The following is a 53,892-nucleotide window of genomic DNA, read 5'->3' on the forward strand; positions in this document are numbered from 1 at the left end:
GGCTGGATGACGGCGGCGGCGCTCTCGCATGTGCTGGCGCCGCGCCGGGTTGCGATCACGCTCATAGAATCGGAAGAGATCGGCACGGTCGGGGTTGGAGAAGCCACCCTGCCGCATATCCGGTTCTTCAACCAGCGAATCGGCCTTGATGAGCGCGAGTTGATGGCGGCGACCCAGGCGACGATGAAGCTCGGCATCCAGTTCACCGATTGGGCCCGCCGGGGCGACGCCTATATCCACCCCTTCGGCGATTATGGCCAGCCGGCCGCCGGCGCAGAGTTCCAGCATCTCTGGGCGCGGCTTTACCAGTCCGGCAAGGTGAGCCGCATCTGCGACTATTCCCTGCCCATCATCATGGCCGAACAGGGCCGGTTCGGTTTCCCGGCGGCGGATGAGGCGGATGTGATGTCCTCCTTTTCCTATGCTTACCAGTTCGATGCCGGCCTTTATGCCCGTTACCTTCGCCGCGTCTGCGAAGACCGGCGCGTCACCCGCGTGGAGGGCAAGGTCTCCCGCGTCTCGCAGGATCCGACCAGCGGGCATGTCACGGCGCTGCACCTCGGCGAAGACCGCGAGGTTTCCGGTGACCTGTATATTGACTGCTCCGGATTCCGCGCATTGCTGATCGAAGGCGCGATGGGCTCGCCCTATGAGGATTGGTCGCGCTGGCTGCCCTGCGACCGCGCAATTGCGATCCCGACGGAGAATACCGGCCCGCTGATGCCCTTTACCCGCGCTTCGGCGAAGACTGCCGGCTGGTGCTGGCGCATTCCGCTGCAGCACCGCACGGGCAATGGCCATGTCTATGCCTCCGCCTTCCTCGATGACCAGGCGGCGGAAGACGAGCTAATGGCCGCGCTGGCAGGCAAGGCGCTGCGCCAGCCGAACCGCCTGCGCTTCCGGGCCGGCCAGCGGCGCACCCAATGGGCCAGCAATGTCGTCGCCATCGGTCTTTCCGGCGGCTTCCTCGAGCCACTCGAATCAACATCTATCCACCTGATTCAACAGGGAATAACCACCCTGATGGAACTCTTCCCGGATGGCGGCCCCGACCCCGCCGACATCGCCGAATTCAACCGCGTCATGAGCCTCGAATATGACCGCGTCCGCGATTTCCTGATCCTTCACTATCACGCGACCGAGCGGGACGATTCGGAGTTCTGGAACCATGTCCGCACCATGGATGTGCCGGGCTCCCTCGATGAAAAGCTCACCCTGTTCCGCGAGCGCGGCCTCGTCATGAAGTATCGCGACGGATTATTCCTGAATCCCAGCTGGATTTCGGTCTTCATCGGCCAGCGCGTCATTCCCCGGCAATGGGACCCGCGCGCCGAGGCGGTCCCGGCGGATCAGGCCGCTGCCACGCTGGCGCGCCTCAAGCGCCATATCGCCGAAACGGTCGAGCGCCTGCCCAGCCATGAATCGGCGCTCGCGGCCTACTGCCCGGCGAAGGCAGACGCATAATGGCGGCCCTCCGGCGCATCGCGGTGCTCGGCTCCGGCCTCGGCGCATGGATGGCGGCGGCATATCTTGCGCGCAGCCTGAAACGTCTCGGCACCGAAATCGTGCAGGTCCCGGCCGGCGATCCCGCCCCGCCGCCGCCCGCACTTGCAGCCCTGCCGAGCCTGGAAAGCCTCCACCTCTCGCTCGGTTTTGATCCGGGCGACCTGATTCGCGCTGCCGGGGCGAGCTTCCGGATGGGCACGCTCGTCTCCGGCACCGGCGGCGTCATCGCCTATGGCGATACCGGCGCGCCCTTCGGCCCCGTCGCCTTCCACCTCGCCTGGCGGGCATTTACCGGCGATCCCTCGCCCGCCGCCTATGCCGATCACAGCCTCGCCGCCCTTGCCGCGCGGGCGGGCAAGTTCGCGCCCCCGCTGCCCGGCGGCCCGCCCGGCAGCAGCTTCAGCCCCGGCCTGCACCTCTCCGGCCCGGCCTATCTCTCCTATCTCCAGCGCGCGGCGCTGCATTACGGCGCCATCCCTGCCGCCGCCCTCGTGCCCGGCAGCGTCGATGGTGAAGCCGGCACTCTCCGCCTCTCGGACGGCGCACACCTCAGCGCAGACCTGATCCTGGACACGGGCGGCCACGCTGCCCCGGCAGAGACCGCCCCATTCCCCGCACTGCCCGCACAGATCACCCTGCGCCATGGCCGCAGGGCGGAGGCCGCGCTGCTGGGCCGCGCGAGCCTGCACACCGTCTCCGGAACGCTGGCGGTCGACATTCCGCTGCATGGCGAAACCTTCCGTACACTGCTTTCCACCAGCGACGCCACCGCCCACCGCGCGAGCTCAATGCTGCGCCGAGAGGGCTTCGAGCTGCTGCAGGGTGGCGGCGCCACCTTCACCCCCGCCCGCGCCCACACGCCCTGGGAAGGCCGCCTCATCCGCCTCGGTGACGCCGCCTGCCGCCTGCCGCCGGTCGAGGCGTTCGATCTGCGCATCCTGCAGGCCGGGCTCGAAACCCTGCTGGCGCTGCTGCCCGGCGGCCATCCGGATCTGCCCGAACGCGCCGAGTATAATCGTCTGATGGCCGACACATTCACGTCGCTGGCCGACTATGCCGCGCTCGCCTTCCTGACGCCCGGCCCGCTGGCGGAGACGCTCCCGGCGAGCCTGCGCCTGCGCCTTGAGAATTTCACCAGCCGGGGCCGCATCTTCCTCAGCGATGGCGAGAGCTTCACCCGCGAGAGCTGGGCCAGCGCCTTCATCGCCCATGGCTGGCAGATGCGCCGCGCCGATGCCCATGCCGCCGCGCTGCCTGAGGCCCGCGTCATCAACAGCCTCGCCGCCATGCGCAGCGCTCTGGCCGCGACCGCCGAAACACTGCCCGATCAGCGCACCTATCTGCGCCATGCCGGCCTGATCGCGCCAAGCCGGGCAGGGGCGGGCTGAACCATGATCTCTCCGCACACCCTCTCCCATATCGTTATCGCCGGCGGCGGCACCGCAGGCTGGATGACCGCCGCCGCCCTGTCGCGCCTCACCCGCAACGGCCACACGCGCATCACGCTGGTGGAGTCCGAGGAGATCGGCACCGTCGGCGTCGGCGAGGCGACGATCCCGCCGATCAACATGTTCAACCGCCTGCTCGGCATCGACGAGAACGAATTCATCCGCGAGACGCAGGCAACCTTCAAGCTCGGCATCGAGTTCCAGGGCTGGCTGGAGGAAGGCCACGCCTATATTCATCCGTTCGGGGAGTATGGCCTCGATATCAATGCGGTGAAATTCTACCAGTTCTGGCTGAAGCTGAAGGCGATGGGCCGCGATGTCGGCAGCCTTGAGGAATATTGCCTCTCCGCCGTCGCCGCGCGCCATGGCCGCTTCGCCCCGCCAGACCCTGATCCGCGCACCGTCCAGTCCGCGATGGCCTATGCCTTCCATTTCGATGCCGGGCTCTATGCCGCCTATCTGCGCCGCTACAGCGAGGCGCGCGGCGTGCGCCGCATCGAGGGCCGCATCGCAGAAGTGCTGCAACGCCCGGAAGACGGATTCGTCCGCGCCCTGAAGCTCGCGAGCGGCGAAATCCTCGAAGGCGACCTCTTCATCGACTGCACAGGCTTCCGCGCGCTCCTCATCGGCCAGACGCTCGGTGTCGGTCATGAGGACTGGTCACACTGGCTGCCGGTGGACCGCGCCCTCGCCGTGCCCAGCGAAAACATCCGCGAACCAGTGCCCTACACCCGCTCCATCGCGCGCCCCGCCGGCTGGCAATGGCGCATCCCGCTGCAACACCGCACCGGCAATGGCCATGTCTGGTGCTCCGCCTTCATGGACGAGGCCGAGGCCGAGCGCATCCTGATGGCGAACCTTGAAGGCCCGGCGCTAGCATCCCCGCGCCCCTTGCGCTTCCGCACAGGCCGGCGCACCGAGGCCTGGAGCCGTAATGTCGTCGCCATCGGACTTTCCGGCGGCTTCCTCGAACCGCTGGAATCGACCTCTATCCACCTCATCCAGGCCGGTATCTCGAAACTCCTCGCCCTGATGCCGGACAAGCGCTTCAACGCGGCTGAACGCAGCGCCTATAACCGCCTCACCGCCATGCAGTTCGAGCAGGTGCGCGACTTCATCATCCTGCACTACAAGGCCACTCGCCGCACCGGCCCGTTCTGGGATCATGTGCGCACGATGGACATTCCCGAAACCCTCCGGGAACGGATCGACCTCTTCGCGTCCAAGGGACGCATCTTCCGCTTCGAGGATGAGCTGTTTGCCGAGGCAAACTGGCTGTCCGTCCTGATGGGGCAGGGCATCACGCCCGGCGGCTGGGACCCCGTCGCCGACACGGTGGACCTCGCTGCCATCGAGCGCCAGGTGGCCGGCATCCGACGCGCCATCCGCGAGACCGCCCTGCGCCTGCCGACACATCAGCAATACATCAACCGTTTCTGCGCCGCGCCCCGGCCGGCCCTGCAGACTGGAGACGCCCCATGACCGACCCCCGCATCCGCAAGATCCTCATCGCCGGCGGCGGCACGGCTGGCTGGATGACAGCGGCCGTCCTGTCGAAAATTCTCAAGAACAATTATGCCGAGATCACCCTGATCGAATCCGACGAGATCGGCACGGTCGGCGTGGGTGAGGCAACCATCCCCCAGATCGGCACCTTCAACCGCACGCTCGGCATCGACGAGAATGATTTCGTCAAGGCGACCCAAGGCAGCTTCAAGCTCGGCATCGAATTCGTCGACTGGGGCGCCAAGGGCGAGCGCTACATCCACCCCTTCGGCGCTTATGGCCTTGATATGGAGGGGGTCTCCTTCCATGCCTTCTTCCAGAAATACCATGGCCGGAATTACGGCCCGGACACAGCCGAGCAATACTCCCTTCAGGCCGTTGCCGCCCGCAGAAACCTGTTCATGCGCCCCGTCAATGCCGGCAATTCCCCGCTCAGCAAGATCGCCTATGCCTTCCATTTCGATGCCGGCCTCTATGCGAAATACCTGCGTGGCCTGTCCGAAGCGCGCGGCGTCACTCGCCACGAAGGAAAGATCGCCGATGTCGCCCTCGACCCCGAAACCGGATACATCCGGAATGTTCAGCTGACGGATGGCCGCATCTTCGAGGCGGACCTCTTCGTGGACTGTACCGGCTTCCGCGGCCTGCTGATCGAGCAGGCGCTCAACGCCGGATACAATGACTGGTCGCACTGGCTGCCCTGCGACCGTGCGACCGCAGTGCCCTGCGAAAGCGCCGCGCGGCTGACGCCCTACACCCGCTCCACCGCGCGCGAGGCCGGATGGCAATGGCGCATCCCGCTGCAGCACCGCATCGGCAACGGCCATGTCTGGTCCAGCCAGTTCACCACCGAGGAACGGGCCACCGAACTGCTGATGTCAAACCTTGACGGCAAGCCGCTGGCCGAACCGCGCCATCTGCGTTTCCTCACCGGCCACCGCAAGAAATTCTGGGTGAAGAACTGCGTCGCCATCGGTCTCTCGGCTGGCTTCATCGAGCCGCTGGAATCGACCTCGATCCACCTCATCCAGTCCGGCGTCGCCAAGCTGCTCCAGATGTTCCCCGGGGGCGGCTTCAACCAGCCCGACATCGACCGCTACAACCGCGTCACGGCCTTCGAATATGAGCGCATCCGCGACTTCATCATCCTCCACTACCACCTCAACCGCCGCGACGATTCCGAGTTCTGGAAATATCTCCGCAATATGCAGATCCCGGACTATCTGGCTGACAAGATGGCGCTGTTCGAAAGCCATGGCCGCATCTTCCGGGAGAATGACGAACTCTTCAACGACACAAGCTGGTTCGCGGTCATGATCGGCCAGGGCCTGCGCCCGCGCGACCATGATCCGGTGGCAGATGTTCTCAATGCGGAGGAAACCGCAGCCCGGATGACCAACATCCGCGACACGATCGCCAAGGCGGCCACCTACATGCCCACCCATGAAGACTTCATCGCCCAAAACTGCGACGCCCGCAGCTATGTGGCGGCCTGAGGATCAGTCAGTCAGCTGGGGCTGCCCGCCTGTCTTGTTCACGCTGAGCGCAAGGGACGGCTCACCCTGAGCGAAGTCGAAGGCTCATCCTGAGCGAAGTCGAAGGACGAGCCGGGCCGCAGGGGCGGCCTGCCTGGCCCATCCTTCGCCTCCGCTCAGGATGAGCGCGGAGTGCCGGGCAGACGATGCAGACCCTATTCCCCGCCCACCGCATAGACCCCGAACACTGAGCCCACAAACCCGCCCGCGCGCCGCGTTGACAGGTTCTTGCCGTCAAGTGCCGGGCCGATCTGCTGCCAGTTCTCGCCGTCGAGCGACCAGGCCGCCGACAGCGCCGCGCCGTCTGCTGCAAAGCGCAGCTGCACCGTGCGATCGTCCGGCCCGAGCGGGACGCGCGACAGGATCGTGCCCTCGGCCGGCTCACTCGCGCCCGCCCGCTGGCGCAGCTTCAGGATGCGCGTGCCATCCTCAACCCGCGTGATGCCCAGCGAGAACCAGTATTCATCGCTCTGGAAGGCAGCGAGGCCCGCTTCATCGCCCGTGCCGGCGGGGTCAAACGTCACGCTCACCTCTGCCGAGGCCGCCATATGCTGCTGGCGCCGCGCGAGGAAAGAAGGCTGCGCCTCATCGCCCAGGCCCACCGGGCGCGGGGTCAGCACCAGCTTGCCATCGGCAAAGCTGAACCAGTCTTCCTTCGGCACGCGCGGCGTCATCCAGTGATGGCGCGGCGCATCAGCGGAGAAATCCTCCTCCACCCGGAAGCTGCCCGTCGTCGGCAGGCGCGCAGGCGCCGCTGCCGGCACGGCAGGGCGCGCCAGCGTTCTCGGCACAGCCACGCCGCGCTCCAGGATCACCGGCCAGCCCGTCTCCCAGCTCACCGGCAGAAGGAAGGTCTCGCGTCCTGTGTTGTAATAGTCGCCCTCATAGGGCCGCACGCCGAGGAAAACCGCCCACCACTGGCCGTCATCATCAATGATGTAATCGGCATGGCCCACAGACGTCACTGGATGGTCCCGGTCCTCGGGCAGGTCGCGCTGCGTCATGATCGGGTTGCCCTCATAGGGCTCATACGGCCCGGTCACCTCGCGCGAGCGCAGGATGACCTGCGAATGGTCAACCGCCGTGCCGCCCTCGGCGGCGGAGAGGTAATACCAGCCATCGACGAAATAGATGTGCGGCCCCTCGATCCAGATCGGCTTTTCTTCCGGGCGCACGCCGCCGTCGATGATCATCACCGGCTCGCTCAGCGCTTCGAAGGTCTCGGGATGCACCTCGCGGATCCAGATGGCGCGGTGGCCCTCATAGGTAGAGCCGCCCTCGGGCGCGTCATTGTTCATCAGCCAGACCTTGCCGTCGGCATCAAAGAACAGCGACGGGTCGATCCCGCCCACATGCGGCGTCCAGATCGGATCGGACCACGGCCCCGCCGGGTTGTCGGCCGTCAGGATAAAATTGCCGCTGCAGTCGACGCAGGTATTGGCGATGTAGAACTTGCCCTCATGGTAATCGATGGTGGCGGCAAACACGCCGCGCGACAGGCCGAGGCCGTCAAAGTCCAGCATCCCCGGCCGGTCGATGGCGTTGCCGACCTGCGTCCAGCTCACGAGGTCGGTCGAATGCCAGACCGGCAGGCCCGGAAACCAGCTGAAGGTCGAATGCACCATGTAGAAATCGGCGCCCACCCGCACGATCGACGGGTCGGGATAGAAGCCGGCCAGCACCGGATTGGTAAACTGCCCCTCCGCCGGGGGCCAGGCATCCGGGTCTGCTTCCGTGCCCTCATAGATGAAGCCCGAGAAGACCGCCTTGCCGGCATATGCATCCGGCGCCTCGGTCAGCGGACGGGCCACCCCGTCACAGGCCGAAACAAACAGGCTCGCGCAAAGCGCTGCCGCTGCCGCAAGGGCATGGGGCTTCATCATTCTCTGGTCCTCCTTCGCGCGGCTCCCGGCGGCCCGCCTCATCTTCTTTCGCTTTACGTCATTTTCCGGGGTGGACGAACCGCGAGGCTTCATGTTAGCAGCAAATGATAGCGTTACCATAAAAAAGTGAGCCTCGCTCCGGAGAAGGGTCCGGATGGGGCCGGCAGCAAGGAGGAAGACCATGAACCCTTTATCCCGCAGGACTGCTCTGGGGCTCATCGGCGGCGCCGCAGGCCTCACCGCGCTGGGCGCCTGCACCGGCAGCAATGGCGAAGCGGCCCCCATGGCCCCCGCCGGCGCCGCGTTCCCGGTCGACCCCGACCCCCTGAAAGTCATCGCCCGCACCAAGGGTCTCCTGTTCGGTTCGGCCATGGCCGCCCACCAGCTGAACGATCCCGAATATGTCCGCATCATCCTCGCCGAATGCGATGTCATCGTCGCCGAGAATGAGCACAAATGGTACACCATCCATCCCCAGCCGGATGTCTGGAATTTCGAGCCGGCTGACGCCCTCGTCGGCTTCGCGCAGGGCAATGGCCTGAAGATGCGCGGCCACACCGTCCTCTGGCACCATCCCCGCTGGTTCCCGGACTGGGTCAACGAGCTTGAGTTCGCCAGCGCCGCCGAGGCCGAAGCGATGCTGGACGACTACATCACCCGCGTCGTCTCCCGCGCCCATCCCTTCATCCACAGCTGGGACGTGATCAACGAAGCGGTCGACGACCAGACCGGCGAGCTGCGCGAGACATCCTTCTCCCGCGCCATGGGCGGGCCGATGAACGTCATGGAATACGCCTTCCGCAAGACTGCCGAGCTCAGCCCCGGTACGGCGCTGGCGTATAATGACTATATGAGCTGGGAAACCGGCAATGAGAATCACCGCAACGGCGTCCTTCGCCTGATGGAAGAGCTGCTGCGGCGCGGCGCCCCGCTGACCAAGTTCGGCATCCAGAGCCATTCCAACTACGACATGCCGGACGAATTCACGCCCGAGAAGCAACGCGCCTGGCGCGCCTTCTGCGAGGAGGCCATCGGCATGGGCCTCGACCTGTCGCTGACCGAGTTCGACGTCAACGACACCCGTCTCGGCCCGGATATCGAGATGCGCGACCAGCTGATTGCGGCCTTCACCAAGGACTATCTCGACATCATGCTGAGCTATCCTCAGACCAAGGAGCTCCTGATGTGGGGCATGGTCGACAATCAGAGCTGGCTGCAGGACTTCCTGCCGCGCGAGGACGGTGTCGAGAAGCGCCCGACGCTGTTTGACTCCAGCTACCAGCCGAAACTGATGCGCCAGGCGGTGGCCGCTGCCCTGCGCGCCGCCCCGGTGCGCTAGCTGAGGCAGGCCCGGTCGCGTCATGTTTCTCGGCATCGATATCGGCACCTCCGGCGTCAAGACGGCGGTCATCAATGACACCGGTGACGTCATTGATCAGGCCGCCGCGCCGCTGACGGTCTCCCGCCCGCATCCTCTGTGGTCGGAGCAGGACCCCGCCGACTGGTGGGCAGCAACGCAGAAAGCGGTGCTGGACCTGTCACCGGACCGCCGGGCGAAGATCCGCGGCATCGGCCTTTCCGGCCAGATGCATGGCGCGACCCTGCTCGGCGCCTCAGGCGATGTCCTCCGCCCCGCCATCCTCTGGAATGACGGGCGCAGCTTCGCCGAATGCGCCGCGCTGGAAGCCGCCGAACCGCGCCTGCGCCAGATTGCCGGCAATATCGCCATGCCGGGCTTCACCGCGCCGAAACTCCTCTGGGTAAAGCAGCATGAGCCGGAGGTCTTCGCAAAGGTCACGCGCGTCCTGCTGCCGAAGGATTATGTCCGCCTGCTGATGACCGGCGAGGCCGCCTCCGACATGTCCGACAGCGCCGGCACGCTCTGGCTCGATGTCGGCAAGCGTGCCTGGTCGCCCGAACTCCTCGCCGCCACGGGCCTGACCGAAAGCCAGATGCCGCGCCTGTTCGAGGGATGCGAAATCACCGGTATGCTTAAGCCGGACGTCGCCCGCGCCTGGGGCATGGAGCCCGTGCCCGTCGTCGCCGGCGGCGGCGACAATGCCGCCGGCGCGGTCGGCGTCGGCGTGATCCGCCCCGGCGAGGCCTTCCTGTCGCTGGGCACATCCGGCGTGCTGTTCCTCGCCGGCGAGAAATTCCTTCCGAACCCGGATCAGGCGGTCCACGCCTTCTGCCACGCCCTGCCGGATCGCTGGCACCAGATGACCGTCATGCTGTCTGCCGCCAGCTGTGTGGACTGGGCCGCGCGCCTCACCGGCGTGCATGATGCCGGCGAACTCATCGCGCTCGCTGAAACCCGCGGGCGTCTTGCCGGGCCGGAAGTCTTCCTGCCTTACCTCTCGGGCGAGCGCACACCCCACAACAATCCCCATGCGCGCGGAATTCTCTTCGGCCTCGACCATGACAGCGACGCTGCCGCCATCGGCCAGGCCGTGCTGGAAGGCGTCGCCTTCGCCTTCGCGGACGGCCTCGATGCGCTGGCCGCCGGCGGCGGCGAAGTGCGCGAGATCACCGTCATCGGCGGCGGCGCGCGCTCGGCCTGGTGGGGCAGGGTGCTGGCCGGCGCGCTCGGCCGCCCGCTCGTCTACCGCCGCGACGGCGCCGTCGGCCCCGCTTACGGCGCCGCCAAGCTCGCCCTGATCGGCGTCACCGGAACCCCGGCGGAGGACGCCTGCGCGCCGCCGCCCGTCCTCTTCACCATTGATCCGCAGGCGGAAGATGCCGAGCGCCTCGCCGCCCGCCGCATCGCCTTCCGCGAGGCCTATACCCGCATTTCTCCCCTCTATACCATGGAGCCACAGTAACATGTCCGCGTCTTACTTCTCGTCCATCCCGGCCATCCGCTATGAAGGCCCGGAGAGCCGCAACCCGCTCGCCTATCGCTGGTACGACAAGGACCGCGTGATCCTCGGCAAGCGGATGGAAGACCATATCCGCCCGGCCATCTGCTACTGGCATTCCTTCTGCTGGGACGGGTTCGATGTGTTCGGCGAGGGCACCTTCCGCCGCCCCTGGCACAGCCTGTCGGGCCAGGAAATGGCCGATGCCAAGCTCGAGGCCGCCTTCGAATTCTTCACCAAGATGGGCGTGCCCTTCTACACCTTCCACGATGTCGACGTCATGGCGCCCGCCGCAAACCTGCGCGAGCATGTGAACAATTTCGCCGTCATCGTCGACAAGCTCGAAGCCAAGATGGCCGAGACCGGCATGAAGCTCCTCTGGGGCACGGCCAACGTCTTCGGCAACAGGTGCTACATGTCCGGCGCCTCAACCAATCCGGACCCGGAGGTTTTCGCCTGCGCCGCCACCCAGGTGCGCCACGCCATGGAAGCCACCCACCGCCTCGGCGGCGAGAATTATGTCTTCTGGGGCGGCCGCGAAGGCTATGACACCCTCCTCAACACCCGCATCGGCCAGGAGCAGGACCAGTTCGCCCGCCTCCTCGCCCTTGCCGTCGAGCACAAGAACAAGATCGGCTTCAACGGCACGCTCCTGATCGAGCCCAAGCCCCATGAGCCGACCAAGCATCAGTATGACCGCGACACCGCCACCGTCTACGGCTTCCTCAAGAAGTACGGCCTCGAAAACGAGGTGAAGGTCAATATCGAGACCAACCACGCCACCCTCGCCGGCAATGCGATGGATCATGAGATCGCCGTCGCCTTCGCGCTCGGCATCTTCGGCTCCATCGACGCCAATCGCGGCGACCCGCAGAATGGCTGGGACACCGACCAGTTCTGGATGGAGCACCTCGAAATCACCCGTTCGATGCTCGAACTCCTGCGCGGCGGCGGCTTCACCACCGGCGGCTTCAACTTCGACTCCAAGGTCCGCCGCCAGTCCATCGACCCGGCCGACATGTTCTACGGCCATGTCGGCAGCCTCGACGCGCTCGCGCGCGGGCTGATCGCCGCCGCCTCGATTCTCGAGGAAGGCGAACTCGACCGGTTCGTGGAGGATCGCTATGCGGGCTGGAACGGCGAGCTCGGCCAGTGGATCATGAAGGGCGCAAGCCTCGAAGCGATCGCTGACAAGGTTGTCGCCGACGGGCTCGATCCCCAGCCGCGCTCGGGCCGTCAGGAATGGCTCGAAAACATCCTCAACCGGCACCTCTGAGGCCGTTCCAGCCGCCCTGGCGCGGTTGACATTGTCCGGACAGACGCGCGTTATATGCCCGAACTTAAAGGGAAATCCCCGGCTGATAGGGATAACACGCGCATGTCCGAAACCCTGCGCCGCGCAGGCCGCAGATCGCACGCCACCATCAAGGAAGTCGCCGAACTCGCCGGCGTCTCCCAGATGACCGTGTCCCGCGTCCTCAACCGCCGCGAGAGCGTGCGCGATTCTACCCGCACGCGGGTGGAGGAGGCGATCCGCGAGCTGAACTACCGCCCGAACCTGCTGGCCCGGGGCCTTGCGGGCGGCAAGTCGCTGTTCATCGGCCTGATCTATCACAACCCGTCGAGCTCCTATCTCGGAGAGCTCCTCGTCGGCGCGCTGCATCAGTGCCGCGATGAGGGCCACCATCTGGTGATCGAGGATTTCTCCTCGGAGGACATGTCCGCCGCTGCGCCGCAATTTGCCGAACGCCTCGGCGGCGCGGGCCTCGACGGCGTCATCGTCGCCCCGCCGATGAGCGAGGATGACGACATCCTCGATGCGCTGACGGCTGCCCAGATCCCCACCGTGCTGATCGCGCCGAAGGACATCTCGCGCACCGATATCAGCGTCTCGATGGACGATTCCGAAGCCGCCGAAGCGATGACGCGCCTGATCATCGCGAATGGCCACCGCAAGGTCGGCTTCATTCGCGGCCCGGAGAACCATTCCTCCGCCCGCCGGCGCTATCGCGGCTTCAAATCGGCGATGGCCAAGGAAGGCGTGGCCTTCGAGGATAGCTGGATCGGGCAGGGGGATTACACCTACCGCTCCGGTATGCTCGCCGCCGAGACGATCCTCGCCCTGCCGGACCGTCCGACCGCCATCTTCGCCTGCAATGATGACATGGCCGCCGGCGTTGTCGCCGCCGCCAACCGGATCGGCCTGCGCGTGCCGGATGACCTCTCCGTCACCGGCTTTGACGACACCATCTTCGCCAGCGCCATCTGGCCTCAGCTGACCACCGTGCGCCAGCCCATCGCCCATATGGCCGCCAGTTCCGTCACCCTGCTCGCCCGCCATATCTCTGCGGGCAGCGGCGAAGACGGCGAGGCCGAAGCCGAGCGCAATGTCGTCCTCGATTATGAAATCGTCTCGCGCGGCTCCCTGAAACAGCTCTGACGCCGTCTCCGCGCGCACGGCCCGCCGCCCTGCCGCAATCCATCCCCCACACCGCCTGAGCCCCCGCCCGGGGCGCCCATGCCATCAACCCAACTTGACAACTGCCAAATGACACCGCATAAACTGCCATATGGCAAACATTCGCAATCTCGCTGAAGCCTCCACCCCCTTTGGCCCCGCCGGTCTGCGCGCGGGGCTTGAGGCGTATGAAGCCGCCGATGTCGCCCGGGTCGCGGTCACCGCCTTTGCCCGGATCGCGGAGGCCTGGAAGCTCGGCAATGTGGTTGCAGCCGATCTCATCTCGGTCAGCCCGCGCACCTGGGCCCGCATGAAGACCGGGCAATGGTCCGGCTCGCTGGACCGGGACCAGCTCCTGCGGATCAGCGCGCTCACCGGCCTCTACAAGGCGCTGCACCTCTATTTCAGCGACACGCTGGCCGATCGCTGGCCCGGCCTTCCCAATTCCGGTCCGCTCTTCGCCAACCGCTCGCCGCTGGAGGTCATGCGCGCGGGCGGCCTGCCGGCGATCCTGCAGGCCCGGGGCTATGTCGATGCCCTCCGGGGCGGGCTCTGATGGCGCCAGCGCTGCCCGCGCTCCCCACAGCTGACATCTGCGAGCAGGCGACCGTCCGGCTCGTCCCGTCCGCATACTTCAAGCCGCCGGTGCTGGCGCCGCTTGCCGATAACGCCGCCGATCTCACAATCCTTGCGCTGATCGAGGGGATGACCAGCGGCCGCCTGCAGGCCGAGGCGCAGGGCCTTGCCGCATTGTCGGCGCGCGAGCTTGCCTATGGCGTCTGGGGCGAGACCTATATCAACGCGGCCTTCACCTACACCCGCGCCGAGGGCAACCGCTTCAACGATGCCAGCCGGGGCGCCTGGTATGCGGCCTTCGAGGACCTGACCGCGATCACCGAAGTCGCCTTCCACCGGACCCGCGAACTTACGCGCATCGGCGTGTTCGAGGATGAAGCAATCTATCACGGCCTGCTGGCGAGTTTCATCGGCAGGTTCCACGATGCGCGCGGCGAGGCGCGGGGTGAGGGCGTGCTCGGCGATGATCCGGCCACGGCCTATCCGCTGGGGCAGGCCCTCGCGCGCGACCTGCGCAAAGGCGGCAGCATCGGCCTCATCTATCCGTCCGTGCGCCATCCCGCCGGCACCTGCCTTGCGGCCTTTCATCCGCACACGGTGCAGAATGTCCGCCTCGGCGCCCGCTGGAAACTCAGCTGGACCGGATCACCCCATTATACCGTCAGCGGCGCCTAAAGCGGCGTTCCGAAAAGTGGGAACCGGTTTTCGGAAAAACGCCGCGACGATTCAAAGACCTGGAACATCGGGCTGATTCAATGAGTCGGCCCGATGTTCCAGGGCTTCGAGCCCGCGCGTTGCACCGGCCTTCCGAAAGGCTCATCCTGAGCGAAGCCGAAGGCTCATCCTGAGCGAAGTCGAAGGACGAGCCGGGGCGCGGGGCAGTCCTGCTGGGGCCACCCTTCGACGTCGCTCAGGATGAGCTTTGCATTTTGGTAAACAGAATTCGCCTCAGAGCTCTTCCGCCCCGGAAGGCAGCTCTTCAAGCCGCACGCCCTGGCCGAGGTTCATCACATACACCTGGCCGAACTGCACCGTCTGGCGGTGGGCCGCCACATTGAACGCCAGGTTGATGTCACGCGAAGAATAATCCGCCGGCGCAATGCCCTTCACATAGTGCAGCTGCCAGCGCGTGTTCACCTCGACCTGCGCCTCCGCGGCGCCCGTATAAGGCGCCGCCATCTGCTGCAGACGCATCTGCACCGGCGCGCTCGTGCGCCCCTCATCGGTCTCCGTCGCCCGCGCCCAGAAAGCGACCAGCACAGCGTCCCCCGCCGCCACGCCCGCGCTCAGCGAAGCCGTCACCGACACGTCCCACGGATTGCGCCCGGCCCGGCGCACCTTCACTTCATAGGCATATTCGCCGGGGATCTCCCGCACCCGCACGACGCGCGCGGACTGGTTCGCCCCATTGGTGCGCCAGTCGGTCGTGTAGGGATTGTTCATCAGCGTGCCGGGCAGGGACGCTTCCAGCGCCGCCAGCGCTTCGTCCTCGGGCGAGGTATCAGCCAGCGCAGCCGGGGCAGGGCCCATCAGGCAGGCCAGCAGGAAAAGACCGGAAACAAGACGCATCGACAACCTCCCGTGTTTGCTCCCTCGGGGCCCCGTTTTCCGGTCCGCCGCCCCAAGGGCAGCGCCCCGGCCGGCGCCTCCTGATACCGCTATCATGCCAGATTTCGCGGCCCTGTAAATTCCCCCGGCGCGACTCCGGCACGGCCTGTTCGCCCGGTGGCTCGGGAAAAAAATGTTAGCGCCAACAAAAAGGCTTTGCGTCTCGCCGCTTGAGTGCGTATCACTACACAAAACAACAAGACTTCCCGGGAGGACCTCCGTTGACCAGCACGACTGCCATGCCTGCGAAGGCGGGGGGCGATTTCGCCTTCATCCTGCTCATCACCTGCGTTGCCACCATCGGCGGCTTTCTCTTCGGCTTCGACAGCGGCGTCATCAACGGCACGGTCGATGGCCTGCAGGTCGCCTTCCAGTCCGACAGTGTCGGCACCGGCTTCAACGTCGCCTCCATGCTGCTCGGCTGCGCCTTCGGGGCGGCCTTTGCCGGCTGGCTGTCGGACAAGTTCGGCCGGCGCACCATGATGATCGCTGCGGCGATCTTCTTCATCATCAGCGCCTGGGGCTCGGGCATCGCCGGCTCCTCGGGCGAGTTCATGTTCTACCGCGTGCTCGGCGGCCTCGCCGTCGGCGCCGCCAGCGTCATGGCCCCCGCCTATATCTCGGAAATCGCGCCCGCCCATCTGCGCGGCCGCCTCTCCTCCATCCAGCAGGTCGCCATCATCACGGGCCTCTTCGTGGCCTTCCTCAGCAATTACGCCATCGCCAACACGGCCGGCTCCTCCACCAGCGAATGGATGTGGGGCTTCGAGGCCTGGCGCTGGATGTTCTGGGTCGAGCTTGTGCCCGCCACCATCTTCCTCGTTGCGCTGCTCGCCATTCCGGAAAGCCCGCGTTTCCTCGTCGCCAGCGGCAATGGCGAACGCGCTGAGGGCGTGCTCACCCGCGTGGCCGGTGCCGAAGCGGCCGGCCTCAAGGTGCAGGAAATCCGCGACTCGCTCTCCAGCGACCAGAAACTGCGCTTCGCCGACGCCTTCGCGGCGAAAGGCGTGTTCAAGCCCATCGTCTGGATCGGGATTGGCCTTGCCACCTTCCAGCAGCTCGTCGGCATCAATGTCATCTTCTATTATGGCGCCATCCTCTGGCAGGCCGTCGGCTTCTCCGAAGGCGACGCGCTGCTCATCAACGTCATCTCCGGCGCGGTCTCGATTCTTGCCGTGCTCGCTGCCCTCATGCTGATCGACCGGATCGGCCGGCGCCCGCTGCTGCTGATCGGCTCGGCCGGCATGGCGCTCACCCTCGCCATCATGGTCTTCGCCTTCTCGCAGGCGCAGGTGGTTGACGGGGCCGTCACGCTGCCGGGCAATATCGGCGTCATGGCGCTGATCGCGGCGAACGCCTATGTCGTCTTCTTCAACTTCTCCTGGGGCCCGGTCATGTGGGTCGCCCTTGGCGAGATGTTCCCGAATGCCGTGCGCGGCTCCGGCCTGGCCATCTCGGGCTTTGCCCAGTGGATCTCGAACTTCGCGATCACGCTGACCTTCCCGATGATGCTCGCCACCGCCTGGATCGGCCTTACCGGCGCCTATGCCTTCTATGCCGTCAGCGCCGCGATCTCGGTTGCCTTCGTCTGGTACTTCGTGCGCGAGACCAGGGGCATGGAGCTGGAAGACATGACCAGCTGAACCGTCTCCTCCGGAAACGTTCCTCCGGACACCTTGCCCGGCCCCCGAAAGAGGGCCGGGCTTTTTCTTTCTCCGATTGGTCCGGTTTCCTTTGACCCGGCGGATTTATGCCCTTAGTGTTAGCGCAAACATAAGCCTTCACATCAGGGGAGATCCAACATGACATCCAGGCTTCTGAAACAGGCGAGCGCGGCTGCGCTGGCCGTCGCGCTCGCGCTTACGATGCCGGGCTGCGCAACGCCGGCCACGAACGCCGCCGCCGCGCCCGCCGCTGCGGCCGCCACCCCCGCCTGGGGCGGGGCAGAGCTCATCTATCTCGACACCGCGCGCCCGGTCGCCGACCGGGTCGAAGACCTGCTCGCCCGAATGACGCTGGAAGAAAAGATCGTCCAGATCACCACCATCTGGAGCGGCAAGACCGAAATCTTCGACGAGGACGGCAATTTCGATCCCGCCAAGGCCGCTGCGCTCTATCCCCACGGCATCGGCCATTTCGCCCGCCCGAATGACCGGCAGGGCCCGTCGAGCCCGCTGGAGCTCGCCTTCCGGAACGAGCGCGAGACGGTCGAGCTCGTCAACGCCATCCAGAAATGGAATGAGGAAAACACGCGCCTCTCCATCCCGGTCCTCTTCCATGAGGAAGGCCTGCACGGCTATGCCGCCCGCGGCGCCACCTCCTTCCCGCAGGCCATCGCGCTCGCTTCCACCTGGGACACCGATCTCGTCCGCCAGGTTTACGCCGTTGCCGGACGGGAAATCCGCGCGCGCGGCGCCCATCTCGTGCTGACACCGGTGGTCGATGTCGCGCGCGATCCGCGCTGGGGCCGCACCGAGGAAACCTATGGCGAAGACCCCTATCTCGTCGGCGAGATGGGCGTGGCTTCCGTCCTCGGCTTCCAGGGCGACACGCTCCCCCTCGGCGAAGGCAAAGTCCTCGCCACCCTGAAACACATGACCGGCCACGGCCAGCCGGAAAGCGGCACGAATGTCGGCCCCTCCAACCTCTCCGAACGCCTCCTGCGCGAAGTCTTCTTCCCGCCGTTTGAGGAAATCATCCGCCGTACGAATATCCGTTCCCTGATGGCTTCCTATAACGAGATCGACGGCGTGCCCTCGCATGGCAATGGCTGGCTGCTGAATGATGTCCTGCGCGGCGAATGGGATTTCAAGGGCGGCGTCGTCAGCGACTATTGGGGCATCGACGACATGCAGCGCCTGCACTTCGTCGAGCCGGACATGAAATCAGCGGCCGTCCGTGCCCTGATTTCTGGCGTCGATTTCGACCTGCCCGACGGCAACGCCTTCAAGCTCCTGCCCGAGGCGCTCGCCGAAGGCCTGATCACGATGGACGATATCGACATCGCGGTGCGCCGGATGCTCGAGATCAAATTCCAGGCTGGCCTCTTTGAAAGCCGCTATGCGGACGCTGACCATGCCGAAGCGATCACCGCCAATGATGAGGCCCGCGCCCTCGCGCTGGAGACCGCACGCCGCGCCATCATCCTCCTGGAGAATGACGGCATCCTGCCGCTGGCCGCCGGCGCGCATCGCCGCGTCGCCGTCATCGGCCCGAACGCCGCTGAAGTCCGCCTTGGCGGCTATTCGGATGTGCCGCGCCATGTCGTCACCATGCTTGAAGGGCTGGAAACAGCGCTGGAAGGCAAGGCCGAGATCATCCACCATCCGGGCGTCAAGCTCGTGGAGAGCGGAGACTGGTGGCAGGACGAGATCATCCCGGCCGACCGGGACGAGAACTTCCGTATGATCGCCGAGGCGAAACGCACGGCGGCGAATTCCGACATCATCATCCTGTTCGTGGGCGGATCAGAAGCCACCTCGCGCGAGGGCTGGGCCAGCGACCATCTCGGCGACCGCCAGAGCATCGACCTGCCGTTCCAGCAGCTCGAACTGATCGACGCCATGCTCGAACTCGGCAAGCCGGTCGTCACGGTACTGATCAACGGACAGCCGATGTCGACCGAGCCGTTCTCGGGCCGCGTCAACGCCATCGTCGAGGGCTGGTATCTCGGCCAGGAAGGCGGCACCGCCATGGCCGAAGTCCTGTTCGGCGAGGTCAATCCCGGCGGCAAGCTGCCGGTCACCATCGCGCGCAATACCGGCCAGCTGCCGCTCGTCTACAATCACAAGCCGAGCGCCCTGCGCGGCTATCTCGATGGCCCGACCGAGCCGATGTACCCCTTCGGCTTCGGTCTCTCCTATACGAGCTTCGAGATCGGCGCGCCGGTGCTCTCCGCCTCCAGCATCCCGAAGGATGGCACCGTGCAGGTCTCGGTCAGCGTCACCAACACCGGCGACCGCGCCGGGGATGAAGTCGTCCAGCTTTACATCCGGGATGTGATCAGCTCGGTCACGCGCCCCGTGAAGGAGTTGCGCGGCTTTGCCCGCGTCTCGCTCGAGCCCGGTGAAACGAAGACGGCCACCTTCGAGCTTGGCGAGCGTGACTTCCGCATGTGGGACAAGAACATGCAGCGCGTCGTCGAGCCCGGCGAGTTCCAGATCATGGCCGGCGGCAATTCGCGCGATGTGAAAACCGTCTCGCTGATGGTCACCGAATAGGGCGGCAAAAAAAGGTGCGCGCCGGTCAGCGGACCGGCGCGTGCCAGCTTTCTTCTGTGGCCGTCTCGGCGCCTTCGGTTTCGGCCCAGAGGCTGAGGGATCCTCGCAGCGTCTCGCCGGGCGCAAGCCGCACAAGGCCGGTTTCCTGCGCCGGGGCGTCCAGGTTCACCATGTCGGGAACATGGCTCACAGGCTCGGCGCAGAAATAGTCCTGGTCCGGAGGAACATACAGGACGAGGAAGCGCAGCGTTTCGTCCGTATGCAGCCGGATGTTCAGCCCGCGCTCCGGCCAGCTGATCGCAATGCGCCCATCGGCCATCTCGAACGGATCATCGAGGTCTAGCGCGCTCACGCGCGCCGGGCCTGCTCCGTGCACAAATCCGGGCGCCGCGATCTTGCGCACCGGAATGTGCGCTTCGTCGGCCTCCCACATGAAGGGCAGGCGGGCGGTCAGTTCTGCATCCCCGCGCGGGAAATAAGGGTGCCAGCCGATCCCGGCGGGCATCGCCTCATCCGACAGATTGTGCAGGCTGAGATCCAGCGAAAGCCCTCCGCGCGACAGGACGAACCGCTGCTCGGCCGCATAGGCCCAGGGCCAGTCGCCCGCCTCATGCCGGTAGGCAAGGGTGACGCTGGAGGCCGTCTGCTGGATCACCTGCCAGGACTGCTGCCAGCCATGGCCATGGATTGCATGGGGCTCCGGCGGGAAGTTCTGCCCGAGGCGCACCTCGCGGCCATTCCAGTGGAAGGCGCCCGCGCGAATGCGGCCCGAGAAAGGGAACAGCGGAAAGCCGGCAGTCTCCAGCGGGTCGGCCTGGCCGAACAAGGGCACGCGCGCCGGCCGCAGGATGTCCTGCCCGTCCTTGCGCAGCCAGCCGACGCTTCCCCCCGCTTCCGGCAGCAGCCCCAGGCTGAAGCCTTCATGGTTCAGTTCAATCATCCGAGGCGAACCCTCGTGTTAGCCCTATCATTTGAGAGCGCTAACACATTCATTTGCCCTTCGGAAGGATTTACTCTGCGGAAGGTGAGGAGGGGGAATGAGGGGGAGGCCGCCGAGTCCACCGGGCCTACATGTCCAGCACGACCGCCCGGTCGAGCAGCGCGGAAATCGCCTCGCCCGGCTTGTGGCAATGCACCAGCGCATCGCGGAAGCCCTCGGGCACGAACCCGCCTTTGATGATATGGTCCATCAGCTCGAAGAAGGGCGCCCAGAAGCCGTCTTCATCGAGGAAGGCCATCGGCTTTGCGTGCAGGCCAAGGCGCGCCCAGGAAAGGATTTCCACAGCCTCCTCCAGCGTACCGATGCCGCCGGGCAGCACGATGAAGGCGTCGGCCTCATCGAACATCATCTGCTTGCGGGTGTGCATGTCCTCGACGATGCGGTGTTCCACATCGGTATAGATCTGTTCCTTCTGCAGCAGGAAGCGCGGCATGATGCCGAGCACGCTGCCGCCGGCCTCATGGGCTGCGCGCGCGGTCGCCCCCATCAGCCCGACCCCGCCGCCGCCATAGACGAGCCGCAGGCCGAGGCGCGCAAGCTCCCGCCCGAGGCGTTCCGCGAGGTCGATAAAGGCCGGGTCAACCGCGTTGGAGGCGCCGCAATAGACACAGACGGAGCGAATTTTCTTCATTGTTTTCAGTCCTTCTCCGATCAGTTTCCGTAGAGGATAGGGTGGCTCGCCCGGCTTCGCCAGCCGCTTTCTGCGCCCGCTGCCGGCGGGATGTGTTGCCCCCGGGCCACAGGCGCCGCCTGCCTTCTTTTCGCCATGCATCCCTGAGGAGCCCCCCGCGTTGGCAGCCCGGGGCAGGTAACAACCCTTGAGGCAGCTCCCCGGGCTGCCCGCAGAGTAGAAGGCAGAATACCTCATGCAGAAACTGATGCTTGCAGCGGCTGTCGCCGCCATCACCCTCCCGGCCGCCGCCGAGGCGCAGACCCATGACTGGACCGGCTTCTATGCCGGCGTCACCGCAGGTCAGGGCCGCGAGGCGGACTTTGACCTTGATGCCGTGCTGGAAGTCGCGCCCGAGGGCACCTTCTTCCCGGCGCCGCTGGCGGGCGGGACCTTCCCCACCCAGCGCAGCTTCGGCGGGGACGGCTTTGTCGGCGGTGCCCATGCCGGCTGGAACATGCAGAGCGGCTGGCTGGTCCTCGGCGGCGAAGTGGACCTGCAGACCTCTGATGTCGGCTCCTCCATCTCGATCCCGAATGCGCCCGGCGGGGCGGTGAACAATCCGGACGGCTTCACCGATCTCAGTTTTGGCATCGACTATTACGGCACCGCGCGTGCCCGCGCCGGCGTCGCCTTTGACTGGGCGCATGTCTACGGCACCGGCGGGGTCGCCTATGGCAAGGTGGAGTTCGACCGCAACTACCGTGTCGGCGCCGCCGAGATCCGCGACCGCGCAACCTCCAACCGCACCGGCTGGACGGTGGGCGCAGGCGCCGAATATGCCGTCACCGACCGCATTTCCGTGCGCGGTGAATACAGCCGCGTGGACCTCGGCAGCGGCAGCTTCGACACCGCTTATGAGGACGGCACCATCGGCCGGGCCAGCATCGACACCCAGTTCGATGTCGTGCGCGGCGGTGTGAGCCTGCGCTTCTGAGCCTGGCCCTGATGTCTCCTGCAGCCCCGGCCGGCCTGTCCGGCCGGGGCCTTGCGCTTCAGCACGAGATCGGCCGGGGCAGGCTTCCTCTTTCGCGGAATCCGGCCCATATGGCACGGATGAGTCAAGCCTATGCCGCCGCGGCTGCCACGCCGGAGAACCCTGATCGTATCGAGAGCGCCGATGGCGGGCTCGGCAAGTCGATCCTCAGGATCCTGAAACTGCTTGGCCGGCCGGAGCTGGCGAAGTGGCGCCCGGTCATGGGGCTTGCCGTCCTCATCACCCTGCTCGCCTCGGTGCTGGAAGTGGTCGCGCCGCTGGTGCTCGGCCATGCGATCAACCAGGCCGTCCCGCAGGGCGGGGCAGAGGCCTCCTTTGCCGCCGCCGCGCTGTGGCTGACCTATGGCCTCTTCCTGCGCTTCGCTGCTGCCGCCCTGCCGCAGGTGCGCGACTGGCTGTTCTCGCCGGTCAGCCAGGATGCCCAACGGGTGGCGAGCGTCGACGCCTTCGGCCATGCCCTCGCCCTGTCGCTGAACTTCCACCAGACGCGGCGCACCGGGGCGCTGAACCGCATCATCGAGCGGGGCGCCGGGGCGATCGACTACCTGATCCGCTTCCTCGCCTTTAATATCGGGCCAACCTTCGTGCGGCTGATCCTTGCCTCGGTGGCGCTCGGGGTGGCCTATGACATCCGCCTGTCGCTGATCGCGGTCGTGACGATCCTTCTCTATGTGCTGGCAACGGTCATCATCACCGAATGGCGCGTGCGCCAGCGCCGCCGCATGAACGAGGCCGACACGCATTTCCGCGCGACCGCCGTGGATATCCTCACCAATTTCGAGACGGTGAAATCCTTCGCAGCAGAGGGCCGCGAGACGAGCCGCTTCGACGGCGCGATGGACAACTACAACCGCCATTATGTCGAGACCAATCGCAGCATGTATGTGCTGAACACGGTGCAGGCGCTGGTGATGAACCTCGGCCTGCTGGCGGTGCTGGTGCTCTCGGCGCTGAACGTCATCGAGGGCCGGATGCAGATCGGCGACCTGACAGCGGTGATGCTGATGCTGCTCTCGCTCTATGCGCCGCTGAACATCCTCGGCTGGGCCTGGCGGGAGATCAAGCAGGGCGCGGTGGACCTCGAGAAACTGCATGGCCTCATGGCCATGGTGCCGGAAGTGCGCGACCGGGAGGAGGCCATCGTGCTCGAGCGCGCCGAGGGCCGGGTCGAGTTCGAGGACGTCGGCTTCAGCCATGAGGGACGGGCGGCCGGCGTCTCCGGCATCAGCTTCAAGGTGGAGCCGGGGCGCAAGGTCGCCTTCGTCGGCACGTCGGGGGCTGGCAAGTCGACGCTCTTGAAGCTGCTGTTCCGTTTCTATGATGTCGAGACTGGCCGTGTACGGATTGACGGGCATGATGTGAGGGACCTGACACAGGATTCGCTGCGCGCCTCGCTGGGCCTCGTGCCGCAGGATGTGGTCCTGTTCAATGACACGATCCGCGCCAACATCGGCTATGCCAAACCGGGGGCAAGCCTTGAGGAGCTGGAAGACGCGGCAAGGCGCGCGCAGCTGTTGCCCTTCATCCAGAGCCTGCCCGAACGCTGGGACACGCGGGTGGGCGAGCGCGGGCTGAAACTGTCCGGCGGGGAAAAACAGCGCGTCGGCATTGCCCGCGTTATCCTCGCTGACCCCGCAATCCTTGTTCTGGACGAGGCAACGAGCGCGCTCGACAGCGCGACGGAAGCGGCCGTGCAGGAAGCGCTGGAAGAGGCCTCTGCCGGGCGCACGACGCTGGTGGTGGCGCACCGCCTGTCCACCGTGAGCCGGGCCGATGAAATCCTCGTGCTGGAGGCTGGCCGGATTGTCGAGCGGGGGCGGCATGAGGCCCTGCTGGCAAAAGGCGGAAAATATGCTGATATGTGGCAGCGTCAGGCCCAAAGCGCGGAAAGCGCGGGCGTGGCAGGCTGATGAAACCGGCAGGGAGATTATCCGATGTCCGATGAACCCGAACGCCAGTCGCTTCCGTGGCTGAGAACCAGTTTCGACTGGGAGGCTGTGGCTGCAGCTGCCGGCGCGCTCCTGGCGGCGCTGCTGCTCGGCTGGATCTGGGGGCCGCTGTTCTGGATCGGCTTTGCCGCGATGGTGCTGGCGTTGGCGGCGGGTCGCTGGTCGAAACGCACGCCGCCCGACCTTGCCTATGGCGTTGTGGCGCCGTGCGATGGGATCATTGTCTCGGCTGGCTATGGCGATGCGCCGCAGGCGCTGCGCCTGCGCGGCGAGAGCTTCGTGCGTATACGGATTGCCTCGTCCCCGGCGGCGACCAACAAGCTCTATGCGCCGATGGCGGGGGGCGTGGAGATCGTCAGCCTGAAACAGGGCGAGCCGTCCTCGCCGATTGCGCCGAAGCCGGATGCCGAGGGGCTGACCCGCGCCTATGTGACCTTCGAGAGCCAGAAGGAACAGGCCGGTATTGCACTGGCGACCGGCGGGCTGGGTCCGCGGATCGAGTTCACGGTCGAGCCCGGGGATGCCGTGCGCCTTGGGCGGAGTTTTGGCACGCGGCGCCTGGGCGGCTGGTGCGATGTGTACCTGCCGGCGGATATCCGCACACATGTCTGGGTCGGCCAGACGGTGACCGGCGGGGAAACCGTGATCGCGCATTTCCGTTCCTCGGTCTCGGAAGATACCGGGGAGGAGGAGCTTGCCTCTGTCAGTACCGGGACGGTTGCAGGCGCTGCCGGGGTGGTGGCTGCAGGCGCGGCGGCGGCGACGGCGGTGGCCGGCGCGGAGGCAGAGGAAGAGGACCTTATCGAGGACGATTATCCGGAGCCGGATGAAGTCTCAGCGCCCGAAGACCCGGCGGCGATCTTTGCGCGGCTGCGGGAAGCGGCGCGGCGCCATGGCGAGGGTGACTGAGGCGGGTTGCTGCGACCAAGATTGATCGTGTGCTGACTTGTTTTTCTGGGTCCCGGCCTGCGCCGGGATGACAGGAGGAGAGGTTTGGGGTTTTGGGGCAGCGCGGGCGGCCGGATCTGCGGTTCCGCAGCCGGTGAGATCGGACGCCATTTCAGGAAATTGTCAGGACGTGTCAGCGGGCTGGGGGCTTGTGCCGAAAGCGCGGCGCAAAGCGGCGCGGAGGCGCGGCCGAGGGAGGCCGGCGCTGGGGATCTGAGGGGTCGGGGCGCGGGGGGTGAGGCCTCTGGCCTTCAGGGTGCGGGCGAGTTTCAGGGCCCAGCTTTCGGGATTTGAGAACACGGCCCGGAGCGCGGCGAGGCTGACATCTGCGGGCAATGCGGGAAGGCGGCTTGCGGGCGTGGCGCGCGGGCCGGACGGCTTCGGGGCGGGCGCCGGGGGCAGGACGTGGCGGAAGTCTGCCAGCGAGAGCGAGAAACGGGCGGGGAGGCTGCGGGCGCGGCGGATGCGCTGGCGCGCGGTGATCTGCAGCGCGGCGGGCGGCGGCATTGGTCGGCGCATCAGGCGGACCGCGAACATGATGAGCAGCGCGCGCAGGATGCGCCCGTAGGTGCCGACATGCCGGGCGGCAGCGGCCTCGGCGCTGCGGCGAAGCGCAGACTGCGGCATTTGCCGGACGGCCCAGAGGAAGGCGGCGATCAGCCGGACCTGCAGCCGCAGCCAGCGCCAGATGACAGGCTTTGCGCCCGCCGGCGGGGCGCATATGGCGCGCGGATGGCGGGAGGGGCAGGGCCGGTTCATGCGCCGCAGTATGGCATGGGCGCGGACCCGGTCGGATACGATTGTCTGAACCTGCAGCGGAAGCTGGGTTTACCCCTGTGGAGAGAGGGTCTCGAACCTCTCAGTCTTCTTCGGGCGGTTCGGCGGCGTTCATCCAGTTCAGCAGCGGGCGCAGGGGGATGACCCAGAGGGTGCCGGCGGCGATGTAGAACAGCATCTGCACCCAGCCGGGCAGGCCGGTCATGTAGGTGCCGAGCGTCGCAATGGCCCAGATCCAGACCGCCATGAAGGCCAGCATGGCGAGGATGGTGACGGGCTTGCGCATGGGGCGGTTTCCTTGGGGGTATTTCCGGGGGAAGTTGGCTGCGACCTCAGCAACTCTTGATCCGGGCGCCGCACGAGTGATCTAGGCGGCATGAGCCAATACGCAATTTCTCCCGTTGCCGCAGGCTGGATCCGGCGCTGGCTGATCCTTCTCGGCCTGCTTGTCTATGCGATCATCCTGGTGGGCGGGGCAACCCGGCTGACCGATTCCGGCCTCTCCATTACAGAATGGGCGCCGATCCGGGGCGCGATGCCGCCGATGAGCGAGGCGGCATGGGCCGAGGAGCTGGAAAAATACCGGCAGACGACGCAGTACCAGTTGCAGAACCGGGGGATGTCGATGGCCGAGTTCAAATTCATTTACTGGTGGGAGTGGGGCCATCGCCAGCTGGGCCGGTTCATCGGGCTGGTGGCGGTGATCGGCTTTGCGGTGTTTGCGGCGCGGCGCTGGCTGGGCGGCGGGCTCGGCTGGAAGCTGGCGGGGCTGATTGCGCTCGGCGGGCTGCAGGGGGCGATCGGCTGGTGGATGGTCTCCAGCGGCATCGGGGAGACCGAGCGGGTGTCGGTGGCGCCCTACAGGCTGATGACGCATTTTACCCTAGCTCTGGTCATCCTGGCAGTCATAGCGTGGCTGTGGCTGAGCCTTGGCCCGCAGAAGCGGGCAGGCGCGAGCGGGCGGGAGCGGGGCGTGGCGCTGGCGCTGATGCTGTTGATCTTCGTGCAGATGGCGGCCGGCGCGCTGGTCGCGGGGCTGGATGCGGGCCGCACTTATAATGACTGGCCGCTGATGGCGGGGGAGCTGTTTCCCACTCATTATATGCACGCGGAGCTGGGCGTGCGCAGCCTGTTTGAGGGGCGCGAGGCGACGCAGTTCAATCACCGTTTCCTGGCGTATGTGCTGTGGGCAGGCAGCCTGTGGGCGGCGTTCGCCTATCGTGCGGGGCCGCTGGCGCGGGAGTTTGCCTTCCTGGCGGTGCTGGTCAGCGCGCAGGCGGTGTGGGGTATCCTGACGCTGCTGAACGCCGCGCCGATGGGGCTCGCGCTGGTGCATCAGGGGCTGGGCGTCGTGCTGACGCTGTGGGCGGTGTATGTGGTCTGGCGTGCGGGAGAGGGCGCGAAGCGTTCCTCCCCCTGATCGTCACCCCTGATGGCCTTTGGCCATCGGGGGTGACGGAAACAAGCGGAGCGTTTGAAAACCTAGCGGCGTTCCAGGGTGATCTGGCTGGGGTCCACGAAGACGGCCTGGTGGGTGCCGGAGGCGGTTTCGCCGGCGATGACGACCACCCCGCCCTGGAAGCCGCCGGACTGGAGCGAGCCATGGGCGGTGAGCGCAGTCGGGCGGTCCGGCGCGGTGATGGTGATGCCGTCGCGCACGCTGATCTCCTGGCTGGTCATGCCATAATCGGTGGAGAGTTTCAGCGGGCCGCCCGCCTCCAGCGACAGGAGGGCGGAGACATCACCGCGTGTCAGGGCGGCGGCCGCGATGGCGCTGGGCGAGGCGACGAGTTCGCCCTCCGAGAAGACGCAGGAGCGGATGGGGAAGTCGGTCTCGGTCATGGCTTCCTCGGTCCAGGTCAGGGTGTCGCCCTGCATCCCGATGAGGCCGGTGCGGAGGATGCGGTTGCCGGAGACTGTCCAGTAGGCGAGGCGCATCAGCGCCTGGGGACCTGATTCGCCGGTGCAGAGGCCTTCAACGCGGCGCGATTCGGTCACCGGCAGGTCGATCTGGGCCGGGGCGACGAGGCCGGGGGCGAACACATAGGCTTTCAGCTCGCCTGTTTCGGTGACACCGGGGAAAAGGGTGAGGGGCGTGTCGCCCATCGTGGCGGTGCGGCCGTCGGCGAGGGCGCGGACGCGGAAGCCCGCCTGCTGGCCTACGGGATCGCCTTCCAGGTCGTAGAATTCGATGCCGCCGGTCTCATAGGCGATGGCGAGCAGCGCGCTGGTGCCGCCCGACAGGGCGATATCGCGGACCGCGCCTGAAAGAGGCCGGGTGGACCAGACGGCCGGGAGCACATAATCCCCCGCCAATCCTGCTGCAGGAACAGGGGATTCAGCCCCGGTTTCCGGGCCTGAATCCTGGCGTGAACAGGCGGCTGCCGCAAAAAGCAGGCTAAGCCCGGCGGCTGCGTTGACAAAGGGAAATGCGGCGCTTAAACGCCAGCCCTTAATTTGCATTCCAAGAACTCCGAAAGCGAGAGGCTCTGAGCAGAGCAATGAAAACTTATAACGCACCCGTCGGCGTAGAGAACAAGTGGGTCGTGATCGACGCGACTGGAGTCGTTGTCGGACGGCTGGCTTCTTACGTCGCCAAACGCCTTCGCGGCAAGCACCGGCCTGACTTTACCCCGCATGTGGACACCGGCGATCACGTCGTCGTGATCAATGCCGAAAAGGCCGTGTTCACCGGCAACAAGATGACCGACAAGGTCTATTACCGCCACACCGGCTATCCGGGCGGGATCAAGTCGACCACGCCGGAAAAGATCCTGAACGGCCGGTTCCCTGAGCGCGCCCTTGAAATGGCCGTGAAGCGCATGATGCCGCGCGAGAGCGCGCTGTCGCGCAAGCAATTCGGCAAGCTGCGCATCTATGCCGGCTCCGACCATCCCCATGTTGCCCAGTCGCCGGAAGTCGTCGACTTCAAGGCGATGAACCGCAAAAACTCGAAAACGGCCTGATAAACATGACCGACACTTCCAACTCGCTGCAAGATCTTGGCGCCATGACCGGCGCGCCGGCTGCCCAGCCGGCAGTCAGCATTGCTCCGAAGATCGACGCCCAGGGCCGCGCCTATGGCACCGGCCGCCGCAAGGAAGCGGTTGCCCGCGTCTGGATCAAGCGCGGCTCCGGCAAGATCATCATCAATGGCCGCGACCAGGAGAAATACTTCGCCCGTCCGGTTCTGCGCATGGTGATCGCCCAGCCGCTGATCGAAGCCGGCCGCGCGAGCGAGTTTGACGTGATCGCGACCGTGAAGGGCTCGGGCCTGATGGGTCAGGCCGGCGCGGTGCGCCACGGCATTTCGCGCGCGCTCGTCGCGTTCGAGCCGGGCCTGCGCCCCGTGCTGAAGCCGCACGGCTTCCTGACGCGCGACCCGCGCGTGGTCGAGCGCAAGAAGTACGGCAAGGCGAAAGCCCGCCGCAGCTTCCAGTTCTCGAAGCGCTGATCCGCAAGCAGGGATTTTACATCTTCTGGCGGGCGCTTCGGAAACGAGGCGCCCGTTTTGTTTTGGGGTTTTGCGCCACTGGAACCCCTCTTCCGAGGGAGAGGGGGCTTATAGGAACTGAGGACGGCCCATGAATCCCAAGGTTTTCATTGATGGCGAGGCTGGCACGACGGGGCTGGAGATTGCCCAGCGGCTGGCGCCGCGGCGGGATCTCGAGCTGATCTCGATTGATCCTGACAAGCGCAAGGACATCGAGGCGCGCGCCGCGATGATCAACCGGGCCGATGCGGTGGTCCTGTGCCTGCCCGATGATGCCGCGCGGCTGGCGGTGAGCCTTGTGAAGAATCCCAACACGGTGGTCATTGATGCCTCGACCGCGCACCGCACGGCGCCGGGCTGGGTCTATGGCTTTGCCGAGATGGACAAGGGCCAGCGTTCGGCGATTGCGGCGTCCAAGCGGATTTCCAATCCGGGTTGCTATCCCACCGGCTTCATCGCGCTGGTGCGCCCGCTGGTCAGGGCCGGCATCCTTCCGCCGGACTGGCCGGTGACGGTGAATGCCGTATCCGGATATTCCGGGGGCGGAAAGCCGATGATTGCCGAGTTCGAGGAACATCAGACGGCGGACAATTATCGCATCTATGGCCTCGGCCAGGCGCACAAGCATCCGCCGGAAATGAAGAAATATGCCGGCCTTGCGCACCTGCCGATGTTCACGCCGGCCGTGGGCCGGTTTGCGCAGGGGATGATCGTGGAGGTGCCGCTGGCGCTGTGGGCGCTGCCGGGACAGGCGAAGCGCAAGGATGTGCACGGCGCGCTGGCGGCGGCCTTTGCAGGCGAGCGATTCGTGAAGGTGGCGGCGCTGGCGGAGGGCGACGCGCTTAAATCGCTGGACGCCGAAGGCTGCAATGGGACGAACCGGCTGGAGATCTATGTGTTCGGCAGCGATGACCAGGCGCGGCTGGTGGCGCGGCTCGATAATCTCGGCAAGGGCGCCTCGGGCGCGGCGGTGCAGAATTTGAACATTGCGCTGGGGCTGGATGAGGGCGAGGGGCTGGAGGGGTAGGGGCCAGCAAAGGCTGGCACTTTTCCCGGGTCCTCATTGTACGTCACGCCCGATGATCGCAGATCATCTGGGCGCCCATCTCCTGACATCACCGTAGGCGGAGTATCACAGGTTCGGAGACAAGCTCCCAGACCGGCTGCGCCGGTCGGGAGTGACGATGGGTTGATGGGCTCGTGTGCCGGCTGAGGCGAGGTGGCAGGCGGAGATTCCTTGACCTCATGATTTGCCGCGCCGTTGCGCCCCCTCACCCCCAAACCCCTCACCCCAGGCAGGGGCGATTTTTCAGGCGCGCTGGGCCTTGTAGGGTTCGTGCCAGCCTTTGGGGGAGGCGGTGAAGATTTCGCAGCCCGTCTCTGTGACGCCCACGGAATGTTCGAACTGGGCCGAGAGCTGGCGGTCGCGGGTCACGGCGGTCCAGCCATCAGGGAGGATGGCGGCGTCCTTGCGGCCGAGGTTCAGCATTGGCTCGATGGTGAAGAACATGCCGGGCTTCAGCTCCGGGCCGGTGCCGGCGCGGGCGGAGTGGACGACATTGGGCTCGTCATGGAACAGCCGGCCAAGGCCGTGGCCGCAGAAATCATCGACGACAGAGAAACGGTTCAGCCGCGCAATCTCGCTGATCGCGCCGCCGATGTCTCCGAACCGGTTGCCGGGCTTGACGGCGGCGATGCCGGCCATCAGCGCCTCATAGGTGACTTCCATCAGCCGCTCGGCTTTGCGCTTGACCTCGCCGACGCCGTACATGCGGCTGTGGTCGCCGTGCCAGCCATCGAGGATGAGGGTCACGTCGATATTGGCGATGTCGCCTTCCTTCAGCGCCTTCGGCCCCGGAATCCCGTGGCAGATCACATGGTTGACCGAGATGCAGGAGGCATGGCGATAGCCCCGGTAGCCGATGGTGGCGGAGACCGCGCCGTGATCGTTCACGAATTCATAGACCAGCCGGTCGAGATGGTCGGTGGTGACCCCGGGCTTCACCTCCGGCACCAGCATGTCGAGGCATTCGGCGACGAGGCGGCCGGCGCGGCGCATCCCCTCGAAGCCTTCGGCGTCGTGGATGCGGATTTCGCCGGTGCGGACGGGCAGGAGGAGATCGGTGTCGGTCATCGCCCGTATATGCCATCCGGGGGGTGGATTTTCCATGCTTTTTGTCTGCCATCTTGCCGAAGCGGGCGGCGCCTGCCAGTAAACCGCAGCACGAAACCAGCGGGAGGACAGGCAATGCGGGCATTCTGGCACAGCGGGATGGGAGCAGCCGCGCTGGCTGCCCTTGCGGCAATGGCGGCCTGCGCGAGCGCGCCGCAGGCCGCCGCGCCCGCCGAGGTGCGTCCGCTGTCGCTGGCGGTGGAGCCGCAAGGCAAGTATCATTTCACGCCCGAAGGCATCGCCGCGCTGGAAGCGCGGATGGCGGCCTATGTGGATGAGGGCCGGGTGATGGGCATTGCCACGCGCCTGATCAAGGACGGGGACGTGGTCTCCGACATGCGCGCGGGCATCCGCCGGGCCGCCGATGGCGCGCCAGTCGAGGAAGACACGATCTGGCGCTATTATTCGATGACCAAGCCGGTGACGGGTGTTGCCATGCTGATCCTGTGGGATGAAGGCCTGTTCGAGCTGGACGATCCGATCACGAAGTATTTCCCGGAGTTCGAGGGCCTGAAGGTGTTCACCGGGCTGGACGAGGCGGGCGCGCCGGTGCTGGTGCCGATGGAGCGCGCGCCGACGGTGCAGGAGGTGATGAGCCACACCGCCGGTTTCGGCTATGGCCTCGCGCCGGGCAATTATGTCGATGACCAGTTCCGCGCGGCAAACATCTTTGCGGCGCCGGATGCGGAGGAGATGATCCGCAAGGTGGCCGCAATCCCGCTGAAACGCCAGCCGGGCGAGATGTGGGACTATTCCATCGGCGTGGACATCCAGGGCGCGATGATCGAACGCCTTTCCGGCATGTCGCTGGGCGAGTTCTTCCGGACACGGATTTTCGAGCCGCTGGGCATGACGGATACGGGCTTCTATGTTCCGGAGGCGGAGTATGATCGCTTCTCCGATGTGTGGGGACGCCATCCGGAGACGGGCGCGCTGATCGGCCCGCTGGACGCTCCGGGCTTCCTTTACCAAAAGGACACGATTGCCTTCGAAGGCGGCGGCCACGGCCTCGTCGGCACGCTGGAGGATTATGCGCGCTTTGCCACGATGCTGGCGAACGGCGGTTCGCTGGACGGAGTTGAGATCCTGAAGCCGAAGACCGCGCAGATGATGGCCTTCAATTTCCTGCCGGCGGGCAAGTTCATCTGGCATAACGGCACCTCGCCGGACGCGGTGAACGATGTGGCCTTCGGGCTGAATGTGGGCGTCATCATCGCCGAGGATGCGGTCTATCCCAAAGGCTCGTTCATGTGGGGCGGGGCGGCGGGCACCTGGTTCTGGGTGGACCCATCGAACAAGCTGACCTTCATCGGCATGATCCAGGTGTTCGGCGGCTCTCTGGACCAGGAGATGCGGACCGAGTCGGCTGAGCTTGTCTATGCGGCCATGCGGGGCGGCGAATGAGCGAGCCCAGCGCGGCGGTCCTTCTGATCGGGGATGAGCTTCTGTCCGGCCGCACGCGGGACATCAACCTGCAGCAGGTCGCGCAATTCCTGGAGCCGCTGGGCATCCCTGTGCGCGAATGCCGGACGGTGCCGGATATCGAGGATGAAATCGTCGCGGCGGTGAATGCGCTGCGGACGAAATACACTTATGTGTTCACGACCGGCGGGATTGGTCCGACCCATGACGATATTACCGCCGATGCAATTGCGGCGGCCTTTGGCGTCGGCATTTCCGAACATCCCGAAGTGATCGCCGAGATGGCGGCGCGCTATGCGGCGATGAATACGGAATTCACGCCGGCAAGGCGGCGCATGGCGCGCATTCCGCACGGCGCGAAGATCGTCAAGAATCCGGTTTCCGGCGCGCCGGGTTTTCAGATGGAGAATGTCTTCACGCTGGCCGGCGTGCCGCAGATTGCCCGCGCGATGCTGGAAGATATCGGCCCCCGGCTTGAGGGCGGGGCGGTGGTTCACAAGGTGCAGCTGCGCGGGGCGGGGCTGCGGGAGGGGGATATTGCCGAGGCGCTGGGCGCCATCGCTGCGGCGCATGGGGATGTCTCCATCGGGTCCTATCCGTGGTATCTGGGCGTTGGCGATCACGGTGTGGCGCTGGTCGCGCGCTCGCGCGATATGGCGGCGCTCGAAGGTGTGCGCGGCGAGCTTGAGGCGCTGATGCGGCGTCTCGGTGTGGAGCCGGTCGCGGCGGATTAGGGAGAGGCGGCCATGAAGATCATCACACGGACACCGGTACTGTGGGCCCTGTTTGGGCTGTCGGTTCTGTGTGTCGTGGGCTTCCAGGCTTTCAATCCGGCGGTGGGCGGGCAGTATCTCGACACGCTGGATGATCCGGCTGTCCTGCGCGAGACGCTGGCGGGCATGAGCGAGGCACAGAAGACCGCGCATTTCCGGGTGACGGTGCTGATCGATACGGTATTTCCGCTGAGTTTCGGGCTGCTGTTTGCCGGGCTCGGCTGGCGCTTTTTTGGCAAATGGGGGCCGCTGGCGGCTGTCCCCGGATTTGCCGTGCTGGTGGTGGACCTGACGGAGAATATGATCCAGGCGCTGGCGCTGTCGGGCGCGGCGGATGTGCTGGACGCCAAGGCCTGGGTGACGCCGCTGAAGATGGGGCTGTTCTATCTCGCCGCGCTGATTGCGCTGGTGGCGGTGGGCGTTGCCGTTTGGCGGATGGTTCTCAAGCCGAAGGGGGGCTGACCCGCCGCCGCGTCAGGCTTGGCGGGCAGGGGGCGGGCGCCCTACACTTGCCCGACAGAAACCCAACCCGATCCGCCCAACCCCATCCGGAGGACGCCCCCATGCCTGATACCGCAGAGCCCATCATCCTTGTCGAGCGCCAGGGCGCGGTTGCCCTTGTGACCTTGAACCGTCCGGGCGCGCTGAATGCGCTCTCGCGCGCGCTGCGGGCAGAGATTGTGCGGGTGTTCACCGAGCTGAAGGATGATGCCGAGATCCGCGCGGTCGTGCTGACCGGGGCGGGGCGGGCCTTCACGGCAGGGGTGGACCTGAAGGAAGCCGGCCAGACGGGCTTTGCGCTCGGCGTGGATGAGGATGCGAAATCCATCGACCTTGCCCGCGCGATGATGGCTTACCCGTATCCGATCATTGGCGCGATCAATGGCTTTGCAATTACCGGCGGGTTTGAACTTGCGCTGCTCTGCGATGTGCTGCTGGCGTCTGAGAATGCAAAGTTTGCCGACACTCATGCGCGCGTCGGCATCATGCCGGGCTGGGGCCTGTCGCAGCGCCTGCCGCGCCTGATCGGTATCAGCCGCGCGAAGGAGCTGTCGCTGTCGGGCAACTATCTCGACGCCGAGACCGCCGAGCGCTGGGGTCTCGTCAACCGGGTCTACAAGGCCGAGGAGCTTGTGCCCGCCGCGATAAAGCTCGCCTCGGAGATGGCAAGCTGCCCGCCGGTGATGCTGAAGGGCTACAAGAAGATGATCGATGACGGCTTCGGCATGACGTTCGCGGAGGGGCTGAAGGAAGAAGTCCGCCGCTCCGCCGAACATGCGCGCAACGTGACCGCCGATGCGGTGGAGGAAGCGCGCCGGCAGGTGACCGAGCGCGGGCGCGGCCAGCAGGGCTGAGGGCTCTCGACTTCTGCGGCCAGCCGTCCGAAATGGACCATATGGCTGAGGCAGTCTCATGAACTGGTCCGATGAGGGCATCGTGCTCGGCGGGCGCCGCTTTGGCGAGGGCGGGCTGATCCTCGATGTGCTGACGCGCGGGCGGGGGCGGCGCTCCGGCCTTGTCTATGGCGGGGCCTCGCGGCGCCGGCGCGCGCAGTTCGAGGCAGGCAACACGATTGCGCTGAGCTGGACCGGGCGGCTGGATGACCAGCTTGGCCGGTTCGATGTGGCCGAGGCGCAGGTGGACCGGGCGAGTCAGTTGCTCGACGATGCCCCCGCGCTGGCGGCGCTGGCCTCGGTGACAGCGCTACTCCGAGCCGGGCTGAACGAGGGCGATGCGGCAGGCTCGGCGCTGTTCGAGGCGACGGCTGTGCTGCTGGACGCGCTGACCGAGCGCGAGGTGTGGCCCGCGCTCTATGTGCGCTGGGAGCTCGGCCTGCTCGGCGCGCTGGGATTTGGCCTCGACCTTGATGTCTGCGCGCTGACCGGGGCGAATGACGGGCTGACGCATGTGTCCCCGCGCACCGGCCGGGCGGTGCGGGGATCGGAGGCGGAGGATTATGTCGACCGGCTCCTGCGCCTGCCGCCTTTCCTGATCGCGCCGGGCGCCGGGCTGACGCCGCAGGATGTGGCCGACGGGCTGAAGCTGACCGGGCATTTCCTGGAGGCGCGGCTGTTTGCGGCCGTGCACCGGGGGCTCCCGCCGGAGCGGGAGCGGCTGGTGCTGCGCCTGTTGCGCAGCGCCTGAGCGCGGTTCAGAACCAGCCGGCGGTTTCAGCCGCCATCCAGAGGCCGATGACGATGAACAGCATCGCCGCGATCGCCCGCACGACATGCAGGGGCACGCGGCGGATGAGTTCATTGCCGAGGAAAACGGCGGGGACATTGGCGATCATCATGCCGGCGGTGGTGCCGAAGGTGACCATCAGCACATCATTGAACCGCGCGGCGAGGGCAACGGTGGCGAGCTGCGTCTTGTCGCCCATCTCCACCAGGAAGAAGGCGACGAAGGTGGTCACGAACACGCCGAACCGGGCGGGCGCGGCGGCGGCGTCCTCATCGGCCTTGTCGGGGATCAGCGTCCAGGCGCCCATCACGACGAAGGAGGCGGCGACGAGATAGCGGAACCAGTCGCCTTCGAGGAAGGCGGCGGCCTGCGCGCCGACGAAGGCGGCGAGGAAGTGGTTGGCCAGCGTCGCGGCGAGGATGCCGAGGATGATCGGCACCGGGCGTTTGAACCGTGTGGCGAGCACGATGGCGAGCAGCATCGTCTTGTCGCCGATCTCGGCGAGCGCAACGACGGCGGTGGAGGTGAAGAGGGCTTCCAAGGGATCAGTCTCCGGGCCGGGCAGTTCGGTTTCGAGTCCAACAACATCGCCTCCCTGCCCGGCGCGGCAGGAGGTGATGTCATTGGTCTCGCCCGGACGGTGTTGACCGGCCCTCCCGCACCATGACCTCTCGGCCAAGTATGTTGATGCGAAAGCCCGCCTTGCGGCGGCTGGCTACTCCCCAGATGACGCGCGCGGCATAGCGCAGGCGGGGGCGGCGGGCAAGCCGCAGGACTGAATCGGCGATATTGAGCCTTGGCCCGGACCGTCGCATAGCTGGGGGCATGATGTGCGCGCGCTCCGTCTTTTGTCGTTCTCCCGTGCCGCTGCTGGCCGGGCTGTTTCTGGCCCTTGCTGCCTGCGGCAATCCCGGGGAGGCCCCGGATGGGGAGCCGCCCGCAATGCCCTCTGCGGCTGCGGCGGCAGACCTGGCCGAGCCTGAGCCCTATGTCTCGGTTGCCCCGCCGGTGCAGGAGACAGGACATGCCGTGCCGGAGTCGGCGCATGAACGGGCAGCGGGCCTCTGGGGCCTGAAGCCCGGCGATCCGGTGCCGCTCAACTGGGAAGACCTGATGCCGGAGGGTGGGCTGGACGCGCTGGACGAGGAGCTGGCGGCGTATTTCCAGATGCTGGAGGAGCGCTACAGCAATGGCGCCGATGGGCTGGCGCCCGTCGAGCACGGATCTGCAGAGGATGTGCCCGTTCAGATCGGCAGTTTCGAAACGGTGCCGGAGCTTGACGGCATGTTCGTGCGCATCCCCGGTTATGCAGTGCCGCTCGAGGCCGGCAGCGGGCGCCGGCATCGCAGCTTCCTGCTGGTGCCCTATGCCGGGGCGTGTATCCATTCGCCGGCGCCGCCGCCGAACCAGATCGTGCATATCGAAGCGGAGAACGGCGTGCAGCTTGGCGGGCTGGAGGTTGCCTACTGGGCGGAGGGCCTGCTGCGCGCCGAGACGCAGGAGACGTCGCTGGCGGCGGCGGCCTACACGCTGACGCTGACGCGGCTGGAGCCGTTCCGCACGCCGGCGCCCTGACAAGCGGCCTGACAATCGGCCTGGCAAATGCCATAACCGGCGGGGTGACCCGCTGCGGCGCATTCCTGCGCCTTAAGAAGTGAGGCCGCTCCTGGCCTCACCGCCGGACCCGCCCGTGTTGCGGGCAGGACGGCCCGACCGGAGAGACCTTCCATGCTGCGCATCTTCATCATCCTCCCGTTCCTGTTCCTGCCGATCCTGCTCTATGCCCTGATCGCGATGACAGCGGGCAGCAATGGCACGGAGGCTGCGCTTGCGCGCCCGATCTTCACGGCGGGCATGTTCTCGGGCGGAGACTGGGTCTTCACGATGCGGGACCTGGTCCTGCTGGTCGGATTGCTGTGCCTGTTTGCCGAAGTGCTGAAATCGGTGCGCACGAAGGGCGACTCGATCATCAATCACGGCCTGTCGCTGGGCGTGCTGATCGTGTGTATCATCGGTTTCCTGGCGGTGCCGGGCTTCCATACCTCGACCTTCTTCCTCCTGATGGTCATTACCCTGCTGGATGTTGTGGCCGGGCCGATGCTGAGCATCGTGGCAGCGCGGCGCGACTTTGGCGTGGGCACCCAGATCTGAGGCAGCCGGCAGGCGTCAGCTGAAACAGCCGGACTCCGCAAGGGCTGCCATGCCCTCAAGGTTCCAGTCGGGCTCCGGATTGGCGAGGCGGGCGGCGACATCGAAGCGCCGCTCTGCCGCGCGCACCCGGCCGCAGGACCAGCTTGTGGAGGGCCCGGCAGCGGCATCGACCTGAACCGTCTGGGAAAGAATGTTCAGCATACGGTATTCATAGAAGGACTCGCCGGGGAAGGCCGCGATCAGGTCTTCGAAGAGGATCGCGGATTCGTCGAGCGCGCGGCGGGCGGCGTCATGATTGCCGGAGGCGGATTCGGCGGTCGCGACCTTCTGCAGCATGGCGGAGAGGCCTTCCGGGCCGCCGGCGTCATCGGGGTCTGCGGCCATGATTTCTCGCGCGAGCTGTGTGGCGCGGGCGGCGTTGGCGCGGGCGGCGGCGAGGTCTCCGGCGAGGCGGGTGGCGGTGGCGAGCTCGCCGACGGCGACCATCAGCTGGGTCTTCTGGTAATAGTTTTCCGGGGATTTCTCGAGTTCGGCGGTCCGGTGGGCGATGGTGAATTCGAGCGGGGCGATGGCCTCGGCGCCGCGTTCCTCGCGGATCAGGAAGCTCGCTTCCTGCATGGCGAGATAGGCGCCCATCTCGCCGCCATTGCCGAGGCGTTCCAGCATTTCGGGCGTCAGTTCAGCGCGCCAGGCGCGCACGAGGCTGAGGGCTTCCTCTGTTTCGCCTGCCGCAAGGAGGAGCTGGAGGAGGTCGGTGCGCACGCTCCACATATGGCGCAGGAGCGGGCGTTCATTCTCGGGCTTCAGGGCGAGGCCGGCTTCGGCATGGGCGGCGGCGCTGGCGTTCAGTTCGCGGGCCTCGGCGAGCGCATTGCCGAAATAGAGCGCCTGCATCGTCAGCATACGCTCGGCCATGACCAGTTCGGCGCGGGCCACCGCATCCGCCGGGTTGCGGGCGATGACTTCCTGAAGTGCGGCGCGCGCGTCGCGGAAGAGCTGGTTTGACGTCTCGGTCTCGCCAAGGTTTGCGATGCCGATGCCGCCATAGAGGTCGGCGAGGCGCGAAGTGATGATGCCGACTTCGAGGAGCACATCATCCGGGGCCGCATCATCGAGTTCGAGGCCCTGGATATAGTCGCGCACGACATTGGCGAGGGCGGTGCGGGTTTCCATCGTGCCGGAGACCTGCTGGGCGGTGTCATAGACATCGAAGACCAGCGTGCGGCTGAGCTGGCGGGCCTGGGTGAAGCGGTCATTGGCGACGGCGAGGGCCGCTTCGGCGCGGTTGTATTGCAGCACGGTGACGGTGAGCGCAGCGGTGAGGCCGAGGATGACGCCGGCGACGGCGAGCACGCCGCCGCGGTGGCGGCCGATGAATTTGCGCACGCGGTAGGCCGCGCTGCCGCCATAGGCGGTGACGGGATGGCCGGCGCGGTAATTCGCAAGGTCTTCCTCCAGCGCGGTGACGGACGCGTAGCGCTCTGCCGGATCGCTGGCCGAGGCGCGGGCGATGATGGCGGACAGCTCCGGCGTGCGTTCTTCCGGGCGGGTGAGGTCGGCGAGGAGCTTGCCGAGGGAGAAGATGTCCGACAGCGTGTTGGCCGCGGCGCCGCGGGCGCGCTCGGGCGCGGCATAGCCGGGCGTATAGCTCAGCACGTCGCGCGCATCGGCGGGGGTGATCAGCCGGCCAGGCACGGTTTCCTGCGGCTTGGAAATGCCGAAATCGATCAGCTTCACATGTCCGTCGCGGCTGACGAGAACATTGGAGGGGGTGATGTCGCGGTGGATGATCAGGTTCTGATGGGCGAACTGGACGGCATTGCAGAGCGCGGCATAGAGGTCCAGGCGTTCGTCGAGGCTCGCGCCGGTGCGCTCGGCCCAGGCGAGGATCGGCTCGCCATCGACATATTCCATGATCATGTAGGGCGCGCCGTCCGGCATCTCGCCGCCATCATAGAGGCGGGCGATGTTCGGATGGTTGAGCGTGGCGAGGATCTGGCGTTCGCGCACGAACCGCTCGATCAGCATGTCGGAGAGGACGCCGGGACGGATGACCTTGATGGCGACGGTCTGGTCGAAATTGCCTGAAATGCGCGCGCCCTTGTAGACCGCGCCCATGCCGCCCTGGCCGATCGTGCCGGTGATCCGGTAGGCGCCGACCCGTTCGGGCGCAGGCGGTTCATGCGAGTCGCGGCCCGCCCCGCCGGTCATCAGGAGGCCGGAGGCGGAGCCGGCGGTGGCGAGGAGGGCGCGGACACGTTTCTGCAGGGCCGCGTCATCCCCGCACTGCGCGGCCGCCCAGGCGTCCCGCTCGCCGGAGGGCATGTCCAGCGCGGCGGAGAGGATTTCCAGGGCGAGGCGTTCAGTCGAGTCGGTGGTCATCCTGCTTCGCTTCATTGAGGCAGTCGAGCAGCCAGACGCGCGCGGCCCGCCAGTTGCGCTTGACGGTCGCCTCGGAGACGCCCCGGATTTCGGCAATCTCTTCCAGCGTCATGCCGCCGAAATAGCGCAGCTCGACAATCTCCGCCTTGTCGGGGTCGATCACGCTGAGGCGGATCAGGGCTTTTTCGAGCACGTCCATCTCGATCCGGTCGGTGCTGCCATCGGAGAGGCGGGAGACGAGGGTGACGCGCTGGTGGGCGCGCTTGTCGGAGCGTTTCTTGCGGGCATGGTCGATCAGGACGCGGCGCATGGCGCGGGCGGCGAGGGCGAGGAAGTGGACCTTGTCGGCCCATTCGACCGAATCGACCCGCATCAGGCGGATAACCGCCTCGTTCACCAGGTCCCCGGTCGACAGGGAGAGGTTGCGTTCGGAGCGGATGAGGCCCGCGGAAATCTGGCGAAGTTCGGTGTAGAGCTGGGTAAACAGCTCGTCGCGCGCGCCGAGATCGCCCGCGCGCCAGGCGTCGAGCAGCCGTTTTGCTGAGGCATCGCCGGTTTCAGACATATGCGTCTCCCGCGCGCAAACTGTCGCAAGTTCCGTGCCGTCACAAGGTTTGCCGCTGCAGCAGAAATTATTTCTGCGGGCCTGTGACCCGTTTTGCCGCGATCCCGCGCCTCCAATGACAGGAACGCAAGAAACCCCAAGGGGACCAGCCATGCAAGACACGCTCGATCAGATCCCACCGGAAGCCTGGCCGATCATTGATCTTCTCTTCAATGTGACGATGGCCGCAGCCGGCATCTGGCTGGCCATCACGGTTTTTGTGGTCTGGCGCCGCCATGCCTCCAACCTGACCCCGGTTCACGCCGCAGGCCGGAACCGGAAAGCCCAGCCGGACTTCCTGAAAGTCGACAGGAAGGCCCGCGCCGAAGCGATCAAACGCGGCGCGGCACATGAAAAAGACCTCGACCGGCGTGACGAGGCAGAGGCAAAGGCCGCCGCCGAGGCCGCCACCGCCGCCGCGAAAGCCGCAGAGGCGGAAGCCCGGCGCAACGCACCGATGACGTTCGCACAGCGGATTTCCGGCCTCGTGACCTTCCTGCTCTCGCTGTTCACGCTGCTCTCGATCATCGTCAGCTCGATCTTCACGATCAGCCGGATGGGCGACTATGTCGGCGAATACACCGCCTGGGAGCGCATCACGAGCATCATCATGCAGCACCCGATCGCCTTCACGATCTGTGTCCTGATCATCATTGCCCGCATCTACACCCAGTTTTTCCCGTCCGCCAAGAAGGAGGGCTGATCCATGGCCTCGCAACCGCTCGTTCTCTCTGATCCGAACCTCCTCGCAGAATTCATGCGGGAGTCCGAATTCAAGGGCCTCTTCGAAAAGCGCTTTGCTGCACCGCCTGATCTCGCCGCGCTCCTGTTCCGCAACGGCCAGCTGATCGACAGCTTCAAGGGCGCGCATTTCTCCGTCGGCGGACTTGTCAATGCAATCAAAGGCATTGCCGGTGGCTCGTCGCACATCTCGATCATGCTGGCAGACCTGAAACCCTTTCCGGTGAAGCTCGCTGTGCGCGGCCTGTCGCGGGACAATGTGGAGGTCACCGGGGTCGCGACGCTGGAATTGCAGCTAGACCCCGACAAGCCCTCGAACATCCTTGGGCTGATGAGCGGCGCCTCGCGCCAGCAGGCGAAGACGGACCCTGACGGCAATCCGCTGCCGGGCCGCAAGGCGATCTCGCGCCAGGATGTGCTGGAGCGGATCGCGCCGCACTTCTCCGACCGCGTGGTCGAGGCGGTGCTGCGCCGAACCGATGCCGCCGATATTCGCGGCGATGCCGGCATCCAGGACAAGATCCAGGCGGACATGATGAAGGAGGCCGAGCGTGTCTGCGGCGACCTCGGCCTGATGGTACGCGCGGTTTCGGTTGAATGGGCGATGAACGCTGTCGAGCGCGAAGCCTTCGAGCGGGCGCAGATCGACCGTCAGCAGGAAGCGCTGGACTATCAGCTGGACCTCCTGAAGCGGCAGGTCGAGCGGCAGTCGGAATCGACAGTGTTCCAGCTGGACGCCTCGACAAACCTCACCAAGCTGCAGGCCGCGAGCGAGGATGAACTCGCCCATATGGTGCTGCAGAGCGAGGTGCGGTTCATCGATGCCCGCGAGGAGGCGCAGCGGCGCCAGGAGCTCGAGGCGCTGGCGCATGAAATCGAGGTGCTGCGCACCGAGCGCGCCGCCAAGATGGAGAATGAGATCGCCGATGCGGGCCACCTCATCAACCTGACGAGCGAGGCGGCACGCCTTCGCAAGACCGAGCGGGAGATCGAGGAACTTGACGCCAGGCACGCGCAGAACCTCAAGAAGATGGGCGTTCTGTCCGATCTCGAATTGCGCGAGCGAAGCCAGCGGATGGAGCTGGAGCTTGCGCGGCTGGCCCAGGAACAGGCGGCGAAGAACCTGCAAAGGATGATGGAGGCCGAGAAGTTCAAGGCCGACAGCGATAATGAGCGCGACATCCGCCGGCAAAAAGCGGAGTCCGATTCCGAGATTGCGCGGATGAAGGCCGAGGCCGATGCGCGAACACAGCAGCTTATGGCGGGCGCGAAGATGACGCCGGAGCAGATCCTGGCAATCAATGCCGGCCTCTCGCCGCATGTGGCCGAGGTCTTGAAGGAACAGGCCCGCGCGCAGGCAGGCTCGAGCCAGGAGTCGATGGAAATCATGCGTGAGCTGATCAAGGGCGCGACCGAGGAACGCGCCGCCGGGCGCGCGCATGAACTGGATATCCTCCAGGCCGGCATGGCCGGGGCGACCGGCGTTGCGCATGGCGCGGGCGGCAAGGGCGGCGATGTGCCGGACATGCCGGAAGGCTCTGCCGGGGCGACGGTCGACTGCCCGAAATGCGGGCGCAAGCTGCCGGCGAAGGCAATTTTCTGCGGCGGCTGCGGCCACCGGATGCGGACCTGAGGGAGGCGTTCCGGCATGTCATCCACCCGGCTTCCCCTGCCTGAGCGCACGCGGTCTGCCTGCTGCTACACCTCCGCGCTGGATGCGGGCGAGGCGTTCTGCAGCGAATGCGGCAAGGCGCTGGTCCGGTGCATGGCATCTGAGGAGTGCGGCGGGCTGCTCGATGATCATGGTCTGTGTACGGTGTGTGTGGCGCCGTATCTGCAGGTCGATGCCGGGGCGCTGAAAACGGCCCGTGTGGGCGGGGCGGTGACGCTGCCGCTGTCGCTGGCGAACCTTTCTTCCGTTGGCCGGCCGCTGTTTGTCACCGGGCTCTGGAGCCGCGAGGCGATGGGTCCCTGGCGGGAGGAGCACCTCGGCTGGGAGCGGCTGGAGGCGGGCGAGACGCGGCCCATTCCGGTTGTCGCGCGGGAGATCGAGCGCGCAGGCGCGCATGGGCTGCAGGTGATGGTGGCGATGGCCAGCCGCTGGCGCTGGCGGCAGGAGAATTTTGCCTTCATCGGCAATCTTACCCTGATGGTCGAGGATCCGTCGAGCGAGACCGGGCCCGTCGTGAATATCGGCGGCGAGAGCGCCGGGCATGGCAACATGGTGTATATCAGCGGGAAGGCAGGGCGCGATACTGGTCCTCAGCAGACGGATCAGGCGATGCGCCTTGCGATGGTGCGCGCCGAGCGGGAAGAGCGGCGCCTCGGCCTGCGGGGAATAGATGCGGACACCTGGGTGCCGCGCGATGCAGAGCTCTGCTGGACAGGCTTCGGCGAGGGGGACGCGCCGTTCGACGGGCCGATCCTGGCGCCCGATGGCGTGCTCGCCGCAGGCCGCAGCCGCACACGCCGGCAGGGCGGCGACGGCGACCTGCGCCTCCTGGTCACCGCGCCGGACGGGACGCTGGATGAGGCGCTCAGCCGGCTGATCTCCCGGCGGCATATGGAATTCTACATCGAGTCGGACCGGCTGGTCCTGAGAGTCACTGGCGGTGGGGGACTGCGCGTGAACGGCGAGGCGTATGGTGAAGGAAAAGCCATACGCCTCTCCGGTAACGATGTGATTTCGCCGCTTGTCGCCGCGCCGGACAGCCTGAGCCTCAAAGTCAGTTTCCGGACGGAACATGGGCGCGTCGGACGGATCGTCTTCCAGCGCGCCGGCAGCGCAAGATAGTCAGGGGCAGGATGATGTTGAAGTGCAGGAATTGCGGCGCGGAGATGGAGGCGGGGGACCGTTTCTGCACCGCCTGCGGCGCAGACCAGGAAGCGGGCCTCGCCGGCATGATGACCATTGGGGGAATGGAAACCGTCGGCGATCTGGAAACCCGGCCCGGCGGCCTGAAGCCTGCGCCCGAACTCGCAGCGGGCGCAGAGTTTGCCGGGCGCTACACGATCCAGCAGGTCGTCGGCCGGGGCGGCATGGGCGTTGTCTACCGCGCAGCTGACCGGCTGGCGGAAAAGGATATTGCCCTGAAACTGATCCGTGCGGACCGGCTCTCCGGCCCTGCGGCCGTGCGCCGGCTGATCGCGGAGGGGATCACGGCGCGCGACATCCGCCACAAGAATATCGTGGCCGTCTATGATGCAGGCGAGGCGGAGGGCCAGCCGTTCGTGTCGATGGAATTCCTCAAGGGCCAGTCGCTTCGGGATTGGCACCGCGAGAAAATCCGTCAGCGGAAGGAAATTCCCCTGCGGATGGCGGCGCGCATCGTGGCCGAAGTGCTCGACGGGCTGGCTGCCGCCCATGCGGCGGGGGTCATCCACCGCGACCTGAAGCCTGAGAACATCATGCTGGTGGAGGAGCCGACCGAGACCGCCGCGCCGCTGAAGATCCTCGATTTCGGGATCGCGCGCGCAGCCGGCGCCGCCCTCGACAGCGGAACGGGCACGGGCCTCGGCACGCCGCGCTATATGGCGCCGGAACAGGTGACCAATCCGGATACGGCAGGTCCGCCGGCGGATCTTTATTCCCTGTCGGTGATTTTCTATGAGCTCCTGGTGGATGTGCTGCCGCAGGGCCACTGGCAGCCGCCGTCCGGTGGGCGCTCGGATGTACCGGCAGGCATTGACCGGCTGATCGAGCTTGGCCTGTCGAACCGCCCGGCGAGCCGGCCTCGGTCGGCAGCGGAGTATCGCAAGATGCTGGTGGACGGCGTCAATCTGACCGGTCCGGTGAAGGAAGATATCCGGAAAGACAAAGACAAAGACAAAGACGGAACCACAACGTTCAGTTTTGACAAGAAGAAGCTGAGGCTCTGGGGCGGGATCGGGCTGGCCGTGGTCGCGGTGATGGCGATTCTGGAAGCGGTCCGGGAGGAGGGCAGCAGCGGTCCCCGTCCGGCTCCCGCTCCGGCGCCGGTCTATGCGGATGACGCCCGCGCAGCAGAGCCCCGGCCTTCCGGCAGTGATTTCGGGCCACGGATCATCCCGGTCAACCCGCCCGCCCTCAGTACGCTGAGCGGTACCTGGGTCGATGAAACCGGAGAGACCTTCACGATGCGGATGTCCAATAACGGATCATTCTCCGGGTCCGGCATACATTCGGTCTTTGGCGTTCCGGCGCGGATTTCCGGGCGGCTGAACGGCGCAGCTGGCACCATTTCGTTCAGTATTCCAGCGGCCAACCTCACCTTCAATGGCCGGGCCCAGTGGGACCAGACGTGCCATATCACCTACCAGCTCTATGACCCGATGAACAATCTGATGGATCAGGGCCGGTTCCACATCAACCACCTGCCAGACGAGCCGTGTCCATAATGACCGACAAGATTCCGAACTCGCCTCACGGCTTCATCGTCAAGGATTGCCACCTGTGCGGCGGGCCGGCCTCTGCCGGCACGATCTGCGACCGGTGCGGCGCCGTGAACTTCATGCCCAATCCCAATCCAGAAGGGGGAAACCGTATGTCTGATGCCTGGTCCGGATACAGCCTGAATGGCTGCCGCTTTGAGACAACACCGTCGGCGGCGCCAACGCTGTCGGTTCCCGATATCCGGCTGCCCGACCGGGTGGACCTGCGGGCACATTGCTCGCCGGTGGAAGACCAGGGCACGACGCAGTCGTGCGTTGCGCAGGCCGTTGTCGGCGCCATGGAATACCACCAGATCAAGTCAGGCCGTCCGTTTACTGATCTTTCGCGCCTTTTCGTGTATTTCAACGCGCGTATCATCGGCAACTCCACGCATCTCGATTCGGGAAGTTTTATCCATCACGGGATGGCGTCCATCCTCGCCTATGGCGCGTGTGAGGAGCGGCTCTGGCCGTTCCAGGATAGCCTTGTGATCACGCGGCCCACCGAGGCGGCCTATCAGAATGGCCGCAATTATGAAGCCACGCAGTATGCCCGCACACCGCGCGGCGTTCCCGCGCTCGTCGCCCTTGCGCACGGCTTGCCGGTCGTCTTCGGCATGTATGCTCCCGGCGAGTATTACGATATTGCCCACCAGACCGGGCGGATGCCCCGGCCCGACCAGGTCGTGACACAGCGCCCGCCATCAGGCCATGCAATGCTGATTGTCGGTTATGACATGGCGGAGCGGTGCTATCTGGTGCGCAACAGCTGGAGCACGCGCTGGGCCCAGGGCGGTTATTGCTGGATCCCGTTCGAGACGATGGACTTCTGGGCGGTCGAGACCGATTTCTGGGCCATCGGGGCAATAGAGGATGCCCCCGGCTTCAAGCTGATGGGGCCGAGCCTGATGGACGCCATGAGGGGCGTGGGGGTCGGCGAGGACGTGCTGGAGGCGCGGGCACAGCGGCTTGACCAGCTGCGCATGGGCCTGCGCCAGCAGCTGACGGGCAACCTGGAGGCTGCCAAGCGCGATTTCCGCGACAGATTGCGCGGGAAATAACCGGCAAGCCGCAAATCGGGCCGTTTACAGCAAACTTTTGTCATCGGATCGGGCGTAACAGGCGTAAGGACGGCGCGAGTGGTGCATTTCTTGCACCTGCCCGCGACGGAAAACCGCCAGCGGGCGCGTTAAAGCCCTGTTGCACCACCGATTTGTGGACAAGTGTTCATGCTGAAACTGCCTTTCCTGACCGGTCGCCGGGCCTGGGTCCTCGCCGCCATCATTGCTGCCGCTGCCGGCTGGTTCGCGTGGAGCACGATCTGGGGCCGTGAAAAGCCGCCCGAGCTGACGACCGCGGAAGTGACAAGGGGCGACCTTGAGGTGACGATTTCGTCGGCGGGCAAGATCCGCCCCCGGGATTCGGTCGCGGTCGGCGCGCAGGTCTCCGGCCAGCTGACGGAGCTGCTGGTCGAGCCGGGCGATGAGGTCGAGCGCGGGCAGCTGCTCGCCCGCATTGATGCCACGATTGCCGAAACCAATGTCGAGGCGAGCCAGGCGCAGCTGCGCGAGCTGGAGGCCAGCCGCAAGCAGCAGCAGGCCTCGCTGGATCTTTCCCGCGCGAATTTCGAACGCGCGAAGATGCTGTTCGACAATGACGCCATTGCCCGCGCCGAATTCGAGGCCGCGCAGGCCGACTACACCGTCGCGCAGGGGCGGCTGGAGGCGATCAACGCCCAGATTTCGCGGCAGGCCTCCACCCTGCGCGCGCAGAGGGCGACGCTGGAATTCACCAACATCTACGCCCCGATCAACGGGACGGTCGTTTCGGTTGCCGCGGTGGAAGGCCAGACGCTGAATGCGGCGCAGACAGCGCCGACAATCCTGACGCTGGCCGACCTGTCGATCATGACGGTGGAAACCGATGTGTCGGAGGCCGATGTGCTGCGCATCCTGCCGGGGCAGGAGGCGTGGTTCACGACGCTGGGCGATGGCACGCGGCGCTGGCCGTCCGTCGTGCGGCAGGTACTTCCGACGCCGGAAGTTCTGAATGATGTCGTGCTCTACAAGGCGCTGCTGGATGTCGAGAATCCCGAGAGCCGGCTGAAGCCGCAGATGACGGCGCAGGTGTTCTTCCTGACCGGCGCGGCGCGCGATGCCGTTTTGGTGCCGGTGACGGCGCTTCAGTCGCAGCCGCGGGGCGGGCAGCGCCCCGGTGGAGGCAGTGGTGGTGGCAGTGGCGCCGGTGGCCGCGAGGGCGGCGGGCGCGGCCTGATGCAGGCGGAAGCGAGTGAAGCGCGCGGTGCAGCTGGCGCGGCCGGCGGCGGGGGTGATCCGCAGCGGCGCGAAGCGATGCGCGCAGCGCGCGAGGCGAACCCGGGCGCCGAGATGGCCACGGTGCTGGTGATGCAGGCAGACGGCACGCCGCGTCCGCAACCCGTGCTGGTGGGCCTGCGCACCCGCACGCAGGCGGAGATACTCTATGGGCTGGAGCCCGGCCAGACAGTGGTCACCGGCGAGGTGGCCATTCCGCGCCCCGGCTCTGGCCAGCAGCAGCAGGGCGGCCAGCGTGGCCCGGGCGGCGCAGGCGGTCCGCCGCCGGGCGTTCGCCGCGGCTGAGGGAGGTTCCGGCATGAACGCGCCCCTGATCGAGCTGAAGGATGTGCAGCGTTATTACGGCGCCGGCGAAACCGAGGTGCGTGCGCTCGACGGCGTGTCGCTGACGATCCGCTCCGGCGAGTTCGTCGCGATCATCGGCCAGTCGGGCTCCGGCAAGTCGACACTGATGAACATTCTCGGCTGCCTCGACCGGCCGACCGGGGGCAGCTATACCATCCGTGGGCAGAATGTTTCGGAGCTCGAGGCCGATGCGCTGGCCGCGCTGCGGCGGCAGACCTTCGGCTTCATCTTCCAGCGCTATAACCTGCTCGGCAGTGTCTCGGCCTCCGAGAATGTGGAGATCCCGGCGGTCTATGCCGGCCTCAAACTAGCCGAGCGCAAGGAGAAGGCCGCGGGCCTGCTCGCGCGGCTCGGCCTCGGCGAACGGTTGCATCACAAGCCGGGCCAGCTGTCCGGCGGCCAGCAGCAGCGCGTGGCCGTGGCGCGCGCGCTCGTCAATGATGCCGAGGTGATCCTCGCTGACGAGCCGACAGGTGCGCTCGATTCCGGCTCCAGCCATGACCTTCTGAACCTCCTCGAAGAGCTGCATTCGGAAGGGCGCACGATCATCCTGATCACGCACGACCCGAAAGTGGCGGCGCGGGCCAAGCGGGTCATCGAGATCCGCGATGGCCGCATTGTCGATGATACGGGGGCGGAGGTGTCGGTGCCCGAAGAGGCTGCCGGATATCGCCAGCAGCGCAAGGGCCCGTCGCCGCTCGTGCAGGTGGCAGAGTCGGTGAAGATGGCGTTCCGCTCCCTGCGCGCGAACCTGTTCCGCACCGCGCTGACACTGCTGGGCGTGATCATCGGTGTCTCGGCAGTGGTTGCGATGCTTGCCATCGGCGAAGGCAGCCGGGCGGATGTGATGGCGCGGTTTGAATCGATGGGGCCGAACCTCCTGTTCGTGCGCCCCGGCGCGCCCGGCCAGCGGATGCGTGGTTCGGAGGTCGCAACGCTGACCATTGAAGACGCGCAGGCGATTGGCGAACTCGAGAACATCCTCGCCGCCGTGCCCTCGCGCGGCGGCCGTGCCACGCTGCGCGTCGGCGGACAGGATTACCAGACCTCCATTGAGGGGACCTCTCAGGACTGGCCGATCGCCCAGAACCGCAAGCTGATCCACGGCACATTCTTTGCGCGCAGTGATGTTGACCGGCGGACGGGGGTCGTGGTGCTTGGCACAACGGCAGCGGGCAACCTGTTCCCGGATGTGTCCCGCGCGGTCGGGCAGTATGTGTTCATCGGCGGGGCGCCGTTCGAAGTGGCCGGTATCCTGGAAGAACGCGGCGCAACAGCCTGGGGGCAGGACCAGGATGATGTGGCGCTGGTGCCGATCTCGACTGCCATGATGCGCCTGTTCGGCCAGCGGTCTCTATCGTCGATCACCGTGGCGGTGGCCGATACGCGGCAGATTGCAGAGACCGAGGCATCCGTCCACAGCCTGCTGCTGTCGCGTCACGGCGTCGAGGATTTCCAGATCCGGAACACCGCCTCCATCCTTGAATCGGTGGAGCAGACGCAGAATTCCTTCTCGATCCTGCTCGGCTCGGTCGCGGCGATCTCTCTGCTCGTCGGCGGAATCGGCGTCATGAACATCATGCTGGTCAGTGTGTCGGAGCGCACCCGCGAGATCGGTGTACGGATGGCGACCGGCGCGCGGCGCTCCGATATCATGACGCAGTTCATGGTGGAGTCGCTTGTCGTGGGCGGCCTCGGCGGGATTGCGGGGGTACTGATCGGGCTCGGCGTCTGCATGATCCTCTCTTATTCGGGAATGACGGTGGCGGTGACGGCGCTGCCGGCCATCCTGGCCTTCAGTTCAGCGCTCGGCACGGGGCTGGTCTTTGGCCTGCTGCCGGCGCGCAAGGCGGCGCGGCTCGACCCCGTGGCAGCGCTCGCTTCGGAGTGATGAGTTTGATGCGTACCCTGATTTCTGCTGCCTCTGTGCTGACCCTCGCAGCCTGTGCGAGCCTCGGGCCGCCGCCGGCTGCGCCTTTGGAAGACGGTGCCGGCTTCGCAGTGCCGGAGGGGTATGATTATGCCCGCGAGATCGAAGGCCTGCGCGCGCCGGAAGCGGCCTGGTGGGCCGCGTTCGGATCGGAGGAACTCGACGCGCTGGTCGAAGCCGCGCGGGACGCGAACCTGACGCTGGCACAAGGCGCCGCAAATGTTCAGGCTGCGCGCGCGCAGCTGCGCGTCGCAGGCGCGAGCTTCCTGCCGCAGGCAAGCGCGGGGCTCTCTGCGGGGAGCGACACCGATCGCGGCCTCGATGATATCAGCGCCACGGGGCGGCTTTCGGCGTCCTACCAGCTGGACCTGTTCGGCGCGAACCGCGCGGGGCTGGAGGCGGCGGCGGCGAGCCTTGACGCAGCGGAATTCCAGCAGCGCGCGCTGGAGCTGACCGTGCAGGCGGATGTCGCGAGCACCTGGTTCGGGCTCCTCTCCAGCCGGGCGCAGCTGGAAGTGGCGCGCCGCAATCTCGAGATTTCCGAGCGCATCTTTCGCATCGTCGAGGTGCGCTATGAGGCGGGCGCGATCTCCGGTTTTGATGTCTCGGCCCAGTCGGCGCAGCTGGCGAATGCGCGCGCGCGTATCCCGCAGCTCGGCGCGCAGATCACGAGCCTCGAGACCGCGCTGGCGATCCTGACCGGCGCGGCGCCGCAGGGTTTTGCCGCGCCCGATACCGATGTGCTGGCGCTGGCGCTGCCCAAGGCGGACCCCGGCCTGCCGGCAGACCTGCTGCTGCGCCGGCCGGACCTGTTGCAGGCCGAAGCCAACCTCAGGGCGGCTGACGCGAACATCGCCGCGGCGCGCGCCGCGTTCATGCCGGGCATCGATCTCGGCGCCGGATTGTCGAGCCTGCTGACCGGCGGCGGCAATCTCGTTGGCTCGCTCTCGGCATCGGTGTCGGCGCCGATCTTCTCGGGCGGGCGGCTGGAAGGCCAGCTGGAAGCCGCCGAAGCGCGCCGCATGGCGCAGCTCGCAAGCTACCGGCAGGCAATCCTGAACGCGCTGCGCGATGTCGATGTCAGCCTCAGCGCGATGGAGGCGGCCGAAGCCCGCGAGGCCCAGCTGGCGATTGCGCGCGAGGCGTCCGCTGATGCGCTGGATGCGGCCGAGCTGCGCTACCGCTCCGGTGCGGGCGACCTGACGAGCCTGCTGACCGCGCAGCAGACTTTCTTCGATGCGTCGAACAATTACGTCCTCGCCCGGCTCGACCGGCTGACAGCGGCGATCAATCTCTATGCCGCCCTCGGCGGGGGGTATTGAGCGCCTGGAACATCGGGCTGATTCCTTGAATCAGCCCGATGTCCCCGGTCTTTGAATAATCGTGGCGTTTTCCCGAAAACCGGTTCCCACTTTTCGGAACGCCGCTTTAGTCCTCCGACGGCTTCTCGGGCGGTGGGGTGTCCGCTGACGGCGTGTCCGGTTCCGGCTCATCTTCCGGGAAGAGCCCGGGGGCCTCCTTCGCCGGAGGCTTCGGCTGGCGCCGCCGCCGCAGCGCGGTCACCAGGTCCTGCGCCGGCAGCACTTCCACCGTCTCGCCTTCGGCGCCGGGTTCGGCCGTTTTCTGGCGCACGACCACACGTTCGATCTCCGGGCGAATGACGGGCCGGTCCGGATCATGGAAGGGGTTCTCGTCGAACATCCCCTCGAAGGCGGGGTCGTTGCGGTAGTCCGGCAGGCGCGCCACGATCGGGGCATCGCCTTTCAGCTGCAGCAGCATTTCATGGTCCGACAGGTCGAGCAGCCGGTCTGCCGGGCGGAAGCCGACGATGCCGCACATGGCTTCGGCAGCGAGCATGGTGTTCGCCCCGAAGCACTGAACGGCCCGGCAGTTGTTGACCATCGTCTGCCAGTCATTGGGGTAGAGGTTCACCAGCTGGCTCGGATCCTGCCAGAAGCTCCAGGTCTGCATCCCATAGCCGCGCATCAGCGTGATCGCCCGGCGCAGCGGAATGAATGTGCCGAGCTGGGAGGCCTCATCGAGGATGAACAGGGTCGAGTGTTTGGGCCTTGCATTGCGCCGGGTGATCAGCGTCATCAGCGTATGCACCCACAGCCGGATGAGTTTGGCATGGCTGTCCAGCATGTGCGGGGGCAGGACGAGATAGATCGAGATCGGATCGCCGCGCGTGATGCCGTCAAAGTCGAAGCCAGTGGAAGAAAGGCTCTGCGTGATGGCGTCGCCGCGCGCGATCTCGACGATGGACTGCGAGAAGGAGAGGATGCCGCCGAGCGTCGAGACCGCGCCGAGGCGCAGCATCTGGCCGATGCGAGCGGCCTCTGCATTGCGTGAGCGTTCCAGCCGGCCAAGCACGGTATCGGGCGGGGCGCGCTTGCCGCGCATCTCCGCATTCTCGGTCATGTTCGAATAGATGGCGACCTCGCCCATCGCCTGGGCGACCAGTTCGCGCACCGTACCGAGATGCCGGCGCCCTTCCGGCAGGTCGGACAGGACATGCAGAACGATGCCCAGCACGAAAGTCGCGCCGCGCTCCGACCAGTAGTCGCCATCACTTGTGTTCCGGCCGGGGCGGTTGTCCATCATCGTCGAGATGACCGCCATCGCATCATCGACCAGGGTCGGACTGTCGGCATCCAGCAGGTCCAGCGGGTTGATCGCCGTCGTCTCGAGGCCTGTGATGCCGATGGGATCGACGATGGCAACCTGATGGCCGAGTTCCCGGCGGCGCCGGGCAGTGACGAGGGCGTTCTCGCCCTTCGGGTCGATCACGATGACCGGGCCATCATAGCGCAAGAGCGCCGGAATGATGCAGCCCCGGCCCTTGCCGGCACCGGTCGGCGCAATGGTCATCAGGTGGCCCTCATCCTCCATCAGGATGGGGTCGATGTATCCCGTCGCCGGATTCAGCGCGGGATCGCCGAAGCTGAAGCCAATCGGCTGGCGGGTGTGCTCCAGCTCCATCGACCAGCCCACCAGCAGGCGGCTTCCCTC

The 53,892-nt window shown here is 66.4% G+C and carries 46 protein-coding genes and 1 riboswitch (1 of these 47 cut by a window edge); of the genes, 34 read left to right on the forward strand and 12 right to left on the reverse strand.

Annotation, left to right across the window (positions count from 1 at the left end; all coding sequences use genetic code 11):
• The 4 genes in view from ACK4SV_RS05215 to ACK4SV_RS05230 are tightly spaced (at most 3 nt apart) and all read left to right on the forward strand, a layout consistent with a single transcriptional unit that may run on beyond the window.
• Positions 1-1,464 carry the 3' portion of a tryptophan halogenase family protein gene (locus ACK4SV_RS05215; protein WP_409916745.1) on the forward strand. 48 nt of this gene lie to the left of the window's left edge, so the window shows 1,464 of its 1,512 coding nt (coding positions 49-1,512); the start codon falls outside the window, past its left edge; it ends in the stop codon at positions 1,462-1,464.
• The gene (locus tag ACK4SV_RS05220) at positions 1,464-2,894 is read left to right on the forward strand and encodes a tryptophan 7-halogenase (protein WP_409916746.1); all 1,431 of its coding nucleotides are present in this window, start codon (positions 1,464-1,466) and stop codon (positions 2,892-2,894) included. Before ACK4SV_RS05215 ends, ACK4SV_RS05220 begins: the two co-directional genes overlap by 1 nt.
• Before the next feature lie 3 nt (positions 2,895-2,897).
• The gene (locus ACK4SV_RS05225; protein WP_409916747.1) at positions 2,898-4,436 is read left to right on the forward strand and encodes a tryptophan halogenase family protein; all 1,539 of its coding nucleotides are present in this window, start codon (positions 2,898-2,900) and stop codon (positions 4,434-4,436) included.
• Positions 4,433-5,956 (forward strand): tryptophan halogenase family protein, encoded by a 1,524-nt coding sequence (locus tag ACK4SV_RS05230; protein ID WP_409916748.1) that lies wholly within the window; start codon positions 4,433-4,435, stop codon positions 5,954-5,956. Before ACK4SV_RS05225 ends, ACK4SV_RS05230 begins: the two co-directional genes overlap by 4 nt.
• 194 nt (positions 5,957-6,150) lie before the next feature.
• Here the strand turns inward: ACK4SV_RS05230 and ACK4SV_RS05235 are convergent, their stop codons facing one another.
• Positions 6,151-7,878, reverse strand: a complete 1,728-nt coding sequence (locus tag ACK4SV_RS05235) for a glycoside hydrolase family 43 protein (RefSeq protein ID WP_409916749.1) — start codon at positions 7,876-7,878, stop codon at positions 6,151-6,153.
• A 181-nt stretch (positions 7,879-8,059) separates the two neighbouring features.
• On the opposite strand from ACK4SV_RS05235, the gene ACK4SV_RS05240 reads away from it, so the two are divergent.
• From ACK4SV_RS05240 to ACK4SV_RS05265, 6 genes are all read left to right on the forward strand, one after another.
• The gene (locus ACK4SV_RS05240) at positions 8,060-9,217 is read left to right on the forward strand and encodes an endo-1,4-beta-xylanase (RefSeq protein WP_409916750.1); all 1,158 of its coding nucleotides are present in this window, start codon (positions 8,060-8,062) and stop codon (positions 9,215-9,217) included.
• A gap of 22 nt (positions 9,218-9,239) precedes the next feature.
• Positions 9,240-10,700, forward strand: a complete 1,461-nt coding sequence (gene xylB / locus ACK4SV_RS05245; RefSeq protein ID WP_409916751.1) for a xylulokinase — start codon at positions 9,240-9,242, stop codon at positions 10,698-10,700.
• A gap of 1 nt (position 10,701) precedes the next feature.
• Positions 10,702-12,012: a xylose isomerase gene (gene xylA / locus ACK4SV_RS05250; RefSeq protein ID WP_409916752.1), complete on the forward strand. Its 1,311-nt coding sequence runs from the start codon at positions 10,702-10,704 to the stop codon at positions 12,010-12,012.
• Between the two features lie 102 nt (positions 12,013-12,114).
• Positions 12,115-13,176 carry a LacI family DNA-binding transcriptional regulator gene (locus ACK4SV_RS05255; RefSeq protein ID WP_409916753.1) on the forward strand — a complete coding sequence of 354 codons (1,062 nt, stop codon included), beginning with the start codon at positions 12,115-12,117 and terminating at the stop codon, positions 13,174-13,176.
• Between the two features lie 130 nt (positions 13,177-13,306).
• Entirely contained in the window at positions 13,307-13,750 is a 444-nt protein-coding gene (locus ACK4SV_RS05260) for an antitoxin Xre-like helix-turn-helix domain-containing protein (RefSeq protein ID WP_409916754.1), read from the forward strand.
• Positions 13,750-14,445: an RES family NAD+ phosphorylase gene (locus ACK4SV_RS05265; RefSeq protein ID WP_409916755.1), complete on the forward strand. Its 696-nt coding sequence runs from the start codon at positions 13,750-13,752 to the stop codon at positions 14,443-14,445. Before ACK4SV_RS05260 ends, ACK4SV_RS05265 begins: the two co-directional genes overlap by 1 nt.
• 273 nt (positions 14,446-14,718) lie before the next feature.
• Here the strand turns inward: ACK4SV_RS05265 and ACK4SV_RS05270 are convergent, their stop codons facing one another.
• Complete coding sequence (locus tag ACK4SV_RS05270; RefSeq protein ID WP_409916756.1) at positions 14,719-15,339, reverse strand: hypothetical protein; 621 nt, start codon at positions 15,337-15,339, stop codon at positions 14,719-14,721.
• A gap of 278 nt (positions 15,340-15,617) precedes the next feature.
• Here ACK4SV_RS05270 and ACK4SV_RS05275 point away from each other — a divergent pair, with 278 nt between their 5' ends.
• Together ACK4SV_RS05275 and ACK4SV_RS05280 are read left to right on the forward strand one after the other, a co-directional pair.
• Positions 15,618-17,021: a sugar porter family MFS transporter gene (locus ACK4SV_RS05275; protein ID WP_409916792.1), complete on the forward strand. Its 1,404-nt coding sequence runs from the start codon at positions 15,618-15,620 to the stop codon at positions 17,019-17,021.
• Between the two features lie 159 nt (positions 17,022-17,180).
• Positions 17,181-19,598: a glycoside hydrolase family 3 N-terminal domain-containing protein gene (locus ACK4SV_RS05280; protein WP_409916757.1), complete on the forward strand. Its 2,418-nt coding sequence runs from the start codon at positions 17,181-17,183 to the stop codon at positions 19,596-19,598.
• Between the two features lie 25 nt (positions 19,599-19,623).
• Here the strand turns inward: ACK4SV_RS05280 and ACK4SV_RS05285 are convergent, their stop codons facing one another.
• Together ACK4SV_RS05285 and ACK4SV_RS05290 are read right to left on the reverse strand one after the other, a co-directional pair.
• Entirely contained in the window at positions 19,624-20,538 is a 915-nt protein-coding gene (locus ACK4SV_RS05285) for an aldose 1-epimerase (RefSeq protein ID WP_409916758.1), read from the reverse strand.
• Positions 20,539-20,665: 127 nt separating this feature from the next.
• Positions 20,666-21,229 carry a TIGR00730 family Rossman fold protein gene (locus ACK4SV_RS05290; RefSeq protein WP_409916759.1) on the reverse strand — a complete coding sequence of 188 codons (564 nt, stop codon included), beginning with the start codon at positions 21,227-21,229 and terminating at the stop codon, positions 20,666-20,668.
• Positions 21,230-21,464: 235 nt separating this feature from the next.
• Between ACK4SV_RS05290 and ACK4SV_RS05295 the strand changes: the two genes are divergently transcribed.
• The 3 genes from ACK4SV_RS05295 to ACK4SV_RS05305 all read left to right on the forward strand — a co-directional run bounded on the left by ACK4SV_RS05295 (position 21,465) and on the right by ACK4SV_RS05305 (position 25,123).
• Positions 21,465-22,205 (forward strand): outer membrane protein, encoded by a 741-nt coding sequence (locus tag ACK4SV_RS05295; RefSeq protein ID WP_409916760.1) that lies wholly within the window; start codon positions 21,465-21,467, stop codon positions 22,203-22,205.
• A 110-nt stretch (positions 22,206-22,315) separates the two neighbouring features.
• Positions 22,316-24,175 carry an ABCB family ABC transporter ATP-binding protein/permease gene (locus ACK4SV_RS05300; protein ID WP_409916761.1) on the forward strand — a complete coding sequence of 620 codons (1,860 nt, stop codon included), beginning with the start codon at positions 22,316-22,318 and terminating at the stop codon, positions 24,173-24,175.
• A 24-nt stretch (positions 24,176-24,199) separates the two neighbouring features.
• Positions 24,200-25,123 carry a phosphatidylserine decarboxylase gene (locus tag ACK4SV_RS05305; RefSeq protein WP_409916762.1) on the forward strand — a complete coding sequence of 308 codons (924 nt, stop codon included), beginning with the start codon at positions 24,200-24,202 and terminating at the stop codon, positions 25,121-25,123.
• 162 nt (positions 25,124-25,285) lie between these two features.
• On the opposite strand, the gene ACK4SV_RS05310 is transcribed toward ACK4SV_RS05305, so the two are convergent.
• Entirely contained in the window at positions 25,286-25,921 is a 636-nt protein-coding gene (locus tag ACK4SV_RS05310; RefSeq protein WP_409916763.1) for a hypothetical protein, read from the reverse strand.
• Positions 25,922-26,021: 100 nt separating this feature from the next.
• Positions 26,022-26,225, reverse strand: coding sequence for a DUF2842 domain-containing protein (locus tag ACK4SV_RS05315; RefSeq protein ID WP_409916764.1), 204 nt, complete (start codon positions 26,223-26,225; stop codon positions 26,022-26,024).
• A gap of 90 nt (positions 26,226-26,315) precedes the next feature.
• Between ACK4SV_RS05315 and ACK4SV_RS05320 the strand changes: the two genes are divergently transcribed.
• The gene (locus tag ACK4SV_RS05320; RefSeq protein WP_409916765.1) at positions 26,316-27,359 is read left to right on the forward strand and encodes a COX15/CtaA family protein; all 1,044 of its coding nucleotides are present in this window, start codon (positions 26,316-26,318) and stop codon (positions 27,357-27,359) included.
• Between the two features lie 62 nt (positions 27,360-27,421).
• Here the strand turns inward: ACK4SV_RS05320 and ACK4SV_RS05325 are convergent, their stop codons facing one another.
• Positions 27,422-28,240 (reverse strand): hypothetical protein, encoded by an 819-nt coding sequence (locus tag ACK4SV_RS05325; RefSeq protein WP_409916766.1) that lies wholly within the window; start codon positions 28,238-28,240, stop codon positions 27,422-27,424.
• 200 nt (positions 28,241-28,440) lie between these two features.
• Here ACK4SV_RS05325 and rplM point away from each other — a divergent pair, with 200 nt between their 5' ends.
• The 3 genes from rplM to argC all read left to right on the forward strand — a co-directional run bounded on the left by rplM (position 28,441) and on the right by argC (position 30,459).
• The gene (gene rplM, locus ACK4SV_RS05330) at positions 28,441-28,905 is read left to right on the forward strand and encodes a 50S ribosomal protein L13 (protein ID WP_409916767.1); all 465 of its coding nucleotides are present in this window, start codon (positions 28,441-28,443) and stop codon (positions 28,903-28,905) included.
• Between the two features lie 5 nt (positions 28,906-28,910).
• Positions 28,911-29,393: a 30S ribosomal protein S9 gene (gene rpsI, locus ACK4SV_RS05335; RefSeq protein ID WP_409916768.1), complete on the forward strand. Its 483-nt coding sequence runs from the start codon at positions 28,911-28,913 to the stop codon at positions 29,391-29,393.
• A 130-nt stretch (positions 29,394-29,523) separates the two neighbouring features.
• A complete protein-coding gene (gene argC / locus ACK4SV_RS05340; RefSeq protein ID WP_409916769.1) occupies positions 29,524-30,459 on the forward strand; it encodes an N-acetyl-gamma-glutamyl-phosphate reductase in 936 nt (311 codons plus the stop codon).
• 282 nt (positions 30,460-30,741) lie between these two features.
• On the opposite strand, the gene map is transcribed toward argC, so the two are convergent.
• Positions 30,742-31,566, reverse strand: a complete 825-nt coding sequence (gene map, locus ACK4SV_RS05345) for a type I methionyl aminopeptidase (protein ID WP_409916770.1) — start codon at positions 31,564-31,566, stop codon at positions 30,742-30,744.
• A gap of 114 nt (positions 31,567-31,680) precedes the next feature.
• Here map and ACK4SV_RS05350 point away from each other — a divergent pair, with 114 nt between their 5' ends.
• The 5 genes from ACK4SV_RS05350 to recO all read left to right on the forward strand — a co-directional run bounded on the left by ACK4SV_RS05350 (position 31,681) and on the right by recO (position 35,945).
• Positions 31,681-33,009 carry a serine hydrolase domain-containing protein gene (locus ACK4SV_RS05350; protein ID WP_409916771.1) on the forward strand — a complete coding sequence of 443 codons (1,329 nt, stop codon included), beginning with the start codon at positions 31,681-31,683 and terminating at the stop codon, positions 33,007-33,009.
• Positions 33,006-33,761 carry a competence/damage-inducible protein A gene (locus ACK4SV_RS05355; RefSeq protein WP_409916772.1) on the forward strand — a complete coding sequence of 252 codons (756 nt, stop codon included), beginning with the start codon at positions 33,006-33,008 and terminating at the stop codon, positions 33,759-33,761. The genes ACK4SV_RS05350 and ACK4SV_RS05355 overlap by 4 nt, the downstream gene beginning before the upstream one ends.
• Positions 33,762-33,773: 12 nt before the next feature.
• The gene (locus ACK4SV_RS05360; RefSeq protein WP_409916773.1) at positions 33,774-34,262 is read left to right on the forward strand and encodes a hypothetical protein; all 489 of its coding nucleotides are present in this window, start codon (positions 33,774-33,776) and stop codon (positions 34,260-34,262) included.
• A 101-nt stretch (positions 34,263-34,363) separates the two neighbouring features.
• Positions 34,364-35,155 (forward strand): enoyl-CoA hydratase, encoded by a 792-nt coding sequence (locus ACK4SV_RS05365; protein WP_409916774.1) that lies wholly within the window; start codon positions 34,364-34,366, stop codon positions 35,153-35,155.
• 58 nt (positions 35,156-35,213) lie between these two features.
• Complete coding sequence (recO, locus tag ACK4SV_RS05370; RefSeq protein ID WP_409916775.1) at positions 35,214-35,945, forward strand: DNA repair protein RecO; 732 nt, start codon at positions 35,214-35,216, stop codon at positions 35,943-35,945.
• 7 nt (positions 35,946-35,952) lie between these two features.
• Here the strand turns inward: recO and ACK4SV_RS05375 are convergent, their stop codons facing one another.
• Complete coding sequence (locus tag ACK4SV_RS05375; protein ID WP_409916776.1) at positions 35,953-36,525, reverse strand: TMEM165/GDT1 family protein; 573 nt, start codon at positions 36,523-36,525, stop codon at positions 35,953-35,955.
• 13 nt (positions 36,526-36,538) lie between these two features.
• Positions 36,539-36,721, reverse strand: a riboswitch (yybP-ykoY riboswitch).
• A gap of 205 nt (positions 36,722-36,926) precedes the next feature.
• Here ACK4SV_RS05375 and ACK4SV_RS05380 point away from each other — a divergent pair.
• Complete coding sequence (locus ACK4SV_RS05380) at positions 36,927-37,559, forward strand: DUF3299 domain-containing protein (RefSeq protein WP_409916777.1); 633 nt, start codon at positions 36,927-36,929, stop codon at positions 37,557-37,559.
• Between the two features lie 153 nt (positions 37,560-37,712).
• Positions 37,713-38,135, forward strand: a complete 423-nt coding sequence (locus tag ACK4SV_RS05385) for a hypothetical protein (protein ID WP_409916778.1) — start codon at positions 37,713-37,715, stop codon at positions 38,133-38,135.
• Positions 38,136-38,150: 15 nt separating this feature from the next.
• On the opposite strand, the gene ACK4SV_RS05390 is transcribed toward ACK4SV_RS05385, so the two are convergent.
• Positions 38,151-40,517, reverse strand: coding sequence for a serine/threonine-protein kinase (locus ACK4SV_RS05390; RefSeq protein ID WP_409916779.1), 2,367 nt, complete (start codon positions 40,515-40,517; stop codon positions 38,151-38,153).
• On the reverse strand, positions 40,498-41,082 hold the full coding sequence (locus tag ACK4SV_RS05395) for a sigma-70 family RNA polymerase sigma factor (RefSeq protein WP_409916780.1): 585 nt from the start codon (positions 41,080-41,082) through the stop codon (positions 40,498-40,500). Before ACK4SV_RS05395 ends, ACK4SV_RS05390 begins: the two co-directional genes overlap by 20 nt.
• 151 nt (positions 41,083-41,233) lie before the next feature.
• Between ACK4SV_RS05395 and ACK4SV_RS05400 the strand changes: the two genes are divergently transcribed.
• The 8 genes from ACK4SV_RS05400 (at position 41,234) to ACK4SV_RS05435 (ending at position 52,202) form a co-directional block, all read left to right on the forward strand.
• Positions 41,234-41,824, forward strand: coding sequence for a hypothetical protein (locus tag ACK4SV_RS05400; protein ID WP_409916781.1), 591 nt, complete (start codon positions 41,234-41,236; stop codon positions 41,822-41,824).
• Between the two features lie 3 nt (positions 41,825-41,827).
• A complete protein-coding gene (locus ACK4SV_RS05405) occupies positions 41,828-43,495 on the forward strand; it encodes a hypothetical protein (protein ID WP_409916782.1) in 1,668 nt (555 codons plus the stop codon).
• Between the two features lie 15 nt (positions 43,496-43,510).
• Positions 43,511-44,656, forward strand: coding sequence for a hypothetical protein (locus ACK4SV_RS05410; protein WP_409916783.1), 1,146 nt, complete (start codon positions 43,511-43,513; stop codon positions 44,654-44,656).
• A 14-nt stretch (positions 44,657-44,670) separates the two neighbouring features.
• A complete protein-coding gene (locus tag ACK4SV_RS05415) occupies positions 44,671-46,239 on the forward strand; it encodes a serine/threonine-protein kinase (protein WP_409916784.1) in 1,569 nt (522 codons plus the stop codon).
• Entirely contained in the window at positions 46,239-47,333 is a 1,095-nt protein-coding gene (locus ACK4SV_RS05420; RefSeq protein ID WP_409916785.1) for a C1 family peptidase, read from the forward strand. Before ACK4SV_RS05415 ends, ACK4SV_RS05420 begins: the two co-directional genes overlap by 1 nt.
• Before the next feature lie 168 nt (positions 47,334-47,501).
• Entirely contained in the window at positions 47,502-48,890 is a 1,389-nt protein-coding gene (locus ACK4SV_RS05425) for an efflux RND transporter periplasmic adaptor subunit (RefSeq protein WP_409916786.1), read from the forward strand.
• A 13-nt stretch (positions 48,891-48,903) separates the two neighbouring features.
• A complete protein-coding gene (locus ACK4SV_RS05430) occupies positions 48,904-50,841 on the forward strand; it encodes a MacB family efflux pump subunit (protein ID WP_409916787.1) in 1,938 nt (645 codons plus the stop codon).
• A gap of 8 nt (positions 50,842-50,849) precedes the next feature.
• Positions 50,850-52,202 (forward strand): efflux transporter outer membrane subunit, encoded by a 1,353-nt coding sequence (locus ACK4SV_RS05435; protein WP_409916788.1) that lies wholly within the window; start codon positions 50,850-50,852, stop codon positions 52,200-52,202.
• A 106-nt stretch (positions 52,203-52,308) separates the two neighbouring features.
• Here ACK4SV_RS05435 and ACK4SV_RS05440 read toward each other — a convergent pair.
• Positions 52,309-53,892, reverse strand: a 1,584-nt coding sequence (locus ACK4SV_RS05440) for a type IV secretory system conjugative DNA transfer family protein (RefSeq protein ID WP_409916789.1), incomplete at its 5' end; no start/stop codon positions are given.

Source organism: Hyphomonas sp. (assembly GCF_046313735.1).
Classification (GTDB): Bacteria; Pseudomonadota; Alphaproteobacteria; order Caulobacterales; family Hyphomonadaceae; genus Hyphomonas.

Excerpts from the sequence above, each read along its gene's own strand:
- ACK4SV_RS05220 (WP_409916746.1), top strand. The coding sequence starts at position 1,464 with ATGGCGGCCCTCCGGCGCATCGCGGTGCTCGGCTCCGGCCTCGGCGCA.
- ACK4SV_RS05225 (WP_409916747.1), top strand. The coding sequence starts at position 2,898 with ATGATCTCTCCGCACACCCTCTCCCATATCGTTATCGCCGGCGGCGGC.
- ACK4SV_RS05230 (WP_409916748.1), top strand. The coding sequence starts at position 4,433 with ATGACCGACCCCCGCATCCGCAAGATCCTCATCGCCGGCGGCGGCACG.
- ACK4SV_RS05235 (WP_409916749.1), bottom strand. The coding sequence starts at position 7,878 with ATGATGAAGCCCCATGCCCTTGCGGCAGCGGCAGCGCTTTGCGCGAGC.
- ACK4SV_RS05240 (WP_409916750.1), top strand. The coding sequence starts at position 8,060 with ATGAACCCTTTATCCCGCAGGACTGCTCTGGGGCTCATCGGCGGCGCC.
- xylB (WP_409916751.1), top strand. The coding sequence starts at position 9,240 with ATGTTTCTCGGCATCGATATCGGCACCTCCGGCGTCAAGACGGCGGTC.
- xylA (WP_409916752.1), top strand. The coding sequence starts at position 10,702 with ATGTCCGCGTCTTACTTCTCGTCCATCCCGGCCATCCGCTATGAAGGC.
- ACK4SV_RS05255 (WP_409916753.1), top strand. The coding sequence starts at position 12,115 with ATGTCCGAAACCCTGCGCCGCGCAGGCCGCAGATCGCACGCCACCATC.
- ACK4SV_RS05260 (WP_409916754.1), top strand. The coding sequence starts at position 13,307 with ATGGCAAACATTCGCAATCTCGCTGAAGCCTCCACCCCCTTTGGCCCC.
- ACK4SV_RS05265 (WP_409916755.1), top strand. The coding sequence starts at position 13,750 with ATGGCGCCAGCGCTGCCCGCGCTCCCCACAGCTGACATCTGCGAGCAG.
- ACK4SV_RS05270 (WP_409916756.1), bottom strand. The coding sequence starts at position 15,339 with ATGCGTCTTGTTTCCGGTCTTTTCCTGCTGGCCTGCCTGATGGGCCCT.
- ACK4SV_RS05275 (WP_409916792.1), top strand. The coding sequence starts at position 15,618 with ATGCCTGCGAAGGCGGGGGGCGATTTCGCCTTCATCCTGCTCATCACC.
- ACK4SV_RS05280 (WP_409916757.1), top strand. The coding sequence starts at position 17,181 with ATGACATCCAGGCTTCTGAAACAGGCGAGCGCGGCTGCGCTGGCCGTC.
- ACK4SV_RS05285 (WP_409916758.1), bottom strand. The coding sequence starts at position 20,538 with ATGATTGAACTGAACCATGAAGGCTTCAGCCTGGGGCTGCTGCCGGAA.
- ACK4SV_RS05290 (WP_409916759.1), bottom strand. The coding sequence starts at position 21,229 with ATGAAGAAAATTCGCTCCGTCTGTGTCTATTGCGGCGCCTCCAACGCG.
- ACK4SV_RS05295 (WP_409916760.1), top strand. The coding sequence starts at position 21,465 with ATGCAGAAACTGATGCTTGCAGCGGCTGTCGCCGCCATCACCCTCCCG.
- ACK4SV_RS05300 (WP_409916761.1), top strand. The coding sequence starts at position 22,316 with ATGGCACGGATGAGTCAAGCCTATGCCGCCGCGGCTGCCACGCCGGAG.
- ACK4SV_RS05305 (WP_409916762.1), top strand. The coding sequence starts at position 24,200 with ATGTCCGATGAACCCGAACGCCAGTCGCTTCCGTGGCTGAGAACCAGT.
- ACK4SV_RS05310 (WP_409916763.1), bottom strand. The coding sequence starts at position 25,921 with ATGAACCGGCCCTGCCCCTCCCGCCATCCGCGCGCCATATGCGCCCCG.
- ACK4SV_RS05315 (WP_409916764.1), bottom strand. The coding sequence starts at position 26,225 with ATGCGCAAGCCCGTCACCATCCTCGCCATGCTGGCCTTCATGGCGGTC.
- ACK4SV_RS05320 (WP_409916765.1), top strand. The coding sequence starts at position 26,316 with ATGAGCCAATACGCAATTTCTCCCGTTGCCGCAGGCTGGATCCGGCGC.
- rplM (WP_409916767.1), top strand. The coding sequence starts at position 28,441 with ATGAAAACTTATAACGCACCCGTCGGCGTAGAGAACAAGTGGGTCGTG.
- rpsI (WP_409916768.1), top strand. The coding sequence starts at position 28,911 with ATGACCGACACTTCCAACTCGCTGCAAGATCTTGGCGCCATGACCGGC.
- argC (WP_409916769.1), top strand. The coding sequence starts at position 29,524 with ATGAATCCCAAGGTTTTCATTGATGGCGAGGCTGGCACGACGGGGCTG.
- map (WP_409916770.1), bottom strand. The coding sequence starts at position 31,566 with ATGACCGACACCGATCTCCTCCTGCCCGTCCGCACCGGCGAAATCCGC.
- ACK4SV_RS05350 (WP_409916771.1), top strand. The coding sequence starts at position 31,681 with ATGCGGGCATTCTGGCACAGCGGGATGGGAGCAGCCGCGCTGGCTGCC.
- ACK4SV_RS05355 (WP_409916772.1), top strand. The coding sequence starts at position 33,006 with ATGAGCGAGCCCAGCGCGGCGGTCCTTCTGATCGGGGATGAGCTTCTG.
- ACK4SV_RS05360 (WP_409916773.1), top strand. The coding sequence starts at position 33,774 with ATGAAGATCATCACACGGACACCGGTACTGTGGGCCCTGTTTGGGCTG.
- ACK4SV_RS05365 (WP_409916774.1), top strand. The coding sequence starts at position 34,364 with ATGCCTGATACCGCAGAGCCCATCATCCTTGTCGAGCGCCAGGGCGCG.
- recO (WP_409916775.1), top strand. The coding sequence starts at position 35,214 with ATGAACTGGTCCGATGAGGGCATCGTGCTCGGCGGGCGCCGCTTTGGC.
- ACK4SV_RS05380 (WP_409916777.1), top strand. The coding sequence starts at position 36,927 with ATGCCCTCTGCGGCTGCGGCGGCAGACCTGGCCGAGCCTGAGCCCTAT.
- ACK4SV_RS05385 (WP_409916778.1), top strand. The coding sequence starts at position 37,713 with ATGCTGCGCATCTTCATCATCCTCCCGTTCCTGTTCCTGCCGATCCTG.
- ACK4SV_RS05390 (WP_409916779.1), bottom strand. The coding sequence starts at position 40,517 with ATGACCACCGACTCGACTGAACGCCTCGCCCTGGAAATCCTCTCCGCC.
- ACK4SV_RS05395 (WP_409916780.1), bottom strand. The coding sequence starts at position 41,082 with ATGTCTGAAACCGGCGATGCCTCAGCAAAACGGCTGCTCGACGCCTGG.
- ACK4SV_RS05400 (WP_409916781.1), top strand. The coding sequence starts at position 41,234 with ATGCAAGACACGCTCGATCAGATCCCACCGGAAGCCTGGCCGATCATT.
- ACK4SV_RS05405 (WP_409916782.1), top strand. The coding sequence starts at position 41,828 with ATGGCCTCGCAACCGCTCGTTCTCTCTGATCCGAACCTCCTCGCAGAA.
- ACK4SV_RS05410 (WP_409916783.1), top strand. The coding sequence starts at position 43,511 with ATGTCATCCACCCGGCTTCCCCTGCCTGAGCGCACGCGGTCTGCCTGC.
- ACK4SV_RS05415 (WP_409916784.1), top strand. The coding sequence starts at position 44,671 with ATGTTGAAGTGCAGGAATTGCGGCGCGGAGATGGAGGCGGGGGACCGT.
- ACK4SV_RS05420 (WP_409916785.1), top strand. The coding sequence starts at position 46,239 with ATGACCGACAAGATTCCGAACTCGCCTCACGGCTTCATCGTCAAGGAT.
- ACK4SV_RS05425 (WP_409916786.1), top strand. The coding sequence starts at position 47,502 with ATGCTGAAACTGCCTTTCCTGACCGGTCGCCGGGCCTGGGTCCTCGCC.
- ACK4SV_RS05430 (WP_409916787.1), top strand. The coding sequence starts at position 48,904 with ATGAACGCGCCCCTGATCGAGCTGAAGGATGTGCAGCGTTATTACGGC.
- ACK4SV_RS05435 (WP_409916788.1), top strand. The coding sequence starts at position 50,850 with ATGCGTACCCTGATTTCTGCTGCCTCTGTGCTGACCCTCGCAGCCTGT.